This is a genomic window from Devosia sp. P3_B2, from assembly GCF_056402875.1.
Map to the genome: position 1 here is coordinate 168,329 of NZ_JBFUGO010000003.1, position 57,671 is coordinate 225,999.

48 protein-coding genes, 1 tRNA gene and 1 pseudogene (2 of these 50 running past the window's edge) are annotated in these 57,671 nt (G+C 65.4%); 25 read left to right on the forward strand and 25 right to left on the reverse strand.

Features of this window, described 5'->3' with window-relative positions:
- Window positions 1-274, forward strand: the 3' end of a protein-coding gene (locus AC1DV8_RS06325; protein WP_477150861.1) for a dihydrodipicolinate synthase family protein. 641 nt of this gene lie to the left of the window's left edge; 274 of the gene's 915 nt are visible here — the last part of the coding sequence; the start codon falls outside the window, past its left edge; it ends in the stop codon at window positions 272-274.
- A 2-nt stretch (window positions 275-276) separates the two neighbouring features.
- Complete coding sequence (locus AC1DV8_RS06330; RefSeq protein WP_477156869.1) at window positions 277-2,070, forward strand: aminopeptidase P family protein; 1,794 nt, start codon at window positions 277-279, stop codon at window positions 2,068-2,070.
- On the opposite strand, the gene AC1DV8_RS06335 is transcribed toward AC1DV8_RS06330, so the two are convergent.
- On the reverse strand, window positions 2,067-2,783 hold the full coding sequence (locus AC1DV8_RS06335; protein WP_477156870.1) for a GntR family transcriptional regulator: 717 nt from the start codon (window positions 2,781-2,783) through the stop codon (window positions 2,067-2,069). The genes AC1DV8_RS06330 and AC1DV8_RS06335 overlap by 4 nt on opposite strands.
- Before the next feature lie 243 nt (window positions 2,784-3,026).
- Here AC1DV8_RS06335 and AC1DV8_RS06340 point away from each other — a divergent pair, with 243 nt between their 5' ends.
- The 5 genes from AC1DV8_RS06340 (at window position 3,027) to AC1DV8_RS06360 (ending at window position 9,216) form a co-directional block, all read left to right on the forward strand.
- On the forward strand, window positions 3,027-4,283 hold the full coding sequence (locus tag AC1DV8_RS06340) for an ABC transporter substrate-binding protein (protein WP_477156871.1): 1,257 nt from the start codon (window positions 3,027-3,029) through the stop codon (window positions 4,281-4,283).
- Between the two features lie 62 nt (window positions 4,284-4,345).
- Window positions 4,346-5,284 carry a carbohydrate ABC transporter permease gene (locus AC1DV8_RS06345; protein ID WP_477156872.1) on the forward strand — a complete coding sequence of 313 codons (939 nt, stop codon included), beginning with the start codon at window positions 4,346-4,348 and terminating at the stop codon, window positions 5,282-5,284.
- A complete protein-coding gene (locus tag AC1DV8_RS06350; RefSeq protein WP_477150856.1) occupies window positions 5,284-6,120 on the forward strand; it encodes a carbohydrate ABC transporter permease in 837 nt (278 codons plus the stop codon). Before AC1DV8_RS06345 ends, AC1DV8_RS06350 begins: the two co-directional genes overlap by 1 nt.
- A 12-nt stretch (window positions 6,121-6,132) precedes the next feature.
- On the forward strand, window positions 6,133-8,058 hold the full coding sequence (locus AC1DV8_RS06355) for a glycoside hydrolase family 127 protein (RefSeq protein WP_477156873.1): 1,926 nt from the start codon (window positions 6,133-6,135) through the stop codon (window positions 8,056-8,058).
- A 135-nt stretch (window positions 8,059-8,193) separates the two neighbouring features.
- Entirely contained in the window at window positions 8,194-9,216 is a 1,023-nt protein-coding gene (locus AC1DV8_RS06360) for a LacI family DNA-binding transcriptional regulator (RefSeq protein WP_477156874.1), read from the forward strand.
- 27 nt (window positions 9,217-9,243) lie between these two features.
- On the opposite strand, the gene AC1DV8_RS06365 is transcribed toward AC1DV8_RS06360, so the two are convergent.
- The 5 genes from AC1DV8_RS06365 to AC1DV8_RS06385 form a co-directional block, all read right to left on the reverse strand.
- Complete coding sequence (locus AC1DV8_RS06365) at window positions 9,244-10,290, reverse strand: LacI family DNA-binding transcriptional regulator (protein WP_477156875.1); 1,047 nt, start codon at window positions 10,288-10,290, stop codon at window positions 9,244-9,246.
- 28 nt (window positions 10,291-10,318) lie between these two features.
- On the reverse strand, window positions 10,319-11,329 hold the full coding sequence (locus AC1DV8_RS06370) for an ABC transporter permease (protein WP_477156876.1): 1,011 nt from the start codon (window positions 11,327-11,329) through the stop codon (window positions 10,319-10,321).
- Entirely contained in the window at window positions 11,326-12,837 is a 1,512-nt protein-coding gene (locus AC1DV8_RS06375) for a sugar ABC transporter ATP-binding protein (protein ID WP_477156877.1), read from the reverse strand. Before AC1DV8_RS06375 ends, AC1DV8_RS06370 begins: the two co-directional genes overlap by 4 nt.
- Window positions 12,834-13,994, reverse strand: a complete 1,161-nt coding sequence (locus tag AC1DV8_RS06380) for an ABC transporter permease (RefSeq protein WP_477150850.1) — start codon at window positions 13,992-13,994, stop codon at window positions 12,834-12,836. Before AC1DV8_RS06380 ends, AC1DV8_RS06375 begins: the two co-directional genes overlap by 4 nt.
- A gap of 94 nt (window positions 13,995-14,088) precedes the next feature.
- The gene (locus AC1DV8_RS06385; RefSeq protein ID WP_477156878.1) at window positions 14,089-15,087 is read right to left on the reverse strand and encodes a sugar ABC transporter substrate-binding protein; all 999 of its coding nucleotides are present in this window, start codon (window positions 15,085-15,087) and stop codon (window positions 14,089-14,091) included.
- Between the two features lie 186 nt (window positions 15,088-15,273).
- On the opposite strand from AC1DV8_RS06385, the gene AC1DV8_RS06390 reads away from it, so the two are divergent.
- Window positions 15,274-16,122 (forward strand): aldo/keto reductase, encoded by an 849-nt coding sequence (locus AC1DV8_RS06390; RefSeq protein ID WP_477156879.1) that lies wholly within the window; start codon window positions 15,274-15,276, stop codon window positions 16,120-16,122.
- A 58-nt stretch (window positions 16,123-16,180) separates the two neighbouring features.
- Here the strand turns inward: AC1DV8_RS06390 and AC1DV8_RS06395 are convergent, their stop codons facing one another.
- Window positions 16,181-18,859 (reverse strand): IPT/TIG domain-containing protein, encoded by a 2,679-nt coding sequence (locus AC1DV8_RS06395; protein ID WP_477156880.1) that lies wholly within the window; start codon window positions 18,857-18,859, stop codon window positions 16,181-16,183.
- A gap of 203 nt (window positions 18,860-19,062) precedes the next feature.
- On the opposite strand from AC1DV8_RS06395, the gene AC1DV8_RS06400 reads away from it, so the two are divergent.
- Entirely contained in the window at window positions 19,063-20,697 is a 1,635-nt protein-coding gene (locus AC1DV8_RS06400; protein ID WP_477156881.1) for a winged helix-turn-helix domain-containing protein, read from the forward strand.
- Between the two features lie 50 nt (window positions 20,698-20,747).
- On the opposite strand, the gene AC1DV8_RS06405 is transcribed toward AC1DV8_RS06400, so the two are convergent.
- The 3 genes from AC1DV8_RS06405 to AC1DV8_RS06415 all read right to left on the reverse strand — a co-directional run bounded on the left by AC1DV8_RS06405 (window position 20,748) and on the right by AC1DV8_RS06415 (window position 23,829).
- Entirely contained in the window at window positions 20,748-21,983 is a 1,236-nt protein-coding gene (locus AC1DV8_RS06405) for an MFS transporter (protein ID WP_477156882.1), read from the reverse strand.
- Window positions 21,984-22,061: 78 nt separating this feature from the next.
- Entirely contained in the window at window positions 22,062-22,820 is a 759-nt protein-coding gene (locus tag AC1DV8_RS06410) for an alpha/beta fold hydrolase (RefSeq protein WP_477150844.1), read from the reverse strand.
- 88 nt (window positions 22,821-22,908) lie between these two features.
- Window positions 22,909-23,829 carry a helix-turn-helix domain-containing protein gene (locus tag AC1DV8_RS06415; protein WP_477156883.1) on the reverse strand — a complete coding sequence of 307 codons (921 nt, stop codon included), beginning with the start codon at window positions 23,827-23,829 and terminating at the stop codon, window positions 22,909-22,911.
- A gap of 136 nt (window positions 23,830-23,965) precedes the next feature.
- Between AC1DV8_RS06415 and AC1DV8_RS06420 the strand changes: the two genes are divergently transcribed.
- Window positions 23,966-26,818: an ATP-binding protein gene (locus AC1DV8_RS06420; protein WP_477156884.1), complete on the forward strand. Its 2,853-nt coding sequence runs from the start codon at window positions 23,966-23,968 to the stop codon at window positions 26,816-26,818.
- Here the strand turns inward: AC1DV8_RS06420 and AC1DV8_RS06425 are convergent.
- Complete coding sequence (locus AC1DV8_RS06425; protein WP_477156885.1) at window positions 26,815-28,146, reverse strand: MFS transporter; 1,332 nt, start codon at window positions 28,144-28,146, stop codon at window positions 26,815-26,817. The two genes, AC1DV8_RS06420 and AC1DV8_RS06425, sit on opposite strands and share 4 nt — an antisense overlap.
- Before the next feature lie 186 nt (window positions 28,147-28,332).
- Between AC1DV8_RS06425 and AC1DV8_RS06430 the strand changes: the two genes are divergently transcribed.
- Window positions 28,333-28,536, forward strand: coding sequence for a 2TM domain-containing protein (locus tag AC1DV8_RS06430; RefSeq protein WP_477150840.1), 204 nt, complete (start codon window positions 28,333-28,335; stop codon window positions 28,534-28,536).
- 90 nt (window positions 28,537-28,626) lie between these two features.
- Here the strand turns inward: AC1DV8_RS06430 and AC1DV8_RS06435 are convergent.
- From AC1DV8_RS06435 to AC1DV8_RS06445, 3 genes are all read right to left on the reverse strand, one after another.
- Window positions 28,627-28,703: transfer RNA gene (locus AC1DV8_RS06435), tRNA-Arg, on the reverse strand.
- 93 nt (window positions 28,704-28,796) lie between these two features.
- Complete coding sequence (locus AC1DV8_RS06440) at window positions 28,797-29,405, reverse strand: hypothetical protein (RefSeq protein WP_477156886.1); 609 nt, start codon at window positions 29,403-29,405, stop codon at window positions 28,797-28,799.
- A gap of 119 nt (window positions 29,406-29,524) precedes the next feature.
- Window positions 29,525-30,205 (reverse strand): pseudouridine synthase, encoded by a 681-nt coding sequence (locus AC1DV8_RS06445; RefSeq protein WP_477156887.1) that lies wholly within the window; start codon window positions 30,203-30,205, stop codon window positions 29,525-29,527.
- Between the two features lie 153 nt (window positions 30,206-30,358).
- On the opposite strand from AC1DV8_RS06445, the gene AC1DV8_RS06450 reads away from it, so the two are divergent.
- Together AC1DV8_RS06450 and AC1DV8_RS06455 are read left to right on the forward strand one after the other, a co-directional pair.
- On the forward strand, window positions 30,359-31,456 hold the full coding sequence (locus AC1DV8_RS06450; protein WP_477156888.1) for a Gfo/Idh/MocA family protein: 1,098 nt from the start codon (window positions 30,359-30,361) through the stop codon (window positions 31,454-31,456).
- Window positions 31,457-31,859: 403 nt separating this feature from the next.
- Window positions 31,860-32,291, forward strand: a pseudogene (locus AC1DV8_RS06455) (transglycosylase SLT domain-containing protein); the annotation flags it as partial.
- A 258-nt stretch (window positions 32,292-32,549) separates the two neighbouring features.
- On the opposite strand, the gene AC1DV8_RS06460 reads toward AC1DV8_RS06455, so the two are convergent.
- Window positions 32,550-33,068: a response regulator transcription factor gene (locus AC1DV8_RS06460; RefSeq protein ID WP_477152264.1), complete on the reverse strand. Its 519-nt coding sequence runs from the start codon at window positions 33,066-33,068 to the stop codon at window positions 32,550-32,552.
- Between the two features lie 602 nt (window positions 33,069-33,670).
- Between AC1DV8_RS06460 and aqpZ the strand changes: the two genes are divergently transcribed.
- Both aqpZ and AC1DV8_RS06470 read left to right on the forward strand, forming a co-directional pair.
- Window positions 33,671-34,387, forward strand: coding sequence for an aquaporin Z (gene aqpZ / locus AC1DV8_RS06465; protein ID WP_477152265.1), 717 nt, complete (start codon window positions 33,671-33,673; stop codon window positions 34,385-34,387).
- Between the two features lie 162 nt (window positions 34,388-34,549).
- Complete coding sequence (locus AC1DV8_RS06470) at window positions 34,550-35,203, forward strand: phosphoribosyltransferase (protein ID WP_477156889.1); 654 nt, start codon at window positions 34,550-34,552, stop codon at window positions 35,201-35,203.
- 25 nt (window positions 35,204-35,228) lie between these two features.
- Here the strand turns inward: AC1DV8_RS06470 and AC1DV8_RS06475 are convergent, their stop codons facing one another.
- The 4 genes from AC1DV8_RS06475 to AC1DV8_RS06490 form a co-directional block, all read right to left on the reverse strand.
- Window positions 35,229-37,175 carry a GTP-binding protein gene (locus AC1DV8_RS06475; RefSeq protein ID WP_477156890.1) on the reverse strand — a complete coding sequence of 649 codons (1,947 nt, stop codon included), beginning with the start codon at window positions 37,173-37,175 and terminating at the stop codon, window positions 35,229-35,231.
- A 210-nt stretch (window positions 37,176-37,385) separates the two neighbouring features.
- Complete coding sequence (locus AC1DV8_RS06480) at window positions 37,386-38,249, reverse strand: SH3 domain-containing protein (protein WP_477156891.1); 864 nt, start codon at window positions 38,247-38,249, stop codon at window positions 37,386-37,388.
- 201 nt (window positions 38,250-38,450) lie between these two features.
- Complete coding sequence (locus tag AC1DV8_RS06485; RefSeq protein ID WP_477156892.1) at window positions 38,451-39,428, reverse strand: NAD(P)-dependent alcohol dehydrogenase; 978 nt, start codon at window positions 39,426-39,428, stop codon at window positions 38,451-38,453.
- Between the two features lie 76 nt (window positions 39,429-39,504).
- Window positions 39,505-41,019, reverse strand: coding sequence for a cupin domain-containing protein (locus AC1DV8_RS06490; RefSeq protein WP_477156893.1), 1,515 nt, complete (start codon window positions 41,017-41,019; stop codon window positions 39,505-39,507).
- Window positions 41,020-41,153: 134 nt separating this feature from the next.
- Between AC1DV8_RS06490 and polA the strand changes: the two genes are divergently transcribed.
- A complete protein-coding gene (gene polA, locus AC1DV8_RS06495; RefSeq protein ID WP_477156894.1) occupies window positions 41,154-44,069 on the forward strand; it encodes a DNA polymerase I in 2,916 nt (971 codons plus the stop codon).
- 248 nt (window positions 44,070-44,317) lie between these two features.
- Here the strand turns inward: polA and AC1DV8_RS06500 are convergent, their stop codons facing one another.
- A complete protein-coding gene (locus AC1DV8_RS06500) occupies window positions 44,318-44,653 on the reverse strand; it encodes a TfoX/Sxy family protein (RefSeq protein ID WP_477156895.1) in 336 nt (111 codons plus the stop codon).
- 113 nt (window positions 44,654-44,766) lie between these two features.
- Here AC1DV8_RS06500 and AC1DV8_RS06505 point away from each other — a divergent pair, with 113 nt between their 5' ends.
- From AC1DV8_RS06505 to AC1DV8_RS06520, 4 genes are all read left to right on the forward strand, one after another.
- Window positions 44,767-46,449 (forward strand): hypothetical protein, encoded by a 1,683-nt coding sequence (locus tag AC1DV8_RS06505; RefSeq protein WP_477156896.1) that lies wholly within the window; start codon window positions 44,767-44,769, stop codon window positions 46,447-46,449.
- 101 nt (window positions 46,450-46,550) lie between these two features.
- Entirely contained in the window at window positions 46,551-46,811 is a 261-nt protein-coding gene (locus tag AC1DV8_RS06510) for a DUF2171 domain-containing protein (RefSeq protein WP_477156897.1), read from the forward strand.
- A gap of 138 nt (window positions 46,812-46,949) precedes the next feature.
- A complete protein-coding gene (locus tag AC1DV8_RS06515; protein ID WP_477156898.1) occupies window positions 46,950-47,249 on the forward strand; it encodes a hypothetical protein in 300 nt (99 codons plus the stop codon).
- A 753-nt stretch (window positions 47,250-48,002) separates the two neighbouring features.
- Entirely contained in the window at window positions 48,003-48,680 is a 678-nt protein-coding gene (locus tag AC1DV8_RS06520) for an outer membrane protein (RefSeq protein WP_477156899.1), read from the forward strand.
- 57 nt (window positions 48,681-48,737) lie between these two features.
- Here AC1DV8_RS06520 and AC1DV8_RS06525 read toward each other — a convergent pair whose 3' ends face one another.
- From AC1DV8_RS06525 to AC1DV8_RS06535, 3 genes are all read right to left on the reverse strand, one after another.
- A complete protein-coding gene (locus AC1DV8_RS06525; protein ID WP_477156900.1) occupies window positions 48,738-49,115 on the reverse strand; it encodes a GFA family protein in 378 nt (125 codons plus the stop codon).
- A 66-nt stretch (window positions 49,116-49,181) separates the two neighbouring features.
- Window positions 49,182-49,724 (reverse strand): thermonuclease family protein, encoded by a 543-nt coding sequence (locus AC1DV8_RS06530; RefSeq protein ID WP_477156901.1) that lies wholly within the window; start codon window positions 49,722-49,724, stop codon window positions 49,182-49,184.
- 151 nt (window positions 49,725-49,875) lie between these two features.
- The gene (locus AC1DV8_RS06535; protein ID WP_477156902.1) at window positions 49,876-50,751 is read right to left on the reverse strand and encodes an alpha/beta fold hydrolase; all 876 of its coding nucleotides are present in this window, start codon (window positions 50,749-50,751) and stop codon (window positions 49,876-49,878) included.
- A 156-nt stretch (window positions 50,752-50,907) separates the two neighbouring features.
- Here AC1DV8_RS06535 and AC1DV8_RS06540 point away from each other — a divergent pair, with 156 nt between their 5' ends.
- On the forward strand, window positions 50,908-51,312 hold the full coding sequence (locus AC1DV8_RS06540; RefSeq protein ID WP_477156903.1) for a DUF1810 domain-containing protein: 405 nt from the start codon (window positions 50,908-50,910) through the stop codon (window positions 51,310-51,312).
- Here the strand turns inward: AC1DV8_RS06540 and AC1DV8_RS06545 are convergent.
- Window positions 51,309-51,917, reverse strand: a complete 609-nt coding sequence (locus AC1DV8_RS06545; protein WP_477156904.1) for a J domain-containing protein — start codon at window positions 51,915-51,917, stop codon at window positions 51,309-51,311. The two genes, AC1DV8_RS06540 and AC1DV8_RS06545, sit on opposite strands and share 4 nt — an antisense overlap.
- A gap of 80 nt (window positions 51,918-51,997) precedes the next feature.
- Between AC1DV8_RS06545 and AC1DV8_RS06550 the strand changes: the two genes are divergently transcribed.
- Both AC1DV8_RS06550 and AC1DV8_RS06555 read left to right on the forward strand, forming a co-directional pair.
- Complete coding sequence (locus AC1DV8_RS06550; protein WP_477151553.1) at window positions 51,998-52,681, forward strand: HAD family hydrolase; 684 nt, start codon at window positions 51,998-52,000, stop codon at window positions 52,679-52,681.
- Between the two features lie 351 nt (window positions 52,682-53,032).
- Window positions 53,033-53,866, forward strand: a complete 834-nt coding sequence (locus AC1DV8_RS06555) for a cell wall hydrolase (protein WP_477156905.1) — start codon at window positions 53,033-53,035, stop codon at window positions 53,864-53,866.
- A gap of 309 nt (window positions 53,867-54,175) precedes the next feature.
- Here AC1DV8_RS06555 and pckA read toward each other — a convergent pair whose 3' ends face one another.
- Window positions 54,176-55,726, reverse strand: coding sequence for a phosphoenolpyruvate carboxykinase (ATP) (gene pckA, locus AC1DV8_RS06560; protein WP_477156906.1), 1,551 nt, complete (start codon window positions 55,724-55,726; stop codon window positions 54,176-54,178).
- 227 nt (window positions 55,727-55,953) lie between these two features.
- On the opposite strand from pckA, the gene AC1DV8_RS06565 reads away from it, so the two are divergent.
- Entirely contained in the window at window positions 55,954-56,673 is a 720-nt protein-coding gene (locus AC1DV8_RS06565; RefSeq protein ID WP_423065225.1) for a response regulator transcription factor, read from the forward strand.
- 68 nt (window positions 56,674-56,741) lie between these two features.
- A protein-coding gene (locus AC1DV8_RS06570; RefSeq protein ID WP_477151550.1) for a stimulus-sensing domain-containing protein crosses the window boundary here: on the forward strand, window positions 56,742-57,671 show its 5' portion. 801 nt of this gene lie beyond the right edge of the window; only the first 930 of its 1,731 coding nucleotides appear in the window; it begins with the start codon at window positions 56,742-56,744; the stop codon falls past the right edge of the window.

Sequence of the window (57,671 nt, forward strand, 5' to 3'; positions counted from 1 at the left end):
TCCGCATGAGACCGTCGCGATCTACAAGCTCGTGCAACAGGGCCGGATCGCCGAGGCACTAGAAATCTACCGCTGGTTCCTGCCGCTCCTGCACATGGATATCGGCCCGAAATTCGTCCAGAACATCAAGCTGGTCGAGCACATCGTCCGCGGCACCTCGCCCCTTGTGCGCCAGCCTCGCCTGCCATTGATCGGTGCCGAGGAGGCGCATGTACGCAAGGTCACGGAAACCGGCCTCAAGAACCGGCCGAACCTCGCCCGCTACGGCTTCTGACGATGGCCACGAACGACGTTCTCCCGCTTCTGAGGCGCCATCTATCCTCGGTTGGGCTCGATGGCATGGTGGTTCCCCGCTTCGACGCCCATCAGGGCGAGAGCGTTGCGCCACACGACGAGCGCCTGCGCCATGTGACCGGCTTCAGTGGTTCAGCCGGCATCGCACTGGTGCTCGCCAACCGGGCGGTGATCTTCGTCGATGGCCGCTACCAGGTTCAGGTGCGCAAGGAGATCGATCTGGGGGCCATCGAGATCGCGCATTTCTACGATTTCCCCATCGAGCGCTGGATCGCTGAGAATTTGCCGCGCGGCAGCCGCATTGGCGTCAACGCGATGCTGGTGCCATCGGAACTCTACGGGAAGCTCGAGCGCGCCGTAACGGAGGCCGGCGGCTCGCTGGTCCTCGTCGACGGCGATCCTGTCGATGCGATCTGGGCCGACCAACCGCCACCGCCGATGGGCCGCATCTCGAACTTCCCGTTGGGCTTTGCGGGTGAAACTTCGCAGAGCAAGCGCCGGCGGATCGGCGAGCGACTGGCCGAACTGGGCGCCGACCTCATGGTCGAGACCCAGCCGGACAATATTGCGTGGCTGCTCAACGTGCGAGGCAGCGATATCGCCCACATGCCGATGCCGCATTCCTTCGTGCTGCTCGACCGCACCGGCAACACCGAGTGGTTCGTCGCCGAGGGCAAGCTGCCCAATGATCGGAGCGAATACGAGCTTGATGGCGTCGATATCCGCGACCCGGCGGCACTGCTGCCCACACTGGAGAAGCGCTCCGATGGTCAGGCCGTGCTGGTCGACCCGACCTTCGCATCCGCGGCGGCCGGGCTGTCGGTCACCCGCGGCAATGGTCGCATCGTCGGAGCAATCAGCCCGATCACGGTTGCCAAAGCGCTCAAGAACCCTGTCGAGTTGCAGGGCTTCCGCGATTCCCACGTGGCGGACGGAATTGCCTGGACGGAGTTCATGACCTGGCTTCACGACAATGTCGCGGGGCGTCATGCATCAGGCCGGCCCATCACTGAACTCGAGGCGGAAGACAAGATCCTCGAGTTCCGCCAGCAGGGCGCGAACTTCGTTGAGGCGAGCTTCCATACCATCGCGGCGTCCGCCGCCAACGCCGCCATGTGCCACTACAGTTCGAGCGAAGCGACCAACACGGCGATCACTTCGGCAGCGCCCTTCCTGCTCGATTCCGGCGGGCAGTATCTCGGGGGCACCACCGATGCGACGCGCACCACTGCTTTCGGTCCGGTCGCCGATGACGTGCGCAGCGCCTACACGGCGGTGCTGAAGGGCTTCATCGCGCTCATGACCGCGCAATTCCCCAAGGGCACGACGGGCCATCAGCTCGATGCGCTGGCGCGCCGCCCACTATGGGACCTGGGGCTCGATTTCGATCATGGGACCGGGCACGGCGTCGGCCACTACCTTGCCGTACATGAGCATCCCCATCGCTTCGGCAAGACACACAACCCCCATGCCCTCGAAGCGGGCGTGATCATGACGATCGAGCCGGGCTATTATCGCGAGGATGCGTTCGGCCTCAGGATCGAGAACCAGGTCGAAACGGTGGCCGGCAGCAACGGCTTCCTCCGCTTCGAGACATTGACGCTGGTGCCAATCGACCTGTCGCTGGCCGATCTCGATGCACTGACGCGCGACGAGATCACCTTTCTCGACGCGTACCATGCGCGTGTGCGCAGCGTGCTGTGGGATGGCCTGTCCGAGGCCGCGCGACGGCGGGTCGAACGCTGGACCGCATCGGTCGCCGAGCAGCGCGCCTAACGCTCCATGTTGTCGAGCGGCACCTGCGTCACCGTTTCGCGCGCCAGGTAGCTGCGGATCTGCTGCACGATCTGTGCGGCATGCGCGCTCGCCAGCCGGTCGCAGAGTTCGGCGTCGCCTGCTTCGATTGCGCCGACGATGGCGTCGTGCTCGGCGACATATTGCTGGGGCAGCTTGTCGCCGAACGATTGGTAATAGAGGCGCAGGATGCGCCTGCCCTCGTCCAGCAGCCGCGTGAACAGCGCGGTGAAGTAGTCGTTGCCACCCGCCTCGGCGATGGCGACGTGGAAGTCGCGGTTCGACACGATCATGCCGACGGCGTCACGACGATTGACAGCTTCGGCGAAAGCCGCCTGATGGCCACGGATCGCGACCATGTGCTCCTCGCCGTGGTGAACCGCAGCCGAGCGCGTGGTCACACGATACATCAGCGTCAGCGCCTCGAAGTAGATCGGCAGGCGGACGAAATCGATGACCGACACGATGGTGCTGCGGTTGGGCAAGGTGGTCACGAGGCCGTCGGCTGCAAGGCGAACCAGCGCCTCTCGGATCGGGCTGCGCGACATGTCGAACTGCGTCGACAGGCTCACCTCGTCCAGCGGACTGCCGGGCTCCAGCTCAAGGTCGAGAATGGCGTGCCGGAGCGTCTCGTAGACGATGCGCGAGCCGTGGCCACGCGAGCGAGCGGGTTTCTCCGCCCCTGTCTCGGACACTCTGGCCTTACCCACCTGTGTGGCTGGCACGTTCAACTCCCTGCCTCATGCGACTCCTCTATGCCGAAGGCACTCGTCTCACAACTACCTCGGCACGTGCGAAAATATGCGAAATATCGAGAAATCAATTTCTCAAATGTGCGAAAATAGTGACGCGTGTTCATCGACTCTCGGTTCGACCCATTGCTAGCGTCTTGGTAGCCAGGCGCCACATGGGGCGCCGGTCCACGGAGGGAGTGCGAAATGAGAAAAAGGTATCTTGCCAGCTTTTCGCTAGGCTTGCTGCTGGCGGGGGCCGCGATCGGCCAATCCGCAGCCGAAGAAATCAACCTATGGGTGCGTACGTCGTCGGGAGCCGTGCTTCAGGCCCTGGCCGACCAGTTCAATGCCAGCCATGAGGACAAGGTCGTCATCACGCAGATCACTGCCGAGCAGATGGTGACCAAGCTCGGCGCCTCGATCGCCGCCGGCGCACCGCCGGACGGCGCAGTGCTCGACCTGATCTATCTGCCGACCTTCGCGGCTACCGACAGCCTCGAGGACATCACCGACTTCATCGACGGCCTGTCCTACGCCAACAGCATGAGCCCGTCGCACTTGCGTCTGGGCACCTACAATGGCCGGAAATACGCTGTGCCGACGCTGCCGGATGCCTCGGTCATCGCTTACAACAAGGACCTGTTCGCCAAGGCCGGCCTCGATCCCGAGAAGGGACCGACCTCGCTCAAGGAAGTTGCTGCCGATGCAGCCAAGGTCCGCGCCCTCGGCGACGACATCTACGGCTTCTTCTTCGTCGCCCCGTCGGGCAGCTGGCAGGTCTACACCTTCACGCCGCACGTGTGGGCGGCGGGCGCCGACATCCTCTCCGCCGACGGTCGCACTGCCACGATCGACACGCCGGAACTGCGCGCCGTCCTCGGCCTCTACAACCAGATGTGGAAGGATGGTTCCATCCACCCGACCTCGCGCTCAGGCAATGGCAGCGACGCCGTCGCGGCCTTCGCGTCGGGCAAGGTCGGCGTGCTGATGACCGGCTCGTACATCGTCAACCTGCTCACCAGCCAGTATCCGGACGTGAACTTCGGCATCGTGCCGATCTCGGGTCCGGATGGCGGGCAGTCGAGCTTTGCCGGCGGCGATGCCCTTACGCTGATGAAGGGCATCTCGCCCGAGAAGAAGGCGGTCGCCGAAGCTTTCGTCGACTTCTACATGCAGCCCGCCCAGCAGGTGTTCATCACCAAGGAATCGGGCATGCCGCCGCGCACCGACGTGGCCGACGAGGCCTATGCGCAGTTCGATCCGCGCAACCTCATCGCCTACAACATGCTGGCCAATGCCAAGACCCCCTACACCTTCGCGTCGGACGAACTTTTCGTCAGCCGCACGGGTCCATGGCTCAACCTGCTTAATCGCGCAATCTTCGATGGCGACATCGATGGGGCGATCGCGGCCGGCCAGGCCGAGTTCACCAAGATCCTCGACCGGACCAACCCCGAGTAAGTCCTCCCGGACGGGGTCGGCGCTTCGGCGCCGGCCCTCCGCTATCACCACCGAGTCCCGCGATGACCGACACCACCGCCTCCAAGAGCATCCCGCACGTCGCACGCAAGACCATCTCGCGCGTCGGGCGCGAGCCCAAGCAATGGCTCGGCCTCGCCTTCATCTCGCCAAGCATCTTGATGATTGCGGTGTTCTTCCTGCTGCCGCTGGGCATGACGGTGTGGATGAGCTTCTACAACTGGCCACTGCTGGGCAAGGCCAGCTTCATCGGCGGCGACAACTATCTCGAGCTCATCGGCGACCAGCAGCTCTGGCGCAGCCTGGGCTTCACCGCGCTCTACACCGTCCTCGTCACCGTTGCGCTGTTCGTCGTGGCGATGCCGCTGGCGCTGCTGGTGGACAGGCCCCTGCGCGCTGCCGGCCTGTTCCGCACCATCTATTTCATGCCCGTCGTCATCGGCTTCGGCGCTGCCTCAACTCTCTGGATCTGGCTGCTCAACCCCGATAGCGGCGTGTTTGCGAAACTCCTCTTGGGCCTCGGACTCATCGACTCCGCGCCGCGGCCGCTGGAACAGTTCTGGCCGGCGATGGGCGTCATCATCCTGATGGTCGTGTGGAAGAGCGCAGGCTTCTCCATGGTGATCCTGCTGACCGGCCTTCAAAGCGTTCCCAACGAACTCATCGAAGCTGCCAAGATCGATGGTGCCAGCCCATGGAGCAGGTTCCGCCTCATTACGCTGCCGCTGATCCGCAACTCGATCCTCCTGGTCCTCGTGCTCAACATCACCTCATCCATGCTGGCGTTCGACCAGTTCTTCATCATCACGCAAGGCGGGCCGCAGAACTCGACCATCTCGGCGGTGTTCTCGATCTTCCTCGCGTCCTTCACCTCGTACCGGCTGGGCTATGGATCGGCATTGTCGCTGGTGCTCCTGGTCGTGCTCGTCGCCATCAGCTCCATCCAGCTTGCTTTCCTGCGCAGCCGGCCGGAGGAAAGCTGATGCCCATGACGCCTTTGCAGCGCACCGGGCTCTACCTCGCCTGGGTCCTCCTCGCGGTCTTCTTTCTGGGGCCGATGGTCTGGTCGGTTGCCAATTCCTTCAAGCCCGCCGCGGCGGCGCTCGCCGACCCCGTGTCACTCTTTTCGAACCGCTTTTCGCTTGAGAATTACGGGCGGCTCCAGACTGTCGGCGCGGGCTGGCACGTCTACGCCACCAATTCCGTGCTTATCGCCGCCGGTACGGTGGCCCTGACGCTCCTCGTAGCTGTGCCGGCGGGGTACGGCTTCTCCAAGTTCAAGTTTCCGGGGCAGCTCGCGCTCTTCGTCGTCGTGATGGCGACGCTGATGATCCCCTTCCAGTCGATCCTGACGCCGCTCTTCCTCGTGCTGAAGTTCCTGAGGCTCCAGAACAGCCAGCTCGGCCTCGTGCTGATCTACACAACCTTCCAGCTGCCCTTCTCGATCTTCATGATGCGCAACGCGTTCGATGCGGTGCCCAAGGCGCTGGTCGAAGCCGCGAGGATCGATGGCGCATCGCAATGGACGCTCCTGATGGGCATCATGGTGCCAATCGCTTTCCCCGGCGTCGCGACCGTTGCCCTGTTCGCCTTCCTCAATTCCTGGAACGAGTTTCTGGCCGCGTTGATTTTCCTCTCCGACCAGAACAAGTTCACGCTCCCCATCATGCTGGTGAACGTCTCGTCGGGCCTCTACGGCATCATCGACTGGGGCGCCCTTCAGGCGGGCGTCACCCTCACCATGCTTCCCTGTCTCGTCCTCTTCCTGCTGCTGCAGCGCTACTACGTGCGCGGCATGACGGCAGGCGCCGTGAAATAACCCAGAGCCAACATGTCAGACCTTTCCAATCCGCCCCGTATCGAACGCTATTTGCCGGCCGACCACACCAAGGTCGACTTTGCCGGCGGCTTTTGGGAGAGCTGGTCCGAGACCGTGCGCAAGGTCACGGTACCTTCCCAGCACAGGCGGCTCGACGAGGAGGGCTTCCTCGAAGTCCTCAATTTCCGCAATCCACCGGCTCCGCTGGTCCGTCCGATCCAGCCGAGCGGCCTGTCAATGCAGCACTTCTTCGACAGCGACTTCGGCAAGTGGATCGAGGCATCGAGTTACACGCTGCGCGCCCACCCCAACCCCGAGCTTGAAGCCAAGATCGACGATATCGTCGCCAAGCTCGCCGGCGGACAGCTTGCGGATGGCTACCTCAACTCCTGGTTCATTCGCCGTGAGCCCGACAAGCGCTGGACCAATCTGCGCGACCTGCACGAAATGTACTCGATGGGCCACCTGCTGGAAGGCGCTGTTGCTTATTTCGAGGCAACGGGGAAGCGGCGCTTCCTCGACGTCATGCTGAAGCTTGTCGATCACATCATCGACACGTTCGGCCCCGAGCCCGGCAAGAAGCAGGGCTACGATGCGCATGAAGAAATGGAAATCGCGCTCATCAAGCTCTACCGCGTGACCAAGGATCCGCGGCATCTCGAACTGGCGAAGTTCTTCATCGATGCCCGCGGCCAGATGCCGTCATACTACGACGACGAAGCGCGGCGCCGCGGCGACGATCCCGCCAGGTACATCTTCAAGGATTATTCCTACAGCCAGGCCCACATGCCGGTGCGCGAGCAGACGCAGGTCGTCGGTCACGCCGTTCGGGCAATGTATCTGTTCTCGGCGATGGCCGATGTCGCGGTCGAGACCGGCGATATGTCGCTGCTGGCGGCCTGCAACCGGCTCTTCGACAACCTGACCACTCGCCAGCTCTACGTAACGGGCGGCCTTGGTCCGGCGCATTCCAACGAGGGCTTCACCCGCGAATACGACCTGCCCAACGACACGGCTTACGCCGAAACTTGCGCCGCGGTTGCGCTCGCCTTCTGGGGTCACCGCATGGCGCAGATCGATCTCGATGCGCGCTTCACCGATCACGTCGAGCTCGTGTTGTTCAACGGAGCGCTCTCGGGCATCTCCCGCGACGGCGAGCACTACTTCTATGACAACGTTCTCGAGAGCCACGGCGAAAACCGACGCTGGAAGTGGCACTACTGCCCGTGCTGCCCGACCAACATCGCCCGCCTGCTGGCGTCGCTGGGCAGCTATTTCTACACGACGCGCGGCGCTGATCTGGCAGTCCACCTCTATGGCGCCAATACTGCCGAGCTGACCGTCGACGGCCAGCGCGTCACCGTCGCCCAGACCACACATTACCCCTGGGACGGAGACGTCCGGATCAGCGTGTCGCCGGAGGTACCACGGCGCATGGCGCTCAAGCTTCGGGTGCCGGGCTGGTGCCGCGGTGCAAGATTTGCGGTGAACGGCGAAGCGGTGCAGCCTCCGATCGCCAAAGGCTACGCGACAATCGACCGAGAATGGCGGGCAGGCGACGAGATCAGGGTGCACCTCGATATGCCGGTCGAGCGCCTGAGCGCCCACCCGGCGGTGAGCCAGGATACGGGTCGTGTCGCGCTGAAGCGCGGACCTGTCGTCTATTGCCTCGAAGAGGTCGACAATGCGATGGCGCCGCAACGCTTCGTGCTGAAGGAAGGTCCCATCGAGAGCCAGTTCGTACCGAGCCTGCTTGGTGGCGCGGTCGTTCTCACCGGGGAGGCCGAGGTGACATCAGAAGACGGTTGGACCGGTGCGCTGTACCGTTCGGAACCGCCATTGCGAGAGCCCCGGCGCTTCCGCGCGATTCCCTATCACTTGTGGGCCAACCGCGAGGCGGGAGGCATGCAGGTCTGGATACGCGCGGAAGGTGCGTAGCGGCGATGCCGGAGCGGTGAACCACGTGGATAAGTCAGCCATGCACGCCCAGCGCGAGAATCCGTTTCCCTGCTGAAGCTCGGCTCGGATAGACAACGATGGCCGGGTTGGCGCGGCGACGTTCAGGCGACGACAATGAACAGTTCGGACAGTTCCAAAACAGTCAAATCGCCGACGCTGGCCGACGTCTCGCAGCGCGCCGGGGTCTCGATGGCGACTGCCTCGAAGGCCCTCAACGGCCGCGAACGTGTGAGCGAGGCAACCCGTCGACGCGTCGAGCAGGCGGCGCGTGACCTGACCTATCTCCATGCGGGCAGCGTCCGCCCGTTTCATGGCAAATCGGGAACGGTTGGCCTGCTGACTTCCGATCTCGAAGGGCGCTTCAGCCTCCCCATCCTCATGGCGGCCGAGGACACGTTCGGAGCCGGACAAGTCTCGGTCTTCCTCTGCGACGCGCGTGGGGACGTCATCCGCGAGAAGCACTACATCAACGAACTGCTCAACCGGAACGTCGACGCCATCATGGTCGTTGGCAGCCGAACCGACCACAGGCTGCCGATCGCGCCGGATCTGCCGGTGCCGGTCGTCTACGTCTACACGCCTTCAGCCGACCCTCGTGATCTCTCGATCACGCCCGACAATATCGGCGGTGGTCGTCTCGCCATTCAGCATTTGCTGGAGACGGGCCGCAAGCGGATCGCCCACATCACCGGCCCGCAAAACGAGCGCGCCAGCATCGACCGGGCCGAAGGCATTCGCAGTGTGCTCGAAGCCCAAGGGACGAACCTCGTCTACGAGACCTCGCATGGCGAGTGGACGGAACGCTGGGGCCGCTCGGCTTGTGCCATGATCCTTGATCAGGGGCTCGAGATCGATGCGATTATCTGCGACTCCGACCAGATCGCGCGGGGCGCTATCGACGCCCTGCGCGAACGCGGAAAGTCGATCCCGCGCGACGTCGCCATCATGGGCTTCGACAATTGGGACGTGATCGTCGACGGCACGCACCCCACACTCACCAGCATCGACATGAACCTGACGCTGCTCGGTCAGCTGGCGGCGACGCACCTGTACGAAGCCATCGATGGCAAGCCGCTGCCGACCGGCATCGACTACCAGCCGTGTCGACTCACCATCCGCGCCTCGACGGTGGGCTAGGCGACCTCGTCTGTCGCGGCCTCGAACTCAGCTCGACGGTGGCGCTGCGACGGAGCTTCGCAGGACCAGCTCGCACTCGAGCTTGACCACGCGGTAGCTGTCCGCCCTGGCCGTTGCCAGGTCGAGCGCCAGCTCGACGGCCCGAGCGCCCATCAAATGGCGGGGAAACTTAAGGGTCGTAAGCTCGGGCATGAGGTGGCTGGCGATCTCGTCGTCATCGAACCCGACAACGGAAACATCGTCGGGGATGCGATAGCCGAGCTCCTTGAGCGCCTCGTAGCAGCCTATGGCCATGCGGTCGTTGCCGCAGAAGATCGCCGTGGGTGGCCGGGAGAGCGTCATCAGGTCCTTGGTGGCGGCATAGCCGGAACTGAGCTGCCAATTGCCTTCGCGGACCAGCGCCGGATCGAATGGAATGTCGGCCGTTGCCAGGGCATCGCGATAGCCGCGCAGGCGATCCTTCGACACTTCCATCCAGGCCTCGCCGGTGATGTGGGCGATGCGCCTGTGCCCCGCTTCGACCAGGGTCGTCGTTGCGGTGTTGCCGCCAGCCACGTCGCCGGGGACGACCGCGGGGAACGCCCGATCCTTGGAATAGCAGTTGAGTAGCACCACCGGCACTTCGGTGGCACGAAGCTGCGCCGGCACGTCCACCTCGCGGGTCCGCACGGTTGCGTAGATGACGGCTTCCATCTTGCTGCGCAGCACCGCCGCGAGGGTGCGCTGCTCCATTTCGGCGTCGCCATGGCTGTTGTAGACGCTGACGATGTCGCCGGTCTCCCAGGTCGCTTCGCGCACGCCGTCGGCGGCAATCACTGCCTCAGGGCACACCGTGAGGTCGTCGAACACGACGGCGATGCGGCGCAGCGGCTGCAGGCGTGGCGGCAGCACGGTCTCGGCGCGATAGCCAAGGGTCTCGGCAGCCTGCAGGATGCGATTGCGCATCGAGGGCGAGATCTTCACCTTGGAGTCGGGATTGAGCACGACCGACACCGTGGACTGCGAGCATTGTGCCAGCTGCGCAATGTCGGCCATGGTCACGCGCTTCTTCTCGACGAATTGCGAGTCGGTCATTTGAACAGTCCAGTCCAGGTCGTGGGGATCATAGCGAGGAGCGACGGTCCTCGTCATCATTCCTGAGCTGGCGGCGGCGCAGCCGTTCGAGGCGGCCGATCCTCAGGGCATCGACGAACACCGCCAGGAAGATGATCGCGGCGAGAACGATCGGCTGCAGGTAGAGGTTGACCTTGATGAAGATCATCCCGGACTGCACCATCTGCACCAGTGTCGAACCAAGGACTGCCCCGAAGGCGGAGCCGACGCCGCCGAAGAGGCTGGTGCCTCCGAGCACGGCGGCGGTGATCACGTCGAACTCGCGGCCGACGCCGAAGGTCTGGTTGAGGCGACCGATCAGGGCAATCAGCGTCACGCCTCCAATGGCGGCGCAGAAGCCGCAGATCACATAGACCGCGAACGTGATGCGATCGACACCGAGGCCAGCCTTGCGTGCCGCTTCGACGTCGTTGCCAACGGCGTAGATCTGGCGGCCGAACTGAGTGCGCGTGAGCACGAAGTGGGCGATGAAGACAACAATGGCGAAGACCCAGATCGGCATCGGTATGCCCAGGATCTGCAACGCCCCGAAGGCCAGGTAGGCCGCCGGATACTCGATGCCGTAGGACTCGGTGATGGCCGTGCCCAGCCCCCGTCCAGCCACCAGCGTCGCGAGGGTGACTAGGAACGGCGTGATCCTCAGGACCACGACGCAGAACGCATTGAGTGCGCCGAACAGCGTGCCGGCGAGAAGACCGGCGAGAATGGCGACCACCACGCCGCCTGGGTTCTGCAGAGCGGGGACCTGCAGGACATAGCCCGTCGCCATAGCGGAAAGGTACATGTTCGAGCCGACGCTGAGGTCGATACCGGCCGTCAACAGCACGAAGGTCATGCCGACCGCGATGATGCCGGTGAAGCTTGCCTGCTTAAGGATGTTGGCAAGCGAGTCGATGCCCAGGAAGCGCGGTGCCTGCGAACCGAAATAGATGAGGATGATCGCAAAGACGATGAGCGCCGCGTAGCGAAGCAGCAATTCGTTCAGCTGCCGGGCGGTCATGCGGCCCGCTCCGTCTCGCGGAAGGCGGCGCGAAGGATCGCGTCCTTGGACATGTCCGGCCGTGCGAACTCGTCGACGATCTTGCCGCGGCTCATCACCAGCACGCGGTCGCTCATGGCGATCACTTCCTCGATCGCTGAGGAGATCAGCAGCAGGCCACACCCCTCGGCCGCCAGTTGGTCGATCATGGCGTAGATCTCCAGACGGGCGGCGACATCGATGCCGCGCGTCGGCTCATCAAGGATGATGAGGCGGGGACCGGCCATCAGCCACTTGCCGAGCACCACCTTCTGCTGGTTGCCACCCGACAGGTTCTTGACCGGCTGGCTGGCAATGGCCCCGGACTTCAGCTTGAGCCTCGCGGCCATTTCTTCAGCGGCGCCAAGCAGCGCAACCTCGTCGACGAACCGCAACGGCGGGGCAGCGAAACGATGAAGCGCGGCTAGCGCCAGGTTGCCGGCGACCGGGACATTCAGCAGCAGCCCCTCCTCCCGCCGGTTCTCGGTGACGAAGGCAACGCGTGAACGGATGGCATCGAGCGGCGACATTCGGGTACGGACGGTCCCGGCAATGGCAACGGTGCCGGCATCGAAACTGTCGAGGCCGAAGATCATCCGCGCCAGCTCGGTGCGCCCCGATCCCATCAGGCCGAACAGCCCGACGATCTCGCCCTTGTGTACGGTCAGCGAGATGTCGCGCACCACGCCGCGGGCGGAAAGGCCACGCGTTTCGAGCAGCACCTCGTCCTGCTGCGAGGCGCCGCGCGGTGGATGGAGCTGGTCGATGTCGCGACCGAGCATGAGATTGATCATCCGCGCAATGTCGAAATCTGCGGCCGGTCCGGCGGCGGCGAGGCGGCCGTCGCGAAGCACAGCGATGTCATCGGCCAGGGCCTGCACGTCGGCCAGGATGTGCGAGATGTAGATGATGGTCTTGCCGTCGGATCTCAGCCGGCCGATGAGTTCGAAGAGCCGGGCCGTCTCGCGCGCCGTGAGTGACGTCGTCGGCTCATCGAAAATGATGAGGCGGGCATCGGCCTCGAGCGCCTTGGCGACCTCCACCAGTTGCCGCTCGCCCGGCGACAACCGCTCGACCAGGGTCGTCGGCGCAATGTCGAGATCGACCGCCGCGAGCAGCTCCGCTGTCCGCTGCCGCATCCCGTGCCGATCGATCATGCCGCTTCGCTTTGGAAAGCCTGCAATGAAGATGTTCTCGGCGACCGAGAGGTTGGCGAACAGGTTGAGCTCCTGGTGGATGAAGGCGATGCCGGCGGCCTTGGCGTCAGCAGGTCGTTTCGGCGCGTAGGCCACGCCCTCGATCGTCATGGTGCCGCTAGCAGCCATGTGCACGCCACCGAGAATGTTCATCAGCGTCGACTTGCCGGCGCCGTTCTGGCCGATGAGGCCAAGCAGGCGGCCATGGCCGAGTTCGAGCGTGACGCCTCGCACGGCGGGGACGCCGAAGAAGCTCTTGCCGATCCCGGTCAGCGATAGCATCGGGCCGGTCACCGTCCCTGCTCCGCGACGAGCCGCGTCCGCAGCACATCGAGCAGCGCTGCCGCGAGGATGATGGCGCCTTTCACCACATCGATGTGGAAGGCGGAAAGGCGCATGTAATTGAGCGTGTTGGAGAGCAGTACGAAGAACAGCACCCCGATCAGCGTCCAGGCGATCTTGCCCCTGCCGCCGCTCAGCGACGTTCCGCCGATCACCGTTGCGCCGATGATATCGAGCAGCGCCGAGCCGCCGCCTATCGTGGGCCGGCCGCCTTCGAGGCGGGCCGAGTAGAGCACCGCCGCGACGGCCGCGCAGAAGCCGGCGATCATGAACACGATGACGATGACGCGCCGCACCGGGATACCTGAGATGGCCGCCGCCCTGGCGTTGTTGCCGACTGCGTAGACCTGCCGACCGAGGACGGTCCGGCTCAGCACCAAATGCGCCACGACGGCGAGCGCCAGCGTGATCAGCATCGGATAGGTGACGAACGGCAGGACATCGCGGCGCTTGATCTCGGGCGTCAGCTTCTCGCCGAAATACACCGAGACGAGGTCGCCCGAGCCGAGCTGATTGAAGCTATCGGGCAGGTTGACGATGTTCTGGCTCTGCGTGATCCAGATCGCTGCCGACGAGAAGAGCATCAGCGTCACCAGCGTCATCATGAAAGCCGGCAGCCGGAACCGGGCGATGAAGAACCCGTTGATGAAGCCGATCAGCAGCCCCGCGGCCAGCATGACGGCGATGGCGGCGACTGCGCCGAGCGGGTGTGCCGCAAGGATGCCGCCCTGTTCCGCCAGCAGCGTGCCCCATACCGGGCTGTTGCCGAGCAGGAGCCTGTCCGCAGCGGTGGTCATGACAATGGCGCCGGCAACACTCGCGAAGCCCATCGTGGCACCGAGCGAGAGATCGATGCCGGCAATGATGATCACGAATGTCTGCCCGATCGCTACCGCGGCAAGCGGCCAGACATTGGAGAGCTGGTTGGAGAGGTTGCGCGGTTCGACCAGCGCCGGGAAAAACAGGGCGACGGCGAGGAAGTACGCGATCGTCAGGTAGAGAACGAAGTACTCCGAGACGAGCAGGCGCCGCAGGACCCGGGAGAATGAGGAGAGCGGGTCCCGCCGTATATCCGTATGCAGCCCCTCGTCAGATGTCGATGCCGTCACCGTTCACCCCGTCGCCCTGAGTTAGGGCGTTGGCAGAGGAGGACCGTCTCCGCCAACGCCAGGCTCGCGCGCGCCACCGCGCGGCCGTTCCTTGCTACATGCCCTTGAGGACCTGGCAGCCCCAGGTCTTGTCGCCCATTTCGGCGAAGTTGGCCTGGCTGAGGGCGAACCCCGGATCGAGCTTGACCGCGTTGGGCTGGGTTTCCCCCGCCGTGATTGCGTCCATGATGCCATTCAGTGCCAGTTCGGCCTCGAGATAGACGTCCTGGACGCCGGTCGAGTCGACATAGCCTTCCTGGATCAGCTTGCAGGCGCCGTCGTCACCATCGAGACCTCCCAGGATCATGTGACCGTCCTCACCGGCCTTCTTCCACCGGCCCAGCGGTTCGAGAACCGACTGGATCGTGGGGAACAGGAAGTCCGAAGAAGTGAAGAGGAAATCGATCGCAGGATCGGCAGTCATCGCAGCCTCGAGGCCGGCCAGTGCCACCTGCGAGTTCCACTTGGTCGCGACCTCGACGGGCGCCTCGAAAAGCTCGGGATGGGCGCCGATCGAGTTCATGAATCCGGCACGGCGCTGCACGGCATTGGGATCGGCGAGATCGCCCATCAAGATCAGCGGCCTCAGCTTCTTGCCGGTGGCGTCGAACTTCTTCCGCGCTTCCGCGACCATGGCGTCGACCGCCGCACGCGCCACCGCCTCGTTGTCGGCGACCACGATGATGCCCTTGGTCATGTCGGATGGCGGGCGGTTGAAGGTTGCGATCGGCACGTCCGATTCCTGCGCCTCGGCCACGACTACCGTCCCCGAGTCGCCATCGTCGGCGGTCAGGATGATGCCGTCGCCGCCTTGCGCGATGCAGTCCTTGACCTGCTCGAGCTGGCGGTTGGCATCGTGCCCGCCGTTCAATTCGATGACTTGCACGCCCGCGGCTTCGAGCGTGGTGACGATGGCCTTGTGGCCGGCGACCCAAAACCCGGTCGACAGGTCCTGGAACGCGTAACACACGGTCTTGTCATCGGCGGAGGCCGCCCCACCGCTCACGGCAAGCAAAAGACCGACCGCTCCCGCGGCCGCCAGCAAAGATTTCATTGACCCCTCCCTCAGGGCGTTTTGCCCGTTTGCCCGGTCGATCGACCGGCAGGAACAGGTCTCCACCCAAGTCGGAAAACCTTTTCCTATTGCATTAATGCATGGACTCGATATCGTGACAATCGAAATCGACTAATAATCGACCACGCATCGATCATCGATCGACTCTAGAGGAGGAACTCCGACTTGCCGTCTTCGACCACACTTGCCGTCCCAACTCTTGCAGGTGGCGTTGCCAACATCCCGCGCCTCGGTTTCGGCACCTGGCAGCTCAGGGGCGAGGCCTGTACCGAAATCGTCTCTGCAGCGCTGCAGCTCGGTTACACGCATGTCGACACAGCGCAGGGCTACGGCAACGAAGCAGCCGTCGGAGAGGGCCTCGTGGCATCCGGCATCGACCGCAACACGGTCTTCGTCACCACCAAGGTCCAGCCGCAATACATGGCCCCGGCTGACCTCGAGCGTTCGGTGGATGCCAGCCTCGAGAAGCTTCGCGTCGACCGGATCGATCTGCTGCTGCTCCATTGGCCCAATCCGGAAGTTGCCCTTGCCGGGACGATCCGCGCCCTCAATGCCGTAAAGCGCGACGGCCGTGCTGCCCATATCGGGCTGTCGAACTTTCCGACCGCATTGCTCGACGAAGCCTGGCGCCTTACCACCGAGCCATTCGCGGCCGAGCAGTTCGAATACCACCCTTATCTCGACCAGCGCGTGATGCTGAAGGCGCTGCGCAACCGCGGCATGGCGGCGATCGCCTATTGCCCGCTGGCGCTCGGGAAGATTGTCGGCGATCCGGTCATCGAGGAAATCGCCCAGGCGCGCGGCCGGACCGCCGCGCAGGTGACCCTGCGCTGGCTGCTGCAGCAGGACGGGGTTGTCGCGATCCCCAAGACCGCCACGATCGAGCGGCTGCGCGAGAACCTCGCCGCACTCGAGTTCACGCTGACGGCCGAGGAGATGCAGCGAATGGGCACGCTGGCCCGCCCGGGCTCGCGGCTGATCAACGAGCCACAATGGGTGGCCGAGTGGGACTAACAGGCCCAGAAAGCAGGGAGGGAAGTCACGACACCAACTCGCTCAGGCCCGCGCCGGCCTAGAACCCGCCGCTCACTCCCGCATTGAGCGACCATGTCCGCTGCGGTGAGAACAGCCCGCCCAGTTCGCCACCAATGTCGATCGCGGCGCCGGCGCTGACGTTGAGCCTGACGCCCGCACGTACGCGACCCTCGAGGCCGGTCGTCGTCGTGCCCCCGGAGTTGTCGAAGCGGTAGTCGGCGAAGAGCCCGAAATAGGGCAAGAAGGTCATATCCTCCAGCAGCAGCCATTTGCCCGAGAAGGTAACGCCGCCGCTGGCCGTGCCGTCGGAGAAGGATTTGGCGGCATGCGCGGTAGCGAGGCTATCGGTCCAGCCCTCTTGGTTTTCCCAGAGCGCCGACACCCGGGCCGACGGCGACACCGTCAGGTTCTCGCCCAGTTCGAAATCGCCGGTGAGGCCTGAGGTGACGAGCCAGCGCGAGGCATCGAATTGACCCGTCGCCGTCCCTGAGGTGACTTCATAGCCGAGTGTCGTCCCGACCAGCGCCGCGTCGAACATGGCCTGGTCCGAGAACCGCCATGCGACATAGCCGCCGGCCGACAGGCCGCTGCCGCTCAAGAGCCCATTGCTGTCGGCGGAATAGCTGAACGACTCCTGGCCTCCGATGACGCCGGCGACGAAATCCTCGGTGAAGCGATAGCCGAGGCCGCCGGTGAGGTTGAGCTGTTGGCCGCTGCCGCCGGTGAGCAGGCCGGAGCCCTGGACGTCGAGCCAGAGGCTCCATTGCTCGGCCGGGTTGATGAAGCCCGGCCCGTCGAAGCCGTCGAACGCATGGGTTGCGGCGGCCTCGGGGGCGTAGGCCATGAAGGCGCTCTCGGCCGCGAGGGCGATATCGGCGGTCGGACCGCCGTGGCCAAAACCCAGCACGATGCCCTTCATGACGGCGCCAGTGATGGCCCGGCCGGAGTTCCGGGCGACGATTGGGCTGAACTGGTCCTGCACCTGCTCGGCCTTGACGCTGTCTGCGGGTGGGCCGGGCGGAATGTAGGTGAAGGTGCCGTTCGGCGCATTGGTGCAGCACGGCGCATCGACGAAGATGTCGACCGTGCCGACACCGGGTGGCGAGATGGCGGTGATCTCGCCGCTATTGACCACGGTGAAGCTGGTGGCCGGAACGGTGCCGAACAGCACAGCCGAGGCGCCGCTGAAGTCGCTGCCGGTGATGGTGACGCTGGTGCCGCCCGCCTCCGGGCCGGCGGATGGCGTGACGCCGGTCAGGACTGGCTGGGGTGCGCCGTAGTAGAAAACGTTCCCCGGGCCCGTCCCGCTGACGCCGCCGGGCGTAGTGACCGTCACGTTGACGTTGCCCGTACCGGCAGGTGCGACGGCCGTGATCTGCGTGTCGCTGTTGATCGTGACGCCGGTAGCCGGTGTTGCCCCGAACAACACTGCAGTAGCTCCGGTGAATGCCGAGCCGGTGATGATGACGGTATCGCCGCCGGCGGCGCTCCCGCCATTGCGGACGAGCCTCGTCACGGCCGGCCCGGGTATGTAGGTGAATATCGGCGCGGGATTGCTGCTGGCAACACCGATGAGATTGGTGACGAAGATATCGACGCTCCCAACTCCCGCCGGCGCAACAGCGGTGAGGGTCGTATCGTCCACCACGACAACGCTCGTCGCCGGGGTCGTGCCGAATTTGACCGCGCTGGCCCCGGTGAAGGACGTGCCGGTGATCGTCACGGCTGTGCCGCCCGCCAAAGGACCAGACGATGGGGCCACCGAGCTGACGCCGGGCTGACGGATGCTGCTGTAGGTGAGGAGCTTCGTACTTGGCGCGCTGGTGCCGCCAGGCGTTGTCACGGTGACACTGACGCTGGTGCCGAAAGTGCCTGATGGCGCGGAGGCTTGGATCGTGGTGTCATTGACGATGAAAAAATGCGCTGACGGAACGCCACCGATGTGCACCGCGGTGGCGCCGGTGAAACCGCTGCCCATGATGGTGACCGAGCTCGAGCCATTGAACTGGATAAGTTCCTCGCCGTGAAAGCCGAAGCCGCCCCACAGATCGGTGATCGCCGGCACGGGGATGTACGTGAACCGCGTCGCAGGGTCGGAGCAGCAGCCGTCGGTGCCGGTGGCGTTGTAGACCACGACATCCACGGTGCCAGTTCCCGGCGGAGCGATCGCCGTGATCGTTTGGTCATCGTCCACGGCAAAGCTTGTCGCTGGCACATTGCCGAAATTGACTTGTGACGCATTGGTGAAGTAGCTGCCGGTGAACGTCACCGTCGTGCCCCCGGACGCCGGACCGGACGAAGGGCTCACCGAAGTGTAGCCGGGCTGGTAGTCACTGTAGTTGTAGCCGTAGGGCGAGGTTCCCGTGTCACCATTGACGGTGACGCTGACATCAACGTTGCCGAAGGTGTGAGACGTAACCCCCCCAAGGGTGCGAATAGGCGAGGCCGGCGTCGTCGCCGTGATGGACGTCGGATCATTGACCACGACACTGGTCGCGGGGATCGTGCCAAAGAGCACGGTCGCCCCCGACTGAAAGCCCGTACCGGTAATGGTGACGACCGATCCGCCGACCCCTGTTCCCCACCACGGATCGACGTTGGTGACTGTTGGCTGCGCCAGTGCCGCGCCGGCCGCGCTCACCCACATCAAGGCGGCGAACAGGACGACAAGACCACGCGTCGCGGCGGAGGCCGCCTGCTGGCACCAGTTACGCAATGAAAGCCCCCAATACCCCCGACGCACCGATCATGCCAAAGGCGACCGGCAGTCCGACCCCGTCCAGTCCTCCCACGCCTTCAGGCAAAGAGTCCTGACGCCGGGGGCTCGGTTTCTGAAGACTTTCTGATATTGTCGTCAGAAGGGGCGAAACCGGGCGTTTCCTGCTATGGGGGCGGCGGTTCGGGGACATGGGAGGCAAGGTGGTCCGGTTTGCCGGTTTTGAACTCGACCGCCAGCGGGCCGAGCTGCGCGGTGCCGACGGCACGGTCACCAAGCTGCGGCCCAAGACCTTCGCAATGCTCAGCCTGTTTGTCGCCAACCCCGGACGGGTGTTCGGCAAACAGGACCTGATGGAGGCCGTCTGGCCGGACGTCCATGTCGGCGAAGACAGCCTGTTCCAGCGCATCCGCGAGCTCAGGTCCGCACTGGGCGACGACAAGCGCCAGATGATCCGGCTGGTGTCCGGCCAGGGCTACGTGTTCGACGTGGACGTTCCGACGCCGGAGGACGGCGTCGAACCGAACGCCAACGACGGGCGGCCGGCCCTCCCACCACCGGTGCGCCGGTCTCGCCTTCGTCCTCTGCTGGTCTTCAGCTTGGCGACAGCGGCAGTTGTTGTCGCCCTGACGGTCACCGCGCTATTGCTTGCCGCACCCCCAAAACACGGCCCGACGACGATTGCGGTGATGCCGTTCACCGGCACCGGCGATCGCGGTCAGGTTGCCGAGACGGCGGCCGGCGTCACCACCCGCCTGACGGATGGATTGGCGAGGGTCGACAATATCCGCGTCGCAGTCGCGTCAGACGGATCGGGAGCCGATGCGGCCCTGGACTATGTCGTGACCGGCGAGATCCGGGTGGACGCAAAGACCTGGACCGCCGAAGCGCGGATGGTCGATACCGCCACCCATGAGGTTCAGTCGGTGACCGCGATCACCGTCGAGATCGGCGATACCGCCCTGCCGCTGCAGCAGTCGCGGCTCGCCGCCGGCATCGGCCACGTGCTGGCGCTGCGCCTCAACGCGCTGCTCAATGGCGATGCCGAGGCAGCCCGGCAGGACACCAAGGTGGTGATCGAGCAGGCGACGGCGTTCCTTGCCCAGACCTCGCCGGAGCGCTTCGGCGAGGCCGAGCGGATGCTCGACGCCGCGATCGCCGCCGATCCCGACAATGTCGACCTCGCCGTTGCTCTTGCGGCTCTGCAGCTGCGCGGCATTCAGATGGTCTGGTACGCACCTGCCGACGGCAAGGCCGCCGAAACCAGCGCCAAGGCGACGCTGGAGCGCGCCCGGCGCCTCAAACCCAGCAGCCTCCCGGTGCTCGAGGCCTATTGCCGCTTCCTCAATGCGACGACCCGCTTCAACGAAAGCCTGGTGGCCTGCGCACAGGCGCTCAGCTTTGATCCCTGGAACGGTATCGCGCTCTACCACATCGGCCTCGCGCAATTGCAGCTGGGACGCTTCGAGGACGCCCTGGCGACATTCACGCAGGCCGATCAGTTCGATACGCCGGCGGTCGCACGCTGGACCTGGCTGCTCGGCGCCGGCTGGGTCAACCTGCTGATGGACCGCGACGCAGTTGCGTTGGGTTGGCTGCAGCGCTCCATTGCCATCACCCCTGCCTCCGGCCGTCCGATGATGCTGTTGGCCGCTGCCTACCAGCGGCTCGGGCGGCAAACGGAGGCCGAGGCAACGCTCTCGAAAGCGCTAGGGCTGCGGCCCGGCACCACGGCCGTCAACGTGGCTCCGCCGACGACGGGTGCCAGCCCGGTGTTTCTTGCCGCCAGTACGCGGATCATCGCGGCGATGGTCGACGCCGGGTTACCCGAACACTAGGGTCCGCTTGGCCAATGTAGCGAGGTCGCTATGGCGCGGCGGTCTGAGCACTAACCCAAACGAGACTGGCGTCCGGCCGTTGGCGCTGGCCGGACGATCGTTCCCGCGAACAGCAGAAGACCTGCGCCGGTGAGCACCAGGCCGGCCCAGACAGCGGACAATAGGCCAAAGCCAGCTCCGATGGTTACGCCGCCGGCCCAGGCTCCCAAGGCGTTGGCCACGTTGAGCGAAGCGAGGTTCATCGCGCCCATCAACGTCGGGGACTCGGGCGCAAGGCTGACGAGGCGGACCTGGATAGTCGGGATGGCGGCCATCATCGCCGCGCCGACGACAAAGAAGCCCGCGAACAAGACCCAGCCGTTCGTTCCGAGCAGGCCCATGGCGAGGAGGGCCGCCAAGGTTACGCCATAGCCCGCGACGATGCCGCGATCCGGGAAACGATCAGCAAGGCGCCCGCCGTAGAGGTTGCCCAGCATCATGCCGACGCCGAACAGGCCAAGCGCCAGAGGGATGGTTTGCGGCGACAGCAGGAGCAGGTCGGTGACGAACGGACCGATGAAGGTGTAGACGGCGAAGATGGAGGAGATGCCGAGCGCCGCAACCCCCATCATCAGCCAAACCCTGGGCTTTACCAGACCATGCAGCTCGTGCACCACCGAGGCACCGTTGAGCGCCGCGCTGCGGGGCACGTAGAACCACAGCGAGAGGAACGAGGTGCCGCCCAGCGCCGCGATGCAGAGATAGGTCTGCCGCCAGCCGACGGTCTGGCCGAGGAAGGTTGCGATGGGTGACCCGAAGATTGTCGCGACGGTCAATCCAGCCATGACGATGGCAAAGGCCCGCCCCGCATGTCCGGCGCCCACCACATACGAGGCAACGACCGCCCCGGCGCCGAAATAGGCACCTTGCGGCAGGCCGGTGATGAAGCGGGCAGCGATGAACAGCTCGAGGTCGCCGGCAATGGAGGACAGAACGTTGCCCAGAACGAAGATACAGATCAGCGCGAGCAGGAGCGTGCGGCGGTTGAAGCGGGCCGCAACCAGCGTCAGCGCGGGCGCACCGATCACCACGCCCACCGCATAGGCGGTAATGGCGTGTGTGGCCGTCGGAATGTCGATACCCAGTTCCGCCGAGAACAGCTGGATCATGCCCATGCTGGCGAACTCGGTGGTGCCGATGCAGAACGTGCCGAGCGCTAGAGCCAACAGGCTCAGCCGGCGCCGGCCGGGGGCTGCAATCACATCGTTGCCCGCCACGGCGGGATCGGCATCGTCAATGACGGACATTTCGGTGCTCTTGTCTTGGGGGATGGATCGCCGGCGATGCCGGGAGGAGGCAGCATCGCCGGCCGGGGGGCGGGATCGCTACTCGGCGCTGTCCACTGCGGCGAGGATCGCATCGGCCACCACCTGAGGCTGGGACAGCATGGGGACGTGGCTGGAGGCCACATGCACCGTCGTCGCCTTCATGCCGTCGGCAAACATCTGCTGCAGCACCGGTGGGATGATCTGATCGTTGTCGGCGATCACGTACCAACTGGGCTTGGTGCTGTAGGCGGTGGCGGCCACCTGACCGTCGAAGGCGCCGGCGAACAGCGGTGCCTGGGTGGCGGCCAGCAGCGCGGCGCTTTCGGGCGAAAGATCGGGCGCAAAATACTTGGCCATGCCGGAGGCCGACCAGGTCAGCCAACCCTGGGCGTCGGCGTGGATTTCGCCCTGCCATGGCGGCGGCGCGGGTGCGGCGCTGACGATCGAGTTCACCGATTGCCCGACACCGGGCGCGAAGGCGGCAACATAGACCAGCCCCACCACCTTGTCGTTGTTGCCGGCCTCGGTGATGACGGCGCCTCCGTAGGAGTGGCCGACCAGGATCACGTCGCCAGGCTGATCGTCGATGACGCGCCGCGTGGCGGCAACATCGGCCTCGAAGGACGAGGCGGGATTGTGCACGGCGACAACGTGGAGGCCGCGCTGCTGCAGCAGCGGCACGACGGCCTCCCAACTGGACCCGTTGGCCCAGGCGCCGTGTACCAGGACCACGGACAGGTTGTCGGCGGCGTGAACGGTGGGCACCATGGTGGCCGCACCGATCGCCGCGGTGGCGATGGCTGTCTTGATCGACATTCTAGTCTCCTTGGCTTGGATGCCGCGTGGGTGCGACCCGACCACCAGACCAGAGACCCGTCCGCCGATATTTCCGGAACTTGCCGACCTATTGACCGAGATTGCCGTTCGGCGCGGCCACAGCGACGGGACGAGCGCGATGAAGCTCGCGATAGGCCTTGGGGCTGACACCTGTCGCCTTGCGGAAGGCGCGGCAGAAGTTGGCCTGCGATCCGAAGCCGGTGTCGAGCGCCACTTCGACAAGGGACGCACCGCCGCTGGCGATCATCTGCTTGGCGCTCCGGATGCGCCGCTCGGTCAGGTAGCGGTGCGGCGCCGAGCCAGTCGCCTGCCGGAACAGGCGGGCGAAATGAAACGGGCTGAGACAGGCCTCCCCGGCGAGATCGTCGAGCGAGATGCTCTCGCCCAGCCGTGCCTCGATATAGTCAAGCACACGCTGGAGCCGCCGCGGTTCGAGCGAGGGTTGGCGGGAGGCCGGCTGCCAGTCGCCGACATTGTAGTTGGCAACGAGATGCGCTCCCAGCGCCGCCCGAATGCCATCCGCGAACAGTCGATCGATAGGCTGCCGGGGCCGCTCGAGCAGACCGCATATCGCTTGGCTCAACAGCGCCAGCACGGGATCGGCGAAGCCGCCCTCGTAGACCAGTCCTCCCCTGTCGGGGGCGATGTCGTATTCGGCCAGCGCGCTTTGCTCCAGCAATTGTGCCGGCAGGTAGACGATCAGGCACTCGGTCGAGCCATCGAGTTCGAGAAAGGTCTCCTCGGTGCCGGCAGGAACAAGCCAGTTCGTCCCTGGGAGCGCCATGCGCTCGCGTAGCGGACCGTCGGCCCGGTACCGGACCATCGCCTTGCCAGCAATGACGTGGAGTACTTCGGTACAGGCGGCGCGCACCGCTTTGTGCGGGCCGGTAGGTATCCGCCGGCGCTCGATGCGCATCGCGGCCCACTCACGTGGCACCGTCATCAGCGAGCTTGGGTGATACTTTTCATCGCCATGGGTCGGTAACATCGCGCCCTCGCTACTAGTTGGCCGCGATTGCGCGGCGAGGGCATATTTGTCTTTAGTCTTGGCCCGCGCGCGAGTTAAGCGCGGTTAAACTTGCTGCGGGCCGTGGTAGGTTGCCTGACGGGGTGGGTTCAACAGCATGACCGACTTGGCGCTGGAACAGTTCAGCCAGTCCTACGCGTTCGGGCCGTTTCGGCTGCTGCCTGAGCGACGCCTGCTGCTGCGCGATGGGACGCCGGTGCGAATCGGCGGCCGCGCTCTCGACATTCTCACGGTGCTGGTCCGGCGTTCCGGCGAGATCGTCGGCAAGCGCGAGCTGATGGCGCTCGTCTGGCCGACGCTGTTTGTCGAGGAGAGCAACCTCAAGGTCAACATTAACGCCCTGCGCCGGGCGCTGGGCGACGCGCCCGATGGGACGCCCTATATCGCCACGGTGATCGGCCGCGGTTATCGCTTCGTGGCTCAGGTCGTCCTGGAGACGAACCCGGACGTCGGCGCGACCGTCGGCGCCGGCAGCCGGGCAAGCAACCTTCCCACGGCCACCACCCGGATCGTCGGGCGCCAATCGGTCATCGACGCCATCCACGCCGAGCTGCGTGAAGCGCGGATCGTCTCCATCGTCGGCCCCGGCGGGGTCGGCAAGACGACCGTGGCCCTGGCCGTCGCCGAAAGCGAGATCGCGAACCATCGCGACGGCGCGTGGCTGGTCGACCTCTCGCCGCTGACCGACCCCTCCCTGGTTCCCACTGCCATCGCCACCGCCATCGGCCTCACTGCCCACTCGGCCAATATGCTCGAGGCGCTCTGCCAGTATCTGCGCGACCGCGACATGCTGCTCGTGCTCGACAGCTGCGAGCATGTCATCGATGGCGTCGGCGCCGCTGTCGATCGCATTTTGGCCGAGAGCGGCAGCACCAGAGTTCTGGCCACCAGCCGCGAGCCGCTGCGCGTTCGGGGTGAGCGGGTCCGGCGGCTGCCGGGTCTGGCGACGCCCACCGAGACGGCCAACGTGACGGCCGCCGACGCGCTGACCTTTCCCGCCATCCAGCTGTTCGTCGATCGCGCCGTCGACCGAAATGAGGTCTTCACGCTGAGCGACGCGGATGCCCCGGACGCGGCGGAGATCTGCCGCCGGCTCGACGGCCTCGCCCTCGCCATCGAACTGGCCGCAACCAATGTCGAGGCACTTGGCGTCGGCGGGCTGCTGCATGCTCTCAATGATCGCTTCAGCCTGCTCGAGGGGCGACGTGGCGGACCCGAACGGCACCGCACCCTGCTGGCGACGATCGACTGGAGCTATCATCTGCTCTCGCCGGCCGAGCAGGCGCTGATGCGCAAGCTTTCGGTCTTTGCCGGCAGCTTCAGCCTCAATTCGGCCTGCGCCATCGATGGTCGAGTGGACCGGCCGGAGGTTACGGCGGATCTCGCCCGCCTCGTCGCCAAATCGCTGGTCACGGCCGAGGTGCATGACAGCGGCATCGAATACCGCCAGCTCGATTCCACCCGCGCCTATGCACTCGAAAAGCTCGCAGAAAGCGATGAGCTGAACCGGGTTCGCCGCCGCCATGCCGAACACTGTATCGCGCTGCTCGGGGCGGCAAAGGCCGATATGGAACGGCTCCCGCACGCCGATTGGCTCGACCGCCACGCCGGTAAGGTTGGCGACGTTCGCGCCGCGCTGCGCTGGACCTTCGAGGATCCCAGTTCGGGTGAATTATGTGTCCGGGTGACGGTTGCGGCCATCCCCTTCGGCAAGCAGATGTCGCTGATCGAGGAGTTCCGCATTGCTGTCGAGCGCGCGCTGGACGACCGGCTGGCGCCCTACCGTAGCGATCGCGACGAGTTGCTGCTCAATCTCACCCTCGGCGCGACGCTGCTCCACTCACGCGGGCCGTTGCTGGCGGTGAAGGTCTCGCTGACCAAGGCGCTCGGCATCGCCGAAGGGCTTGATGACACCGACCTGCAGCTCGAATGCCTGCGCGGCCTCTCGGAATATGAGCTTTGGACTGGCGACTCCCGCGCCGCCATGACGGTTTCCGATCGCATCCTGGCCCTTGAAGGCAAGGGACAGAGGGCGGCCGCGGGCGATGCTGACGCGCAGGCCGGATCGGCGCTGCACTGGCTCGGCGCGCTCGGAGCGGCTCGCTACCGGCTCGAGGGCATCGTTCAGAAACCCTTCGTCGCCGGCCAACGCCCCGATGCCATGCGCTTCGAATTCGACCAGCGCCTTATCGCCCGCGGCGCACTCGCGACGGTCCTTTGGCTGCAGGGGTTTGCTGACCAGGCGCTGGCCACTGCCCGTCTGCAACTCGAGGACGCGGAGGCGTCGAACTATGCGGTGTCGTTGTGTTCTGCGCTGCTGCACGGCTCGGCAATGATCGCCATGTATGTGCGGGACTACACGGGCGCCCGGAACTTCATCGATCGGGGCATCGAACATGCCAGGCGCCATGGACTGACGATCTGGCGGGCAATGGCGACCGGCGGCAGCTCCCGGCTCAGCCTGTATCTGGGCGAGCAACTGGACCTGCCACATCTTCGCGACAACCTTGCCGAAGTGCGCGAGGGCGGCTTCCGCCTGCGCTACCCAAACTACCTCACCAACTTTGGCGAGGCGCTCGCCCGACAGGGCGACGTCGAGGGCGGTCTCGCCGCTATCGACGAGGCGTTGGCGATTTGCAGGGATAACGGCCAGGTTGTCGGCATCCCCGAGATCCTGAGGATCAAGGGCAACGTCATCCGCTTCGAGGCGCCCGACCGCTGGGAGCGCGCGGTCGAGTGCTACCTGCAGTCGATCGAACTGGCGCAACGCGACCACGCGCTGGGTTGGGAACTGCGATCGGCAATCAGCCTCGTGAAACTCTGGCGCACGCGGGGTGGAAATGCCGCAGCCGAGGATGGGCTCTCCACCACGCTCGGTCGCTTCACCGAGGGTTTCGGCACTGGCGACGTGCAACGGGCCGGGGCACTCGTCGTCAGCCGACCCGCCTAGCTCGCCTCAGCACTCGCAGTTCCGGCGCGAAGAAAACCGATCCCACGCCGGATCGACGGTAGCACGATGACCAGCGCTAGCAGTGCCGCCGCCAAACTCACGCTGGCCATGGCCGCCTGGAGCGCACCGGCGCCATCGAAGATGTGCTCCGCCACCAGCGGCACCAGCGTCGGACCCAGGCCGATGCCGAGCAGCGCAGTGATGGTCAGCGACAGCGCGATCGTCGTCGCCCGCATCTCGTTGGGCACGCCCTCCTGCATCACCACGTGCCCGATCACATAGCCGCTGATCGACCCGAGCGCCCAGACGGCGAAGGCGATCGCCGCCTGCTGGCCTGTGCCCGCCAGGAATGTCGCCGAGGCACCGACCAACGTCAGCGAGTAACACCCGAGCAGCAGCACCACGCGCGATGGCACGCCCCAGCGCCGCACGAACCAGTCCGAGAGCGCCCCGCCCGCCACCGACGCGATCACGCCGCTGGTGATGATCGACAGTGCCACGAGGCCACCGGCCTCGAGCGGCGTCATCCCGTGCGAACGCTGCAGCAGCGTGGGCAGCCACGAGATCAGCGCATAGTCGCCGATCCCGAGCGCGCCCTTGATAAGGCAGACGCGCAGCACGGCGCCATTGTCGGCCAGCAGCTGCCGTACCACCGCAGCCAAAGGCAACAGCCCGGAACTGTGGGCGCGTTGCGGTTCACGGATCAGCAGCAGCAGCGGCACCAGCACGAAGCCCGGGATGCCCACCAGAACGAAGAGTTGCCGCCACGCCTCGAGCGGCCCGATCAAGGGGATATCGTCGAACCAGCCGGCAGCACTCCAGCCCAGCAGCAGGCCGCCGACAAACAGGGCCGTTCCCGTACCGAAGGTCGCTCCTAGCGCAAAGATGCCCAACGCCGTGCCGCGACGGCGCGGCGAGAAGCAATCGATGATCAGCGATGAGGCGGCTGGGATCAGGGCCGCCTCGCCGAGGCCCACGCCGACGCGGGCGACGAAGAAGCTCCAGAAGTCGCCGGCGAGCCCACAGGCAATCGTCGCCGCGGACCACAGCGAGATGCCGGCGATGATGACATTGCGGCGGTTGGCCCAATCGGCGAGCCGGCCGCTCGAGAGACCTGCGAGGGCGAAGATGACGGCAAAGCCCGCTCCCTGCAGCAGGCTGATCTGGAAGTCGGTCAGCCCGAGCCCGGTGCGGATCGGATCGACGACCAGATTGATGACCAGCCGGTCGGTGAATGAGACCAGCAGCGCCAGGCAAAGGACGGTGACAGCGTACCAGCCGGCGCGCGCCGAGATCGTGGTCTGGTCCGGCGTTCGGTCCGTTGCCATCTGGTGGTCCCCATCTGTCTGTCACTGCTCAGATAATCAGTGGCATGGCAGCGCTAGGGCGACAAGTTGGCGGGGCCTTTGCGGTGGGCGCAAATAGCAACATCGGCCTTGTCGGAGGCAAGCGCCGCAAAGAACAGCCCCTCTCGCCGCCCTATTGTGGTGCAAACCATAAGCCGCGAGGTCGCCATGATGCAGTCGAGCCCTGTAAACCAGAAGCGGGGGTTCCAGATCCACGCCTTTGTCTTCGTTGTCGCCATGATCTTTCTTGCCGCGCTCAACTACTACCTTGGCGAGCCCTACTGGGTCGTCTGGCCCCTCATCGGCTGGGGCATCGGCGTCCTCGCGCACTGGTGGTTCGTCCTCGGGCCGGGTGCCGGCGCGAGCAAGTGAGGACGAAGGCCCAAACGCTCGACCCGATGTCCGCTTCAGGCCGAGCGGACGGCTCGAGAGTTCGCAGCTTTATTCGAGTGGTGTGGGATTTGGCGCACCCGACGAGATTCGAACTCATGACCTCTGCCTTCGGAGGGCAGCGCTCTATCCAGCTGAGCTACGGGTGCAGCGGGTAAGGCAATAGGCGATTGGTGCGACGAGTGCAAGACGGGTTGGCTCGGCCCGCTGGTGACGGGCCGAGGCAGCGGTGCGGGTTGCGATCAGGCGGCGCGGTGCCAGAGGCGGTCGAGTTCGCCGAGCAGGCGGAAGGTGACGCCGTCGGCCGCTTCCAGATCGCCTAGCGGCTCGATCGGCTCGGCGTCCTGCCGGGCCGCGTGCAACGCCGCAAAGACCGAGGCGATGCCGTCCTCGAGGTCGCCATCCAGCAGCGGGCCGTCGTCGTCGGCATCGGCCTCGAGGTTGCTGACCGACGATTCGAGTTCGACAACGGTATCCGCGTAGGCGGCCGTGTTGGGCTCGGCGGTGCCGGCGAGAACGGGCTCGGCTGGTCCGGCCTCCATGACCTCGACCTCCGCTTCCTCGAGCTCCTCAGCCGCGGCGTCGAACTGGGCTGCGAGGTCGGCCTCGGTTTCGAGGACGCCGCCCATGTCGGCGACGGCTTCGCCGTCCGCAGCGGCGCTGGCGGCAACGTCGGTGTCGACGTCGGTGTCCGGGAGGTCGCCGGTCACGGCTTCCGTTATGGGTTCGACCGGTTCACCGGCTTCGGTAAAGCCTTCGACGGCCGCGGCGGCGGACGTGTCGTCTGCCAGGGCGGCGACGATCGGGTCGATATCGGAGACGGCGTCCTGCCGGTCCTTGATCTCGCTCATCGTTCTCTCCGAGCTCGGGTTGAGACGATGGCGACGCTAAAAGGCGCAAATGGCCCGTTTCGGACCGGATTCTGGCACTCCCGTGACGATTTCGTGACGGCGGAGCCGACCGGAATCGCTCAGAACGGCGCCGGGACGCGGAAGCTGACCCAGTGACCCCTCGGGTGGTTGAAGGCCAGTTCCTCGGCGTGGAGCTGCAGCCGGTCGGCGGCGGCGAGAGCGTCGCCGGTCGCGTAGAACGGGTCGCCGAGGATCGGATGGCCGAGTTCGAGCATGTGGACGCGCAGCTGGTGGGTGCGCCCGGTGAGCGGGTAGAGCCGCACCCGGGTAATGCCGCCTTCGCGGGTCTCGACCTTCCAGTCGGTGACGCTCGGCCGGCCGCGCTCGTAGTCGACGCGCTGGCGCGGCTTATGCTCCCAATCGGTGGCGAGCGGCAGGTCGACGCGGCCCTCGTCGGCTTCGACGTCGCCCCAGACCCTTGCCACGTATGACTTTTTCGCCCGGCGCTGCTCGAATTCCTGGCCGACATGGCCGAGCGCCTTCTTGTTGAGGCACATCACCAGGACGCCGGACGTGTCCTTGTCGAGGCGGTGCGCCATGGCGGCAGTGGGCCAGCGGCCCTTGACCCGCGCCTCGAGGCAATCGGCCAGCGCCGGGTCCTTGCCGGCGACCGAAAGCAGCCCCGAGGGCTTGTTGAGCACCACGATATCGTCGTCGGCGTGGATCACGTCGAGCCACGGCTCGGTGGGCGGGCGATAGTCGTAGCTGGTGGGGACGGGGTTGAGCATCGCGCCGCTCATAGCAGGATCGGGCCGCGGTGAGAAACCTTGCGTTACGTACCTCATGCCCACTGGAAATCGACGCCGATTGCGGCGATGCTGGCGCCAAGATCGAGCGGCGCCCCATTTCTGGCGGGTCGGCCGACTTACCGGCAAGGGATGGAGATTGTGACTATGGACGGCAAGCGTCGCGTTGGCGTGGGCATTATCGGGTGCGGCAATATTTCGAGCCAGTACCTCAAGGCGATGCGGGATTTCCCGGTGCTCGAGGTGATCGCCATCGCCGACATGAAAGCAGAGGTGGCGGAAAAGAAGGCCGCCGAGTTTGGGCTTACGGCGGTATCGGTGGAGGCGCTGCTGGCCGATCCCAAGGTCGAGATCATCGTCAACCTCACCATCCCGCGGGCCCATGTCGAGGTCGGCCTCCGCGCCATCGCGGCGGGTAAGCACGTTTACAGCGAGAAGCCGCTGGGCATCACCTATGCCGAGGGCAAGAAGCTGGCGGATGCGGCGACAGGGGCTGGGCTGCGGGTCGGCTCGGCGCCGGACACGTTCCTCGGCGGGGCGCACCAGGAGGCGCGGGCGCTGCTCGATAGCGGCGCGGTGGGCGACATTGTCGGCGGCTCGGCGTTCTTCGCCTGCCCGGGGCACGAGCGCTGGCACCCCGATCCGGCGTTCTACTACGATGTCGGCGGCGGCCCGGTGCTCGACATGGGGCCGTATTACATTACCGACCTCATCAACCTGCTGGGCCCGGTGGCCAGCGTCCAGGCGATGAGCGCCACGCCGCAGAAGGAGCGGCCGATCTATTCGGAGCCCAAGAAGGGCCAGCTGATGCCGGTCAAGGTATCGACGCATGTGGCGGGGCTGCTGCAGTTCAAATCCGGCGCCATCATCCAGGTGACGCTGAGCTTCGACGTGCCCGGCCACGCGCACCTGCCGTTCGAGCTTTATGGTACCAAGCAGAGCGTCTTGGTGCCCGACCCGAACATGTTCGGCGGCGAAGTGAAGACGCGGGCGGCGACCGAGAAGGAGTGGACAGCGGTGCCGTACACCCTGCCCTATGCCGACGCGAACTATCGCTCGCTGGGCGTCGCCGATATGGCGCACGCGATCATCGAAGGCCGCCCGCATCGCGCCTCGGGCGACCTGGCACTGCATGCGCTCGAGGTGATGGAGGCGTTCGAGACGGCGAGCCGTGAGCGGCGAGCGGTGGAGATCACGACGCCGGTGGAACGGCCGGCGCCGCTCAAGGAGTCGGTGATCGCTTAGCCGCCGGCAGCGTCCATCATCGGTTTGCCTTCTCCCCTTTGTGGGAGAAGGTGGCGCGCAGCGCCGGAGGAGGGGTCCCGCAACCGCAGGTTGCGCGATCGGAGCGAAGCGACGAGCGACCCTGTGTGCGGAGAGAACCCCTCATCCGCCCTTCGGGCACCCTCTCCTACAAGGGGAGAAGGCGCGTTTCCGCAGGGCCGGTGATGCGTCAAATACAGTGAAAACGCCCCGGGTTCCCCCCGCCAAAAGCTTCTGTTAATAGAAACTTATGTTCAGGGGCCCTGCTCTTTCTCGCGCCATGCGCATCGTGCTTGCCGTGCCCGCTGTCGCGGCGCTTGTGGCTGGCTGTTCGATGGCGAGCCTGCCGGCGTTCAAGCCGGCGAGGCCCGCTACGGTCGCCGCCGTGGCGCCGGTGCCGGAAACTCGTCCCGAGGATGAGGCTTTCCTGCCGATGGCGTTCGCCGAAGCGCCGGTCCGCACCTCGTCCTCCGGGGTCGACGGGCTGATTTCTAAATATGCCAGCGTCTACGACGTGCCGGAATCGCTGGTGCGGCGGGTGGTGCAGCGCGAAAGCGGGTTCAACCCAGGCGCGCGCAACGGGCCGTATTACGGGCTGATGCAGATCCGGCATGAGACGGCCAAGACGATGGGCTATCGCGGCAGCGCGTCGGGCCTGCTCGATGCCGAGACCAACCTCAAATATGCGGTGAAGTACCTGCGCGGCGCCTATGTCACCGCCGGCTACAATTCCGACGGCGCGGTGCGGTATTACGCGCGCGGCTATTATTACGATGCCAAGCGGCTTGGGCTGCTGGATGCAGCCGGGCTGCGCTGACCGGCGAACGTCGGTCCACCGCCTTCGCTCCTCGCTCTGCTCGGATCGGCGATGACTGAGGCGCTCAGTTGCCTGCCTCGCAAAAAAGAGCGGCACCACCGGCATCATTGTCCGCAAAGCGTCAGGCCTGTTCGGGAGCCATCGCGAGCAGTTGTGCCGCATCGAGGCGGAGCATGATGCCGGTGGAGCCGGGCGGCGTCGGAGGGGGCGCCGCGTGTACCCCCCGAGATGCCCCGGGAGGTATTTTGCTGTCGAAGCTCAGCTTTCGATGGCGAGCCGCACCAGTTCGGCAGTGTTCCGGGCACCGATCTTTTCCATGATATGGCGGCGGTGCACTTCGACGGTGCGATAGGAGAGGCCGAGGTCGACGGCAATCTCCTTGTTGGTGCGGCCGTCGACGACATATTGCAGGATCTGCCGCTCGCGGTAGGTGAGCGTGCCGAAGCCTTTCACCGTGACCGTCGACGGGCCGTCCTTGGATTGCTCGACATGAATGTCGCCCCGGAAAATCTCCTGCGCCGCCACGGCAACTTCGACCGGGGGATAAGGCGGGGAGAACACCGAGCTCGCGCCGTGCTTCATGGCGGCCACCACCATCTCTGCACGCACGTCGGGCGGGGCCAGCAGGAAGGCATGGATGCCAAGATGCTGCCCGCGGATAGCGGCCAGCGCGTCGAGAGCATCGCCCATGTCGCGCTCGTCGTTGCACAGCGGCATGATCACCAGATCCGGGCGCCGCAGCGCCATAAGCCGGGTGAGGCCAAGAACATCGGGCACCATAGACACCTGAAAGCCCTGTGCGATGAACTCATCGCACAGTCCTTTTGATATCCGTGGATCCGGATGCGTCAAATAGATGAGCCGGTCTCTGTTGAGATAGGGCCTGTAGGGTATCGAGTCCGCAAGTCTATCCACTTTGCCACCTGGGGTTTCAGGTCAAAGCTGCTGTCGGTCAGTGCCGACATCAGTAGGTAACGGGGCTCATCCCCGTACCCTCGAATCGCGTCCACATAAGTATTAGAACACGACTTACAGCAGGCTGACAATGCATAGTAACCCGTCCGTTACCTAATAGCGCAGTGTTCGACGCCATTTTGCTACGGTGATAACGATCATCAAGGTTGTCTTATTTTAATCAAATAGGAAATCCCTCGCTGTGTGGCATTGGAAATGCTGAATATCGGAGTCGGCATTTGCAGTGGAGCTAAAACCGGACGCCGGCCGAGCACGGCGCGCAACAGGAGCGGCGCGGTAGAGCCTTATGCGGGCTGGCCCGGCGTGACGACAACAACGGTGCAAAACCCGGGCGCAGCGATTCACGACCGGCGCGAGTGCGCCTAACAGTCGCTGGTGGGAACGTCTCCAAAAGGGCTAGCGTCATGTTTAGAAAATTATCGGCCGAAGCATTCGGCACATTCTGGCTTGTATTCGGCGGTTGCGGCAGCGCGATCCTCGCGGCAGGCGTGCCGGAGGTCGGCATCGGCTTTGTCGGCGTGTCGCTGGCATTCGGCCTCACCGTGCTGACCATGGCTTATGCCGTGGGCGGCATCTCGGGCGGCCACTTCAACCCGGCGGTGTCGCTCGGCCTCGCGATCGCCGGACGCTTTGCCTACAAGGACCTGGTGCCCTACTGGGTGGCACAGCTGATCGGTGGCATTGCCGGCGCGGCGGTGCTGTTCATCATCGCCTCGGGCACTGCCGGCTATACGCCGGGCGGTTTCGCTTCCAACGGCTACGATGCGCTGTCGCCGGGCGGCTACGGGCTCACCGCGGTGCTGGTCGCCGAAGTGGTGCTCACGGCGTTCTTCCTGATCGTCATTCTCGGCTCGACCGCCAAGGCGGTGCCGGCCGGCTTCGCGCCGATCGCCATCGGCCTCAGCCTGACGCTGATCCACCTGATCTCGATCCCGGTGTCGAACACCTCGGTCAACCCGGCCCGCTCGATCGCGGCGGCAATTTTCGCGCAGAACGGCGCGCTCGGGCAGGTCTGGCTGTTCATCGTGGCGCCGCTGATCGGCGCGGCAATCGGTGCGGCGATCTGGAAATACGTGCTGTCGCCCGGCGAGTCGCCGGCCGGTATCGGCCAGGTCGAGTAAGGCTCCGTCGCTACTGTCGACGAGACAAACAAAGGGCCGGGAGACCGGCCCTTTTCTATTGCAGTTGTGTCGGTGCCAAGCCGGTCGTTGTTGGCCACGGGTGAAACCCGCCGCCACCCCTCTGCGTTACCCCCTCGATCCACTCCGGCTGGATGCGCGGCGATGTTTTCGCAGAACGGCATCGAACCCAGTTTCACCGATCGGCATGAGGCCGGCCAGGCCTTGGCCGCCGAGCTTTCGGCGCTGCATCTCGACAATCCGCTGATCCTGGCGCTGCCCCGCGGCGGCGTGCCGGTGGCGCGGGAGGTGGCGACGGCGCTCGGGGCCGAGCTCGACCTGCTGCTGGTCCGCAAGATCGGCGCGCCGGGGCACGAGGAATACGGCATCGGCGCCGTGGCCGAAGGCGCGCAGCCGCAGCTGGTGGTCAGCGAGGCCATGATGCATCTCACCGATGCACCGCCCGGCTATCTCGAAGCCGAGCAGGCGCGGCAACTGGCAGAGATCGAGCGCCGCCGCCTGACCTGGCGCGGCGGACGGCAGCCGATCCCGGTCAAGGACCGGATCTGCGTGGTGGTGGATGACGGTGTCGCCACCGGCAACACCGCCCGCGCCGCCATCCGCGCTCTGCGCTTTTCGGGCGCGCAGAAGATCATCCTCGCCGTGCCGGTGGGGCCGCCAGACGCTATCGAGCAATTAGCGCAGGAAGCCGACATGCTGATCTGCCTCAAGACCCCCGAGCCCTTCCTCGCGGTCAGCCTGCACTACCGGCATTTCGGCCAGCTCGGGGACGAGGATGTGGCGGGGCTCCTGGGCTAGCTGACCATCTCCGCGTGACCATCACTCATCTGTCTTCTCCAATGGAGGTGGGAACGCGCCGCTGCACATGCAGCAGGTACTCCTTGCGGTTCAATGGGTTGTTGTCGGAACGCCGGCGCGTCGGCGGCGGCCCGGCTATGGGGCGATAGCCGGCAAAGGCGGTTTCGAGCGCACCCTCGCCGTGGGTCAGCCCCGGCAACAGCTGCTGCAGCTCGTGCACCCGTGCCGCCGCGATCTCGCCCTCGACGACATAGCTCGTCCCTTCAAGTATGGGCTGGCCGGGCAATGCATCGAGCCGCGCCAACACTGACAATGCCGAAGCCAGCACGTCGGACGGCACATCCACGCGGAAATGGTGGATCGGCTCGCACACCGCGGTGCCGGCGAGGCGCAGCGCTTCCATCAGCACCAGCGGCGTCAGGTTGCGGAAATCGCCCGCCGCTGTCATCGGCGCCTTCTGGCCGGCATGGGTGACGCCGACGACCGCGTCGGTCACCTGCCAGCCATTGAGGCCCTGCCGCAGCGTCTCGCCGATCGACTGTTCTATGACCTCATAGAATGCCACCGGCATCGCCCCGAAGATGGCCTCGAGCCGGATGTCGATGCCCGAGCCGATCGGACCCGGCTCGACCCGGATACCGACCGTGGCGAGGAACGGGTTGGGCGGCTTGAAGATGGTCTCGAGCGCGGCCCCCGTGCCAAGCGGGCGTTCGACGCAGATCATGGTGGTCTCGCGGAACGCCACGGCGAGGCCGTACTCGTCGCGCAGCGTGGCCTCGATCACTTCCTTCTGCACCTCGCCATAAAGCGAGACGAACACCTCCTGGCGGATGTCATCCTTGCGCAGGTTGATCAGCGGGTCCTGCTCGGCCAGTTGGCCAAGCGCTGCCCAGAGCGCGGCGCGATCGGCCGGGCGGGACGGCACCACCAGCGTTTCGAGCGTCGGCGGCGCGAAGTGCTGCGCCAGCGCCCGTGGGACGCTGCCGATGCTGTCGCCGATGCGCACCCCGGCAAGGCCGCGCAGCCGGGCGATTTCGCCGGCCACCACCGCATCGCGCCGCACCGCGCCGCCGCGGTCGAACACTTCGATGGCCGTGACCTTGGCCTCGCCGCCGCGCAGGCGCAGCCTGTCGCGGGTATGGATGGCGCCGCCAAACATCCGCACATAGGCGATCTTCTCCCCCGCCGGCCCGCGCTCGACCTTGAACACGGTGCCTGAGGGCGGGCCGTCGGCAGGGCGTCCCGCCGCTGGCAGCAGGTCGGTGAGGCCGGCGAGCAGGCCGTCCACCCCTGCTCCGGTGATGGCCGAGCCGGCGAAGACCGGATGCAGCTCGGCCTTCCGGCTCTGCTGCACCAGGACCTGCCACAGGCGCTCGGACGGGAGAGCGCGGCCGTCGACATAGTCGGCGAGCAGCGCCTCGTCGTGTTCGGCGAGCTGCTCGGCGAGGTTCGGCCGGAAGCCGCGCTCGAAGCCCGCGGCCGCCGTGCCGAGGTCCCGCGCCTCGCCCATCGGCACGATGCCGGCGGTCAGCCGCCGGGCGATGGTCGCGAGGGTGCGCTCGAGGTCTGCCCCGGCGCGATCGAGCTTGTTGATGAAGATCAGCGTGGGGATGCCGAGCCGTTGCAGCGCCCGCATCAGCACGCGGGTCTGGCCCTGCACGCCCTCGACCGCCGACACTACTAGCACGGCGCCATCGAGCACGTTCAGCACCCGCTCCACCTCGGCGATGAAGTCGGGGTGGCCGGGAGTGTCGATCAGGTTGATCTTGGTGTCGCCGACGACGAACGACACCACCGCGGCCTTGATGGTGATGCCGCGCTGGCGCTCCAGCACCATCGTATCGGTTTGGGTATTGCCGTCATCGACGCTTCCGATGCGGTCGATGACGCCGGCTGCGTAAAGCAGCCGTTCAGTCAGAGATGTCTTACCGGCGTCGACATGCGCCAGAATCCCAAGGTTCAGTGTTCGCATTGCGCGTCACGTTCTCAAGTTGGGGAAGGGCTCCTCTCTCGATGAACATGACTCGGGGCATTGCGATCTCCATGGGCTTCACGTGCGGGTGTTAGAGCACGGGGCGGAGGGGGTGGGCAAGCTGCCGGCAGACGGCCCCTCCCGGCCTCCCCCATGAAGGAGGAGGTGAAGCGTCGGGGCTGTGGCTCGATGGTGCCAGGGCGCGGCGCGCTAGTTCAGGTAGTCCTTGTAGACCCAGCCGGTGCGGCCCTGGTCGTCGGTGATCTTCAGCCAGCCGCGCTGGTTTTCACCGACCATGACCTTCTCGCCACCGGCGAGGCCGAACACCTTGCCGTTCGACTTGCCCGGGCCGGAACGCACGTTGACGCCGGCGCCCGCCACCGTGCGGGTGTCGCCTGCCGCCGCAACCTCGACCTTCTTGGGCTCAGGCTCGGGCTCCGCTACAGGCTCCGGCTCGGCAACCGGCTCGGCTTTCTTGGTCGGCTCGGGCTCAGGCTCGGCCTTCGGAGCGGACTTCGCCACCTCGGCGAGCTTCTGCTGCGCCTCGGCCTTCACATTCGCGGCGGTTTCGGCAGAGTTCTCGGCAAAGGCGGCAACGTCGAGCGGGGTCGGACGCTCGAGCGGCTGCACCGGCGTTTCGCCGGCGGCGATGGCGCTCGCGGCTTCCGCGGCGGTTTCGTCGTCCTCGGGCACCGGCGGTCCGGCGCCGTCGCCCTCGGCGTAGGTTTCGACATCGGCTGCATCGTTGGCCGCAGCACCGGCGAGCCAGCCGGCATCGTCGGAGGCAAGCGCCACGAACGTATTGCCGATCATCTGGTCGACGCGCTGCGCCTTCACGACGCCTTCCGGCACCTCGGGCGTCTTGTTCATCGGAACCTTGGTAACGGGCACCTCAGCGACCGCGGGCTCTGTCATGGCGACCTCGGTCACCGCGGCCACCGGCGTTGCCGCCAGGGCGGTTTCGGCGGCAGCCGGAGCCTCCTCCGGCGCGTTGCCGGCAAAGCATCGGTCCAGTCCGCCGCATTGCAGGCCTAACAGAATCGCAGCAATGGCGCCCACGCCGACGATCGCCATGGCCGGCACGCCCACGCGGCCCAGTACCTGCTGAGATGTCGCCCAACGCGGAAGTTTCGCGACGAGCTTAAGCTTATCGAATGCCCCGTTCATGCCGGCACTATGATTAAGAAGCTTGTGGAAACTTCGTCCCGAAAGCGACTCAAATTGGGCAATGCCTTGACGGGCCCGGGATTGCCATGATTGCCGGCACGAAGCACCTCAGGCTGCTGCCAGCCTGAGGACGACGCTGCCGCGCTTGCGCCCCGTGTCCACATAGCTGTGCGCCTCAGCCACCTGATCGAGCTCGTAGGTCCGGTCGATCACCGGCTGCATGGCGCCGATTTCCGCCAGCTCCATCTCGAAGGAGACATCCTCGGGCTTGGGCTTGAAGCTGATCGGGATTACGCGCTTGCCGCTCCTGCGGCTGTTCTTGCCGGCCTGCAGCATGCTTTTGAGGTCGGCAATGACCAACAGCAGCGCCCCGCCGGGCTTCAGCGACTTCTCCGCCCGCTCAAACGGCGCGTTGCCGACGCAGTCGAAGATCACGTCGTACTGCTTGCCGTTGGCGGCGAAATCCTCGGTCTTGTAGTCGATGACGTGGTCGGCCCCGAGCGAGCGCACCAGCTCGGCATTGCCGCCGCTGGTCACCGCCGTCACCGTGGCGCCGAAATACTTGGCCACCTGCACGGCGGCCGTGCCGACGGCGCCCGACGCGCCATTCACCAGCACTTCGTCGCCCGGCTTGATGGTGCAGCGCCGGATGCACTCGGCGACGGTGTGGCCGCCGAAGACCAGCGCCACGGCGTTCTCGAAGCTCCAGCCCTCAGGCTTGAGCACCATCGCCTCAGTCTCTTTCAGCGTCACATATTCTGCGTGCCCGCCAAACTTCATGCCCGTCAGGCCCACGACCTCGTCGCCCACCTTGAAGCGCGTCACGCCCTCGCCCACCGCCTCGATGGTGCCGGCGAAGTCCATGCCGAGGATCTTCTTCCGCGGCGAAAAGATGCCGATGGTCAGCGGACCGAAGAACTCGAGCCCCTTGGGCAGATCGCGGGTGCGCATCCGGTAGTCGCCGACGCTCACCGTCGCGGCATGCACCCGCACCAGCACTTCGCCGGCCTTCGGCAGCGGCTTGGGCAGTTCCTCCACCCGCACCACTTCCGGCCCGCCAAACGATCGATAGACAGCTGCTCGCATCCCAAGCCCCCAGCATCGCGATGACGAAGAGATGGGGAGGCGCAGATGAAATGCAATTTGTGGCGCGCAGGCCGGACTAGCGCCGCGGTCTGCTGCCGAGGCGGTGTTGCAGCCGGGCCAGCCCGGCGAACGGACTTGGCCGGCCGTCGAGCTCGAACACCAGATACCTGGCCGGTTCGGTTCCGATCGCGCGGATGCCGTGCGGCTTGCCGGCCGGATGATAGAGCAGCGCCGGGGCCGACACCGGGCGCCCCAGCGTCTCGACGCTGCCCGAGAGCAGCATGATTGCCACGTCATAGCGATCGGCATGCGGCTCATAGCCTTCGCCCGGCCCGAGCATGCTGGCATGGGCCTGCAGCCGCCTGAGCCAGCGAGTGCGCACCTGCCATAGTGGTCTACCAATCCCCGGCTCGGCGGATCGTATCGCGTCGCCGGCCTTGACGAAGGCGCGTGGCGCGGCGCGGGGGGCCCGCGGCTTGCCGTAGTTGACCCACTTGAGCATCGTATAGAGCAGCGGGCCATCACCGACGTTGGCCAGCGTGTGATGCACATAGGCCGGATAATAGGCGAAGTCACCCGGCCCCATCCGCACGCGCTCGGCCTTCGTGGTTTCCGCCGCATCGTCAGCAACGTGCAGCTCCGCCTCGCCGGCCACGACGACGAGGATCTCCTCCTCGATGTGCTGGTGCGGCGGATGCGGGCTGGCGCCGGGCGCAAGGATCGAGCTGTGGCATTCGATGTCGCTGACCGCCGGGGTCCCGCCCCAGAAGTGCGGGAACGAGGCAAAGTGCTTGCCACCGGCTGCCGAGACGCCCGGCAACAGGTGTGTACCATTGCCGATAGCCTTGGAACGTCGCGGGGCGCGGACGATCCGGTTGATCCCCGGCTGACCTTTGCCGCTGACCACCACCACCGGCGGCTTGCGGGAGCGGTGGAACTCCACCGGCCAGTTGAAGCCCTTCGGGATCCGTACCGGGCGATCGGCCCGCGCATACTGGATCAGCAGCGCCGTACGCACAGATTTTGTCTTGTTGTGCGAGCCGTGCCAGATGCGGCCATCGAACACCAGCGCTTGCCCGTCATGCACCTCCGGCTGGACGATCTCGGCCGCCGCGTCGTGCTGGCGTGCCGCGGCGAGCGTCGTCTCGTCGGTGCTGTGCTCCCGCTTGATGCCGGCGCGGTGGTTCAGCTGCTGGATGGTGACGCCATAGCGGTGCGAGCCGGGCACGAACTTGAGGCCCGACGAGCGGTCAGTGTTCTCGAGCCCGATCCACACTGTGACGAAGCCGCCTTCGGGCGCCATCGACTCGACGTCGGTGTGGAACGGGTGGACGTCGCTCTCGGCCTTGACGATCAGCGAAGCGCCCCAGAGCACGATGTCATCGCCGAGGGCGGGCCGGATCAGCTCGAGGATGCGCGGGTCGGTCGCCACCCGGTGGAAGGCCGGGCTCGCGGCAGCCCAACCCTTCATCCAGGTCTTCGGCCTGCCCACCTCGGCGCGAAAACCCGACAATATCCGCGCGCACTCCTCGGCGTCGAACACTCCAACCGGCCCGGCATACCCCGCTTCTTCCAGCGCTTGTTTAGTCACGGCAACTCCCAGACTCCTGGCCGGACCATGCCCTCGCTCGCCGCGGCGGTGCAAGTCTCGTGTCAGCGTTCGTCAGGGTTCATCCCCGGCGGCTTCTCGGCTAAGGTCCGGCCCCGAACATCCGGAATCGTTTCATGCATCTCGTTCTCGTCGACGGCTCAGGCTTCATCTTCCGGGCCTTTCACGCGCTGCCGCAGCTTACGCGCAAGAGCGACAAGCTGCCGGTGGGGTCGGTGATCGGCTTCTGCAACATGATCTGGAAGCTCACCGAGGACCTGTCGGGAGACGATAAGCCGACGCATATGGCGGTGATCTTCGACTATTCGTCGAAAACCTTCCGCGACGAGATTTATGCCGACTACAAGCAGCAGCGGCCGCCGGCGCCGGAAGAGCTGGTGCCGCAGTTTCCGCTGACCCGCGCCGCCACCCGCGCCTATGGCCTGCCCTCGATCGAGATGGAGGGCTATGAGGCCGATGATATCATCGCCACCTACACCGCGCTGGCGCGTGATGCCGGCGGCAAGGTGACCATCGTTTCGTCGGATAAGGACCTGATGCAGCTGGTGGAGCCGGATGGCTCGGTGCGGCTGCTCGACACCATTCCGCGCCCCGGACAGCCGCCTTTGCGCTGGATTGGCTCGAACGAAGTCTATGCGAAGTTCGGCGTTGGACCGGAGAAAGTCATAGAAGTCCAGGCGCTTTGCGGCGATGCGGTGGACAATGTCCCCGGCGTGCCCGGTATCGGGGTGAAGACCGCGGCCGAGCTGATCAACACCTACGGCGACATCGAGACGCTGCTCAGCCGCACCGCCGAGATCAAGCAGCCGAAGCGCCGCGAGGCGCTGGAGCAGAACGCCGACCTCGCCCGTATCTCGAAGCGCCTCGTCACCCTCAACCGCGAGACCCCGGTGGAGCTGCCGCTCGAGGACCTGGTGCGCCAGCCGGTGGAGCCGGCAAAGCTGTTCCCGTTTTTGAAGGCGATGGAGTTCTTCGCCATTTCGAAGCGCCTCGGCGTGCTGCTCGATGCCGATCCCGAGGCCTGGCCGGCCGATCCGGAGCTGGCGGCCAAGCCCGCCGAGCCGGTGGGCTTCGACAACACCGCCCGGGCCGAAGCGCGCGCCGCGCGGCAATCGGCCGAGGGCCGCGCCGATTCCGCCCCGGTGCTGCATGCCAAGCTCGAGCACGAAAAGATCAAGGCGATCCCGCTCGATCATTCGAAATACGAGATCATCCGCGACGCCGCGCACCTGCAACGCTGGATCGACGCCGCCTATGCCACCGGCATCGTCGCCACCGATACCGAGACCACCGGGCTCGACAACCAGACCGCCGACCTCGTCGGCATCTCGTTTTCGACCGCCCCGGGCGACGGCGCCTACCTGCCGCTCGGCCACACCGTGGGCCAGGGCGATATCTTCGGCGGCGGCATGGCTGAGGGCCAGATGGACCTGCGCGCCGCGCTCGAGCAGCTGAAGCCGCTGTTCGCCGATCGCTCGATCCTGAAACTCTTCCACAACGTCAAATACGATCTCGGCATCCTCAGTCGCTACGGCATCGAGGTGCGCTCGTTCGACGACAACCTGCTGCTCAGCTATTCGCTCGATGGCCCGCAGTTCAACACCATGGGCGAGTTGAGCGATCACTGGCTCGGCCTCGCCGGCATGTCGATCAAGGACCTGATCGGCACCGGCAAGACGCAGAAGACCTTCGCGCAGGTCAGTATCGAGGACGCGGCGAAATATGCCGCCGAGGATGCCGATCTCACCTTCCGGCTGTGGAAGGTGCTGAAGCCGCGCCTCGTCGCCGAGAACATGACCAGCCTCTACGAGACCATCGAGCGGCCGCTCGCCCCGGTGCTGGCCCGCATGGAAAGCCGCGGCATCACCGTCGACCGGCAGATCCTCTCCCGCCTCTCCGGCGATTTCGCCCAGCGCGCCGCCGCGCTCGAAGCCGAGGCCTATGAGCTCGCCGGCTCCAACTTCAACCTCGGCTCGCCCAAGCAGCTCGGCGAAATCCTGTTCGACCGCATGGGCCTGCCCGGTGGCACCAAGACCAAGACCGGCGCCTGGTCGACGGGCGCTGATGTCCTCGAGGAGCTGGCGACGCAGGGCATCCCGCTCGCCCGCACCATCGTCGACTGGCGCCAGCTGACCAAGCTCATGGGCACCTATACCGATGCGCTGCCCAGCTACATCAACCCGCGCACCGGCCGCGTCCACACCACCTATTCGCAGCACTCGGTACTAACAGGAAGGCTCAGCTCGAACGATCCGAACCTGCAGAACATCCCGGTGCGCACCGAGGATGGCCGTAAGATCCGCACCGCCTTCGTCGCGCCCAAGGGCAAGATCCTGATCAGCGCCGATTATTCGCAGATCGAGCTCCGCGTCCTCGCCCACATTGCCGATATCCAGGCGTTGAAGGATGCGTTCGAGGAGGGCCTCGACATTCACGCCATGACGGCGTCCGAAATGTTCGGCGTGCCGGTCGAGGGCATGCCCAGCGAAATCCGCCGCCGCGCCAAGGCGATCAATTTCGGCATCATCTACGGCATCTCGGCCTTCGGCCTCGCCAACCAGCTGGGCATCGAGCGCAGCGAAGCCGGCGAGTACATCAAGACCTATTTCGCCCGCTTCCCCGGCATCCAGGACTACATGGCCGAGCAGCGCCGCAAGGTGAAGGCCGACGGCTATGTGGAAACCATCTTCGGGCGCAAGGTGAACTTCCCCAACGCCAACTCATCGCACCCGGCCGAGCGCAGCTTCGTCGAGCGCGCCTCGATCAACGCCCCGATCCAGGGCTCCGCCGCCGACATCATCCGCCGCGCCATGATCCGCATGGAACCGGCGCTACAGGCCGCCGGCGTCGACGCGACAATGCTGCTGCAGGTCCACGACGAACTGATCTTCGAGGTGGACGAGGGCAAGGAGGACGGCGCCATCCCGGTGATCGTCAAGACGATGGAAATGGCGAGCGAACCGGCGGTGCGGCTGAGCGTGCCGATCAAGGTGGACGCGGCCGCGGCACGGGACTGGGACGGGGCGCATTAGCGCACTGAGACCTTTCCCCTGAGGCGCTCTATTGGGCACCCACCTTCCCCCATCCACGGCGTCACCCCGGCGAAGGCCGGGGCCCATCCTGAGATGCTGCAGTGAAGCGCATAACGGCCCCGCTGACGGACGACGCTAGCCGCGAGGTGACGTGCGAGCTGTGCTCCGCCGAAGCCCCTCAGGATGGGCCCCGGCCTTCGCCGGGGTGACACTGTGGTTAAGGTGACTCGAGTGCCCTAGACTGACCTTCAAGAGCCCTTCTTCGCCTTGGGTTTCGGCATCGGCAGCGCCGCGGTGGTCACGCGCACCAGTTCGGCCATCCAGTCCGCATCGTCCCAGCGCTCCCCGGCAATCCGAAAGCTCGGCCTGGCGCCGGTATAGGCCGGCTGCTCATCCACCGCATCACCGAGGAAGGCGCGGCCCTCCGGCGTCGGCTTGAGGTAGAACTGATCGTCACAGACCAGCGCGATGATCTTGCCGTCGCAGTAGAGCCCGTACTCCCCGAACATCTTGCGCGCCGAGACGGAGCCGGCTGAGGCGAGCTGTTCGAGGATGTAGTCGACGGTCGATTGTTGTGATGCCACGGTTGATGTTTCCCTTTTGGTCCCTCAGTGTCGCCATAGGTTCTGGGTCAATCCCGAACATACCGGGGCGCAGACCGCCAGGGATTTGAAGCCGACGAGAGGAGACCTATCGGATGGCTGCCCGTAATCTTGTCGAAGGTGAGATGCGAAGATTTCTCCGGTCATCGGAACCCGAAGTACTATGCATCCGTGGACGGTGGGGAGTTGGAAAAACCTACCTATGGAACAAAGTATTGTCAGCTACACTGCAGGACTCTTCATACAAGCTTGCGCGCTACGCCTACGTATCCCTATTTGGATTGAATTCGCTTGAGGCATTGAAGTTCACAGTCTTTGAGAACTCCGAATTTGTCGTCAAAGGGGAAGAGACACCCGGCCGCGACGTTGCAAAAGCCGGGGCCAGCTTGGTCCGTCAAGCGCAACAGTACACCAAACTCCTGAAAGCGATTCCGGTTGTCGGAACCTTGGCGGATGGCCTCACTCCACTGTTTTTTCAATCGATCAGGGACGAAGTCATTTGTTTCGACGATCTTGAGAGGCGCAGTAGTGGCCTTACCGTCGCCGAGGTCCTGGGCTTGATCTCCTTTCTGCGGGAGCAGCGTAACTGCAAGGTAGCCCTGCTTCTCAACGATGCAGCGCTGTCAGCTAAAGACCGGGCCGATTTCGACTCTTACTTTGAGAAGGTCGTGGACGGCACGCTGACATTTGCTCCTACGGCCGCTGAAGCCGCCGCGATTGCGATTGAGGGCCGTGGTAAGTCCAAGAAGCGGCTAGCCGACAATGTCACTCGGCTCGGAATCTCTAACATCCGCGTCATTCGCAAGATAATGAGAGCCGTGGATCATGTGCGCCCCGCTCTAAGGGCGTTTGACAGCGCAGTCTTAGTACAGGCCGAGCAGTCGCTCGCCCTATTTGGGTGGAGCGTGTACCAACCCGACGAGGCACCCCCAACATCATTCATCGAGAACTGGAATACGTACACACGCTTGCTCGCAGACGAGAAGGCGGCGGCGCCTGAGCAAGAACGGTGGGCGGCGATTTTGGGGCTATATGGGTTTTCCAACTGCGACGAATTTGACCTCTGTTTGCTGGATGGCGTCCGCTCTGGCGTCTTCGATCTCAAGAAGATTAAGTTGCTCGGCGCCGCTCTAGATAGGGAAGCCAAGACGAACGCTGAGAAAGGGTCGATCAGTGCTGCTTGGATGCCCTATCGCGAGTCTTTCGACGATGATGGAGAGACCTTCGTCGATGGGCTCATTCGTGCTGTACGCATGCATGCCAAGACCATGGGCCCCGCTCGATTTGACGGGATTGCTTCCCTCGTACGCAAGCTTCGCAACGATGCAGAAGCAGACGCGTTGGTAGATCTCTACTTGGAGCATCACGCAGCGGAGGAACGAAGTTTCTATAACGTCGCTGACAACCACGCGTTCGAAGCCGTAACAGACCCCGGGCTAGTCCGGAAACTGACAGAACGATTCGACGCCATGGCACCGTCCTTCGATATCGAGGACGTACTGAAAGAGTACGCTCGAGTTGAAATACTTGACGAGCAACGGCGTGAATTCCTATCGAAACAGCCGGTGGATGAATTCGCCAGAGTGTTCAGGACCACGAAGGGGAAGCAACTTCCGGACTTTGTGAACGCCTGTCTCAGCTCCGACCGCATTATCAATGCGAGCCCTGAGGAACGCCTGATATCGTCGAAAGCCAAGGAAGCGCTCGAGGTCATCGGGAAAGAGAATCCGCTGAACGCCGAGAGAGTCAGAACGCTCTATCGAGTTGTCGTGTCGTAGCCAGTCGCGGTGGTCGGTCGAGTGAACGCGAGGCGTCGGACCACCGCATCCATCCCCGCCCCCAAGCGTTCCCCCTGCTCCAACAACCAAGGAGCAGTCGCATGTCGAACCTTTCCGGTATTCGCGAGCACATGGAAGTCATCGGCGCCGATGGGGTGCATGTAGGGATTGTCGACCGGGTCGAGGGTGGGCGGATCAAGCTGACCAAGGCCGAGGCCCCCGGCGGCGCCCATGAGGATCATCACCACTATGTGCCGGGCGTGCTCGTCGCCAGCGTCGAAGGCGACAAGGTGCGGCTGTCGGCCGACGCCGCGAATGCCGAGCTGTTCGAGGAGGAAGAGGACGGCAAGACGCGGCACTGAGGCGGCTGCCGGAACAATCCCCGCGGGCGAAGGCGGCTTTATCCTCGGTGGTCCTGATCACCGAGGATATTTCATGCCCGAAGCCACGCCGTTCACGCCACCGCACCGCCGGCGCCGTCCGCGCCGGGCAAGCGCCATGTGCCGACCCCGCGCCTCCGGCAGCGCCTCGAGTGGGCGATCGAGGAGCTCGAGCGCTGGACCGGGCTGCTCTGGGCCCCGAACGGCCGGCTCGAATGGCTCGAGCGGGAAGATCCGGCGAAAATCGCCGCCATTCTCCACCTCGCCCGCCGCGCCGCCGCCCGCGAAACCCGCACCGACTGGCTGCCCACCTGGCCCGATGACGCGCGCATCAGCAACCGCGACGCCGAGCCGCTGGTCGGCCGCGCGCTGAAGGCGCTGCGGCTGATCGCGGAGATGTATGAGGTGCGCGCAGGGTGACGTGGGCACCGGCCCCTCTTCATCTCCCCCCTGCGTGGGAGAATGGAATTTCTTGGGCTTAGCTTCTTCGCTAACCCTTAGAAATTCCAAGAGGGGGGACGTTCGGGGCACGGTATTGCCACACGCACCCCTGGAGCGTGTTGCACCCCCACCCTTGATCCCTCCCCACAAGGGGGAGGGAGACGTGCGCCGCACCTTCGGTTCTTGCACCTCCCTCCCCCTTGTGGGGAGGGTAGCGCAGCTAGGCGAAGCCGTAGCGAAGCTGGGTGGGGGTGGCCACAGCCGCCATGCCGGCAAAGAAAATCTGCACCCGACTTATCCCCCCGCTTTACGCCCCCACTATTCTCCTCCCGTCACCCACACGGGCGCGGTCGCGTACGGACGGTCGGTGGGGCGATTTCGGTGCTGGGGGAGCCGTCCTCTGGCGGCCGCGGCTATGGGCACCCGTCCACCGTTTCCGTGCTTAGCGCACGGCGTGCGAACGCTTCCTCATAGTCCCCGCAAAAACTCCGAACAGTTCCGGCGCGGCGACGGCCTTCATATTGCGGACTACCCGCGTGGTCGAAGCCGCGCCGGAACCGCCCGACTACCCGAGCACCCCGGAGCCGAGAGGCGGTCGGGCGCTTCGGTTCGCCGTGACCGGCTCGGTACCCAACGCTTCTGTAGGTGGATTTTCCCTCAAACCCGGCTTCCGTTCGGCGACCGGCCATGCCATTGCAATCGCATACTGAATTCTGTTTTCCTGGGGCTTCAATGAACACCATCATCCGGCTTTTCGCCGTCGGCGCGTCGGCGCTGGCCATCACCTCGGCCGCCTCCGCTGCCGATCTCATCATCGATACCCCGGTGGAAGCCGGCGTGGTTCAGGCCAGCGGCAACTGGGACGGGCCGTTTGTCGGCGTGTTCGGTGGCTATGGCTGGGCCGCCCTCCATGCGGACGCCGCACCGGGCGCGGTGTTCCCCGAGCCGGCCGGCCGGCTGCTCGGCGTCAACGCCGGCGCCAACTTCACGCTGGATAACGGCATCGTGCTGGGTGTCGTCGGCGACATCGCCTGGGCCGACATCACCGACACGCTGGTCGCACCAGGGCCCAGCAGCTTCACGTCGGCAATCGACTGGCAGGGTTCGCTGCGTGGCCGGATCGGCTTCGACGGCGGCGCCTTCCTGCCCTATCTGACGGCCGGCCTGGCCGTGGCGCACAACAGCATCGACGTCACGCTGGTGCCGCCCCCCGGTTTTGCCGACGATGCCATGCATGTCGGCTGGACGGTCGGCGCCGGTGTCGAGTTCGCCGCCACCGAGGACCTCTCGGTCGACCTGCAGTATCGCTACAGCGATTACGGCGATGCCGACTACACGTTCGGAATCTTTACCAACACGCTCGGCCTCACCTCGCACCAGGTCACCGTCGGGCTCAACTGGGGCTTCTGATCCCCGGCCAGCAACGAGCCTTCGCGGGCGGCTTCGGCCGCCCGCTGTCGTTTCCGGCTACCACAGGTTCCGGCCGTCGATCACCGAAACCGGCAGCGACGTCATGAGCTCGTAGTCGTCGAGGATCTTGAGGTTGATGGCGAACTTGCGCCCGGTGGGAATCTGGTCGGAGTTCAGCGACTCCATCGTGTAGTCGGGCGAGATGCCGTGGGTGGTGCAGCCGCAATTGCTGCAGAAGAAATGCTCGTTGAAGCCGTTCGGGGCATAGCGGCCGGGGTGGTCGGCGCGGACGATCCGGACCTCCTCGGGCCGGTAATAGGCCCAGAGCCCGCCCGATTTGGTGCACCAGCTGCAGGTGCACTGGGTGGCCTCGGTCGGCGGATGGGGCAGCTCGATCCGGGTGGCGCCGCAGTGGCAGGTGGCGAGGGTGGTCATCGGGGTCTCCTTGGTTGGTGACCCCAATGTGGCTGACGGATGCTGACAGAGCGTGTCAGCAGCGGCCTAGCACCACTCGCGCTGCGCCCCGCCCCAGCGGTGGGCCAGGCCCTCGGTCACCAGCTGCGCGCCGAGCGAGGCGCCGTTGCGGGTGACGATGCGGAGCTTGCGGCCATATTTGTCCTCGTCGCGATCGGCGGGCTCGAGCGCGAACGGGCCGGCATTGAGCAGCGCCGCCAGCCGCGCCGTCGCCCGGTCCCCCAGTGCCTTCTCGGCCGGGCAGGCGAAATCGCGCACCTCGGGCGTATCGATGTCGGCGATGCGGTACTTCGTGCCCTCGAGCCAGAAGGTGTCGCCATCGACCACGCAGGTGCTGCGATGGCCGCTGCCGCAGATCGGGAAGCTGGCGGCGACGGCGGGGAGCGAGATCGCCGGGGCGGGAGCGAGGCGCGGCAGTTGCAGCGGCACGCTCCCCAGCACCAGGCTCGCCAGCGCGGCGCTGGTGGCGAAGGCCAGCAGCATCAGCCACAGCGTGGTCCAGCGGGCATTGCTGCGGCGCCGCGTGGGCAATGCCACCACTCGCCGCCCGAACCGCTCGACCCGTGCCATCGCCGCCCCCTGGGAATCACTGGCGGCGACGCTTCCATGTCCGCCCGACCAGCGCGGCAAGGAAACCCCGTAAGGATGAATGCGCGGTTCACGGCAGGAAAAAGGGCCGGCAGGAGGACTGCCGGCCCCTCGTGGTGGGATGCGTCGTCGGTCAGGAAGCGGGCATCTGCTGCGGCGGCTGCGGCAATTGCTGGTTGAGGAACACCGGCACCACGGCCTTCATGATCTCGACATTGGCCGGGTTGAAGAACACGCTGATGTGGCTGGTGCCGGGGAGAACCAGCAGCTGGGTCTTGGGCAAGCCGTTCATGTCGCCGTTGACGATGCCGCCCGCCGCGTTGTGGTGCTTGGCGATGTAGTCGAGCCCGACGATATCGGCGTCGCCGTAGATATAGAGCGAGGGCACGCTGATCTTGGCGAACTCAGCCGACCAGTCGAACGGGGTGAGGTCGAGCTGCTTCAGCTTCTCGACCAGGGTGGGGAAGTTCTCCGGGTGCGGGTTCAACCGCTTGTACTCGGCCTCGAACGGGGTGCCGGCGAACATCTCGGGGGTGATCCCCTCGATCATCTTCATGAAGTCGGGGCCCATCGTTGTCTCGTCGTACTTGTAGCCGGCGGAGGCGGCGACGATGCGGGTGACCTTTTCGGGGTGATCGATGGCGAAGCGGATGGCGACGCCGCCGCCCATCGAGAAGCCGAACACGGCCGTCTTGTCGATCTTGAGCTCGTCAAGCAGCGCGGCCACGTCATCAGACATGCCTTCGTAGGTGATCGGGGTGTCGCGATCGCTGGTGTGGCCGTGGCTCTGCAGCTCGACAGCGATCACCTTGTGGTCCTTGGCGAGGGTGGGGATCATCCCGGCCCAGTTGCTGTCGATCGACATATAGGCGCCGTGCAGCAGCACGATCGGGTCACCTTCGCCATGCACCTCGTAGTACATGTCGAGGCCGTTGATTTTGGCAGTCTCGGCCTGCGCGGCAGAGGCAAAGCCGAGGGCAAGGGCGGCGGCAAGAAGGGCGGTTTTCATCATCTCTCTCCTGTTGTCGTCGGCGCGGGTTCACTTGCGCCTTCTGACTTCACGACGAGCGGCAAAATCCGGAATCGACACGGCCGGGGAAAAAACTTCAGCGGGCGATCGAGGTTCCTCAATCCCCGCGCTTTCGGGGCGTGGTAATCTCGCCCGATGTTCGAGCACTTCGTCACCGCCCAGGACCCGATCTACCCCGACGTGCTGGCCGAGCTGCGTGCCGGGCGGAAGACCACGCACTGGATGTGGTTCATCTTCCCGCAGCTCCGCGTCCTCGGCCGCAGCCCGACCGCGCAGCGCTTCGGCATTGCGGATCTAGGTGAGGCGCGGGCTTTTCTCGTACACTCCGTTTTGGGACCGCGATTGATCGAGTGCACCGAGGCGGTCAATGGCGTCAGCGGGCGGACGGCGCACGAGATCTTCGCCTCGCCGGACGACCTGAAGTTCCGCTCGTCGATGACGCTGTTCGCGCATGCGGCGGATGAGCCGACGCCATTCCGGCGAGCGCTAGCGAAGTACTATGAGGGAGCAGAAGACCCGCTGACGCTGGCCGAGCTTTAGCCCTCGGCCTCTAGCGCGGCGATCAGCTCGGTCTCGCTCTCGTAGTTGCCGAGTTCGGCCAGCGCGGTTTCTAGCATGGCGACGCGGCGCTTGATGGTGCGGTGTTGTTCGGCTTTTGCGGCAACCTGAGCGTCGAGCCGCTCGACGAAGATGTTGCGGTCTTCGTCCGTCCGGCGGATGCGGCTACGCAGCGTCTGAAGCGCGCCGATCTCGATATCGACGCGGCCGAGGGCCCGGCGGGAGTCGGCGAGACCGGTTTCCACGGCTGCGGACATCTGGGCGATGAAATCGACGCGCTCCAGCTTCAGCCCGGTGGCGATGGCGGTGCTGACCGCGGCGTCGAACATGTCGGCGAGGATCGCGGCCACCTCGCGGCGATAGCTGGTTACTGCCTCGTCGTCGATGATGCCGGTTTCGTCGAACAGGCGGCGCGAGTCGGGATCGGAGAGCAGCCCGAAGGCCCGAACGACGATGACAAAATGCTCGGGATCGCCGCCGCGGTCGGGGTGGGCGACCTGCACCTTGCGGCGGTAGGCCTGCTTGATGTCGGCGGCGCGAGCGGCTCTGCCGACGCCCAGCACGTCATAGGGATCGAACGCGGTCATCGCTGGGCTCATAGCAGGTCGGCGGCGGCGGTTGAAGCCAAGGGTAGCGGTGCGAGTGAAATCTGCCTATATCCCCGAATATGTCTCCCACTGTTCCGACTTCGCCGCTCAAGCCCTTCTCCGCCATCGTATTCGACATGGATGGCACGTTGCTCGACACCGAAATGGTGTTCAAGCAGATCGTCTGGGATGTCAGCGCCGATCTCGGCTTCGAAATGACCGACGGCATCCATCATGCGATGGTCGGCTCGAGCCACGAGACCACCAATCGCCTGCTCGTCGAAGCCTATGGCGTCAGCTTCCCCTACTCGATCTTCGATGAGAAGTGCCGGGTGTTGATGAAGCAGAAGATGAGCGAAGTGGTGCCGGTGAAGGCCGGGGTGCACGAACTGCTCGCGGAGCTCAAGGCGCGGCGCATTCCCGCCGCGGTCGCCACCTCCTCGCGGGCACCGCATGCGCTCGGGCACCTGGGCGGCGCCGGCATTCTCTCGATGTTCGAGGCGGTGGTGACGCGCGACGACGTGATCAACCCCAAGCCGCACCCCGAGCCTTACCTCCTGGCGGCGGGACGGCTTAGCGTCGATCCGTCGCTCTGCATCGCGGTCGAGGACTCGCATACGGGGGTACGCGCGGCACACGCCGCCGGCATGCAGACTATCATGGTGCCCGACATCGTCGCGCCGTCCGACGAGATCAGCGCGCTCTGCGTTGCCGTGATGCATAGTCTTCACGAGTTGCGCGCCGCCGCCTTCACGGCAGCCTGACCGGCCTCCAAGACCAGCTGGAATCGATCGACCAATCCTCGCGCCCCGCAGGGCGCGAGAGACTGTGTCGTTCGGGCAACGATTCGGATCGATTAACTTTTATCGACTTCCGCAAACCTGCCTTAGCCATCTCCAAAACCCATTAAAATCAGGGCTTTCGCCCCTGCCCGAGAGGCATTAACCTCAAATTAGGAACCTAAGATTCATGGTTAAGTAACTGTAAATTCTGGGTTCCATCGTTGTCCAAGCTCGGCTAGGGTCCGGGCTTGGGTAACTAACCAAGCTGGGCTGCCTCGGGGGCGGCATCGGGGGAAGGTAGGCGGATTGCGAGCAGGGTCGATCGCACCAGCGATGCGTACAATTACGCATGCATTGGCGTTCGCCGCAGCAGCACTCGTGCTGCTCGTGACTTTTGCTCCGTCGTCTGCTGAAGAACTCTCCATCGACACTGTGGTTCCCGCTGCCTTCACCCAGGCAGTGTCCCTCAAGCGCGAAGAATTCCAGGCCAGCACCCAGCCGAAGCTCACCAACGACGTGCTTCAGGCCTATGTCGCCCGCAAGCAGCAGCTCGACAATTTCGAGGGTTTCGACGTTCCGGCCCCGAAGGCGGAACTGACCGAAGCCATGCTGATGGGCTACATCGCCAAGCGCCAGAACCAGGCGCTCGATGCGATCGAGAGCGTCGATTTCTCGAACAAGCCGGCACTCACCGCCTCGGTGCTCACCAACTACGTGCAGGCTGATTTCGTGCCGACCACGAAGCGGGTGAAACTGGCCGAAGGCGAAAAGCTCTGCCTGGCCCAGGCGATCTATCACGAAGCGCGCGGCGAAAGCCGTGATGGGCAGCTCGCGGTCGCCAACGTCATCATCAATCGGGCGATGAGCAAGAAGTACCCGTCAACGATCTGCGGCGTGGTGTTCCAGAACGCCGACAAGGGCCGCTACAAGTGCCAGTTCACTTTCGCATGCGATGGCCGCTCCGACATGGGCCGTGAGCGCACGGCGTGGAACCGCTCGATCAAGATGGCCGAGGACGCGTTCTACGAGTTCCAGCGCGGTGAGCGCCCGGGAGTGGTGCCGAACTCGGCGCTGTTCTACCACACCACGGCAGTGGCCCCGAACTGGTCCCACACCTTCCACCGCGTCGCCGCTATCGGCTCGCACGTGTTTTATTCGAAGAACTGAGACCTAGCGGTTTCCGGATGAATGGCCCCTGAACGGGGCCATTTCGTTTTGGGGAGGCAGTGTTTGCTCATCCTCCCAGCCCACCGGCCGTCATCCCGGCGAAAGCCGGGACCCAGTGCGCCGACCCAGCCTCATGCAAGATGGCTCCGACCTTGCTGTGATGGACCGGACGGGACGTGCCTGGTCGGCCGTCCGAGCAATGGGTCCCGGCTTTCGCCGGGATGACGGTCGGCGGGTGGGGTGGCTGAGGTGAGGGAGCCCCAATCCCCGCTCGCGCGGGGATCGTCATGCTCAGTCGATGTGTCCCGCCTATTCCGCCGCCACCTGTACCGTCTCGAACTTGCGATAGTTCGTCGCGAACAGGTCCTGCAGCTTCGTCGCTGCCGCGTCATAGGCCGTGACGTCGGCCCAGTTGGCGCGCGGGTCCAACGCCCGGGGCGTTACGCCTTCGACGCGCAGCGGTACTTCCATGCCGAACAGCGGTTCTACCCGCATCTCGCCGGTCTCGAGTTCACCCGACAGCGCCGCGTCGAGCAGCCGGCGGGTGGTGGCGATGTCGATGCGCTTGCCGACGCCATAGCCTCCGCCGGTCCAGCCGGTGTTGAGCAGGTAGATGCGGGCGCCCGTCGCCTCGAGCCGCTGTTCCAGAAGCCGGCCGTAGACCGTCGGGTGCAGCGGCATGAACGGCGCGCCGAAGCAGGCCGAGAACGTCGCCACTGGCTCGGTGACGCCGCGCTCGGTGCCCGCGACTTTCGCCGTGTAGCCCGAGAGGAAGTGGAACACCGCCTGCTCCGGGGTCAGCTTGGCGATCGGCGGCAATACGCCGAACGCATCGGCGGTGAGAAACACCACGGTGCGCGGCTTGCCACCGACACCGCCTTTGGCCACCGCCGGCAGGGTTTCGAGCGGATAGGCAGCGCGGGTGTTCTCGGTGAGCGAGATGTCGTCGTAGAGCGGCACCAGCGCGTCATCGAGCTTCAAATTCTCGAGCACGGTGCCGAAGCGCTGCGTTGCCATGTGGATCTGCGGCTCGGCGGCGGGGCTGAGCTTGACGGTCTTGGCGTAGCAGCCGCCCTCGAGGTTGAACACGCCATCGGGGGTCCAGCCGTGCTCGTCGTCGCCGATGAGTAGTCGCTCGGGGTCGTTCGAAAGCGTCGTCTTGCCGGTGCCCGAGAGGCCGAAGAACAGCGCCACGTCGCCGTCGCGACCGATATTGGCCGAGCAGTGCATCGGCATAGTATCGGCGAACGGCGCATGGAAGTTGAACAGCGAGAACACCGACTTCTTGATCTCGCCGGCATAGGCGGTGCCGGCGATCAGCACCAGCTTTCGCGCCATGTCGAGGGCGATCACCGTGCCGGTGCGGCTGCCGTGGCGGGCCGGGTCGGCGATGAAGCCGGGGAGATGGAGGATGGTGACATCGGTCACTCCGCCCACCGTTTCCGGGCGGATCAGCAGGTTGCGGATGAACAGCGCATGCCAGGCCGTCTCGGTGATGACGCTGATGCGCATCTGGTGGCGCTCGTCGGCGCCGGCGAGCAGGTGCTGGCCGTGGAGGGTCCGTCCGTCGGTGGCGGCGATCATGTCGGCGAGCAGCCGCTCGAACTGCTCGGGCGCCATCGGCTGGTTGTTGTCCCACCAGACCTGATGCTCGGTCGCGGCGTCGCGGACGATGAACTTGTCCTTCACGGAACGGCCGGTGAACACACCGGTGGTGACGGCGAGCGCACCGCCGGCAGCGAGCCGGCCTTCGCCGCTGGTAAGCGCGGTTTCCACCAAAGTGGGGGGCAGTTCGTCCCACCGGACATGCGCCAAAGCGCCGATCCGGGTTGCGAGCTGGTCGTGAATTTGATGGCCCATGGCCGTTACCCTCGGTCTGGAATGACCATGAGTTACGGCCTTGTAGACCCCGCCGCCCATCCGGAAATCCGGCTTAAGACGGAAGTCCTGCGACTTCGGTTGAGTGCGGCATGCTGGCATTCATTGGCTGAACGCCTTATTTATGCGCAATTGTGGCAGTCAATGCTCGCCACAATTCGGGGTGCGAGAGCCACTCGCCCGCCGTGATTTGGATGAAAGGGAGCTCAATGCCCAAGATCGCACTGGTGGACGACGACCGTAACATTCTGACTTCGGTGTCGCTGACGCTCGAGGCCGAAGGCTATCAGGTCGCCACCTATACCGATGGGGCTTCGGGTCTCGAGGGATTGACGGCCGACCGGCCCGACCTCGCCATCCTCGATATCAAGATGCCTCGCATGGACGGCATGGAGCTGCTGCGCCGGCTGCGCCAGAAGTCCGATGTGCCGGTGATCTTCCTCACCTCGAAGGACGAGGAGATCGACGAACTGTTCGGCCTCAAGATGGGCGCCGACGACTTCATCACCAAGCCGTTCAGCCAGCGCCTGCTGGTTGAGCGGGTCAAATCGGTGCTCCGCCGGGCCGCGCCGCGCGACCCCTCTGCCGCCCCCGGCACACCCGGCAGCGAGGCCGCACCCAGCAAGGCGCTGATCGAGCGTGGATCGCTGGTAATGGACGAAGAGCGCCACACCTGCACCTGGAAGGGTCAGCGCGTCACCCTGACCGTCACCGAGTTTCTCATCCTCCAGGCCCTGGCGCTGCGCCCCGGCGTGGTCAAGTCGCGCAACGCGCTGATGGACGCGGCCTACGACGACCAGGTCTATGTCGACGATCGCACCATCGACAGCCACATCAAGCGGCTGAGGAAGAAGTTCAAGGCGGTTGACGACGATTTCGAGATGATCGAAACCCTCTACGGCGTAGGCTACCGCTTCAAGGAGCAGTAAGAGGACAATTGGCCGTCACCGAAGAGGAGTTGCCGGGTCCGAGGCCCGCATCCGCGGAGGTCGGCATCATGCCGAAGCTCAACCGGATCGCCGGAGCCGTCGGTACGTTCGTGCTCGCTGCGATCAAGCAGATCCAGCGCCTGTTGGCGCTGACGATCTTTTCGAGCCTCGCCCGCCGCATCATCGTGCTCAATCTCGCCGGCCTCGCCGTGCTGGTGATCGGCATCCTGTTCCTCAACCAATGGCGCACCGGGCTGATCGAAGCGCGGGTGCAGAGCCTGCGCGTCCAGGGCGAAATCATCGCCGCGGCGATCGCGGCTTCGGCTACGGTCGATAGCGACGTCATCACCGTCAATCCGGACCGGCTGATCGAGCTGCAGGGCAGCGAGGTAGTCTCGCCGCTGAGCTTCTTCGACCCCAGCCTCGAATTCCCGGTCAATCCCGAGCGCGTTGCGCCGCTGCTCCGTAACCTCGTCACCCCGACCCGGACGCGGGCCCGCATCTACGACCAGCAGGGCCTGTTGATCCTCGACAGCGCCAATCTCTATGCGCGCGGCGAAGTGCTGCGGCAGATCAAGCCGGCGGATAGCGGCACGTTCTTCCTGCTCGACTGGTGGAACGCGCTGGTCGACTGGCTGCCGGGCGACGACTATCCGCAATACCAGGAGTTCGGGGCCGACGAAGGCACCCGCTACCCCGAGGTGTCGGCGGCGCTCGGCGGCGCCGCGACCGCGATCGTCCGCGTCGATGCAAAGCGCCAGCTGGTGGTGTCGGTGGCGGTGCCGATCCAGCGGGTGCGCGCCAATGTCGGCGTGCTGCTGCTCTCCACCCAGCCGGGCGACATCGACCAGATCGCCACGGCGGAACGCTGGGGGATCCTGCGCATCGCGCTGGTCGCCGGTGGCGTGACCATCATCCTGTCGCTGCTGCTCGCCGGCACCATTGCCGGGCCGCTGCGCCGGCTGGCCGGAGCCGCCGAACAGGTGCACTCGACGGTC

Coding starts and splice junctions, on each gene's coding strand:
- AC1DV8_RS06410 (WP_477150844.1), bottom strand. CDS start 22,820: ATGTCGATCAAGACAGCCATCGCCACCGCGGCGATCGGTGCGGCCACC.
- AC1DV8_RS06340 (WP_477156871.1), top strand. CDS start 3,027: ATGAGAAAAAGGTATCTTGCCAGCTTTTCGCTAGGCTTGCTGCTGGCG.
- AC1DV8_RS06350 (WP_477150856.1), top strand. CDS start 5,284: ATGCCCATGACGCCTTTGCAGCGCACCGGGCTCTACCTCGCCTGGGTC.
- AC1DV8_RS06545 (WP_477156904.1), bottom strand. CDS start 51,917: ATGACCGCGTTCGATCCCTATGACGTGCTGGGCGTCGGCAGAGCCGCT.
- polA (WP_477156894.1), top strand. CDS start 41,154: ATGCATCTCGTTCTCGTCGACGGCTCAGGCTTCATCTTCCGGGCCTTT.
- AC1DV8_RS06525 (WP_477156900.1), bottom strand. CDS start 49,115: ATGACCACCCTCGCCACCTGCCACTGCGGCGCCACCCGGATCGAGCTG.
- pckA (WP_477156906.1), bottom strand. CDS start 55,726: ATGGGCCATCAAATTCACGACCAGCTCGCAACCCGGATCGGCGCTTTG.
- AC1DV8_RS06445 (WP_477156887.1), bottom strand. CDS start 30,205: ATGAGCGGCGCGATGCTCAACCCCGTCCCCACCAGCTACGACTATCGC.
- AC1DV8_RS06505 (WP_477156896.1), top strand. CDS start 44,767: ATGGCTGCCCGTAATCTTGTCGAAGGTGAGATGCGAAGATTTCTCCGG.
- AC1DV8_RS06565 (WP_423065225.1), top strand. CDS start 55,954: ATGCCCAAGATCGCACTGGTGGACGACGACCGTAACATTCTGACTTCG.
- AC1DV8_RS06555 (WP_477156905.1), top strand. CDS start 53,033: ATGCGTACAATTACGCATGCATTGGCGTTCGCCGCAGCAGCACTCGTG.
- AC1DV8_RS06530 (WP_477156901.1), bottom strand. CDS start 49,724: ATGGCACGGGTCGAGCGGTTCGGGCGGCGAGTGGTGGCATTGCCCACG.
- AC1DV8_RS06355 (WP_477156873.1), top strand. CDS start 6,133: ATGTCAGACCTTTCCAATCCGCCCCGTATCGAACGCTATTTGCCGGCC.
- AC1DV8_RS06540 (WP_477156903.1), top strand. CDS start 50,908: ATGTTCGAGCACTTCGTCACCGCCCAGGACCCGATCTACCCCGACGTG.
- AC1DV8_RS06360 (WP_477156874.1), top strand. CDS start 8,194: ATGAACAGTTCGGACAGTTCCAAAACAGTCAAATCGCCGACGCTGGCC.
- AC1DV8_RS06535 (WP_477156902.1), bottom strand. CDS start 50,751: ATGAAAACCGCCCTTCTTGCCGCCGCCCTTGCCCTCGGCTTTGCCTCT.
- AC1DV8_RS06520 (WP_477156899.1), top strand. CDS start 48,003: ATGAACACCATCATCCGGCTTTTCGCCGTCGGCGCGTCGGCGCTGGCC.
- AC1DV8_RS06370 (WP_477156876.1), bottom strand. CDS start 11,329: ATGACCGCCCGGCAGCTGAACGAATTGCTGCTTCGCTACGCGGCGCTC.
- AC1DV8_RS06405 (WP_477156882.1), bottom strand. CDS start 21,983: ATGTCCGTCATTGACGATGCCGATCCCGCCGTGGCGGGCAACGATGTG.
- AC1DV8_RS06365 (WP_477156875.1), bottom strand. CDS start 10,290: ATGACCGACTCGCAATTCGTCGAGAAGAAGCGCGTGACCATGGCCGAC.
- AC1DV8_RS06330 (WP_477156869.1), top strand. CDS start 277: ATGGCCACGAACGACGTTCTCCCGCTTCTGAGGCGCCATCTATCCTCG.
- AC1DV8_RS06480 (WP_477156891.1), bottom strand. CDS start 38,249: ATGGCGATCGTCGGCGTGGGCGCCATTGCTGCGATTCTGTTAGGCCTG.
- AC1DV8_RS06430 (WP_477150840.1), top strand. CDS start 28,333: ATGATGCAGTCGAGCCCTGTAAACCAGAAGCGGGGGTTCCAGATCCAC.
- AC1DV8_RS06425 (WP_477156885.1), bottom strand. CDS start 28,146: ATGGCAACGGACCGAACGCCGGACCAGACCACGATCTCGGCGCGCGCC.
- AC1DV8_RS06485 (WP_477156892.1), bottom strand. CDS start 39,428: ATGCGAGCAGCTGTCTATCGATCGTTTGGCGGGCCGGAAGTGGTGCGG.
- AC1DV8_RS06510 (WP_477156897.1), top strand. CDS start 46,551: ATGTCGAACCTTTCCGGTATTCGCGAGCACATGGAAGTCATCGGCGCC.
- AC1DV8_RS06550 (WP_477151553.1), top strand. CDS start 51,998: ATGTCTCCCACTGTTCCGACTTCGCCGCTCAAGCCCTTCTCCGCCATC.
- AC1DV8_RS06345 (WP_477156872.1), top strand. CDS start 4,346: ATGACCGACACCACCGCCTCCAAGAGCATCCCGCACGTCGCACGCAAG.
- AC1DV8_RS06450 (WP_477156888.1), top strand. CDS start 30,359: ATGGACGGCAAGCGTCGCGTTGGCGTGGGCATTATCGGGTGCGGCAAT.
- AC1DV8_RS06415 (WP_477156883.1), bottom strand. CDS start 23,829: ATGTTACCGACCCATGGCGATGAAAAGTATCACCCAAGCTCGCTGATG.
- AC1DV8_RS06470 (WP_477156889.1), top strand. CDS start 34,550: ATGTTTTCGCAGAACGGCATCGAACCCAGTTTCACCGATCGGCATGAG.
- AC1DV8_RS06440 (WP_477156886.1), bottom strand. CDS start 29,405: ATGAGCGAGATCAAGGACCGGCAGGACGCCGTCTCCGATATCGACCCG.
- AC1DV8_RS06475 (WP_477156890.1), bottom strand. CDS start 37,175: ATGCGAACACTGAACCTTGGGATTCTGGCGCATGTCGACGCCGGTAAG.
- aqpZ (WP_477152265.1), top strand. CDS start 33,671: ATGTTTAGAAAATTATCGGCCGAAGCATTCGGCACATTCTGGCTTGTA.
- AC1DV8_RS06420 (WP_477156884.1), top strand. CDS start 23,966: ATGACCGACTTGGCGCTGGAACAGTTCAGCCAGTCCTACGCGTTCGGG.
- AC1DV8_RS06385 (WP_477156878.1), bottom strand. CDS start 15,087: ATGAAATCTTTGCTGGCGGCCGCGGGAGCGGTCGGTCTTTTGCTTGCC.